The organism is Pseudomonas sp. S36 (genome assembly GCF_016647875.1).
GTDB classification, from domain to species: domain Bacteria; phylum Pseudomonadota; class Gammaproteobacteria; order Pseudomonadales; family Pseudomonadaceae; genus Aquipseudomonas; species Aquipseudomonas parafulva.
The window spans coordinates 113,369-170,141 of sequence record NZ_JACVVG010000002.1 but is presented as its reverse complement, the minus strand read 5'-3'; the positions used below and the strand labels follow the sequence as shown (position 1 = coordinate 170,141).

The following is a 56,773-nucleotide window of genomic DNA, read 5'->3' as shown; positions in this document are numbered from 1 at the left end:
AATGGCAACAGGCGCTCGCGCAGGGCGTAGCCCACCTCGTCCTTGCCCAGCCGCCCGCCGCCGCCCGCGCGCAGTACCGGGTCGCACACCAGCGGCAGGTGCGGGTGCGCGGCCAGCAGTTCGGCGACGGTGTCGACCATCTCGATAGAGCCGAGCATGCCCAGCTTCACGGCGGCCACCTGGGAGTCGGCCAGCACGGCATTGGCCTGGGCCAGCACCCATGCACGGTCGAGCACGCGGAAGTCGGTAACGTTGACGGTATCCTGCACAGTCAGGGCGGTCACCGCGGGCGCGGCGTGGCAGCCTTGGGCGAGCAGGGCTTCGATGTCTGCCTGCAGGCCGGCGCCGCCACTGGGGTCGTGGCCGGAGAGACAGAGGACAACGGGGCGGGAGGCGTAGGTATTCATGGTCGGCGAGCTTACCACCAAAGCGGTTTGAGGGGGCCGCCCCAGGCGCGGGTTTAGTTGTGTCAGGGTAAGGACTGTAGTCGATAATGGCCTGTAACATCTGTTCTAGAGCGGTTTCTTCGCTGTTGCCTGCGGCAGCCTGACGCAGGTGTGCTAGAGTGCGCGCATCATTCGATCAATGGGTACTGCCGGCTCACGTCGTCTCAAACGGAAAGGAGGCGAACACGACGCGACTGGCCAGGCCATGCTGGGGCTGTATGCGCTATTTGCTGATTGTGTTGCTGGGTTTGCTGCCGGTGCTTGCCGGCGCGGTGGACTTCGCCGATACCACCCGTCACCTGCCTTTGGGCAAGGTCATGCAGGTGTATGAAGACCCAGACGGCAGTGCCAGCATCGCGCAGGTCAGCGCACCTGGCTTCGCCCAGCACTTTCGCCCTCACCAGCAAGCGGTGATGAACGCCGGCTATTCCACTTCGGTGTTCTGGCTCAAGCTAGAGCTGCGGCCCCTCGCGCAGGGCGCTGCCACGCCACGCCAGTGGTTGCTGGAACTCGCCTACCCGCCCCTCGATCACCTTGAACTGTACGTTGCCAACCCCGACGGGCATTTTCAGCTGGCTCAGCGCACGGGCGATGCCTTGCCTTACGACAGCCGCCAGATCCGCCAGAGCAATTACCTGTTCAGCCTGCAGTTGCCACCGGGGCAGGCCACCACCGTCTACTTGCGCCTGCACAGCCAGGGTTCGGTACAGGCGCCGCTGGCCCTGTGGGCGCCGGAGGCCTATCTGGAGGCGCAGCCCAGCCATTTCTACGTGCTGGGCATGATCTATGGCGTGCTGTTGGTGATGCTGGTGTACAACCTGTTCATTTACCTGAGCGTGCGCGATGTCAGTTACCTGTACTACATCCTGTATATCGCTTCGTTCGGGTTGTACCAGGTGTCGGTCAACGGTGCAGGCATTGCCTACCTGTGGCCAAACAGCCCTTGGTGGGCGAATGCCTGTACGCCGCTGTTCATCGGCGCTGCCGGGCTGTTTGGCTGCCAGTTCGCCCGGCACTTTTTGCAACTGCGCAGCATCAGCCCGCGGTTTGACCGGCTGTTGCAGGCATTGATGCTGGGCGGCGCAGGGGTGATGGTGCTGGCCGTGACCCTGCGCTACGGCATCGCGTTGCGCATGGCAACGGCGCTGGCACTGCTGTTCACGGTGAGCATTTTCAGCGCCGGGCTGTATGCCTGGTGGCGTGGTTTGCGTGTAGCGCGGTGGTTCATCATCGCCTGGACGGCGTTTTTACTGGGTGGGCTGGTCAACACCCTCATGGTCCTGGGTTACCTGCCGAACCTGTTCATTACCATGTACGCCAGCCAGCTGGGTTCGGCGCTGGAGGTGGCGTTGCTGTCGCTGGCGTTGGCCGACCGCATCAACAGCCTGCGCAATCAGCAGGCGCAGGCCCTGCGTGACACCGGCCGCACGCTGGAGCAAGTCAACCAGCAGTTAGCCACCAGTAACCGGCTGAAGGACGAGTTTCTGGCCAGCGTTACCCATGAACTGCGCACGCCCATGAATGGTGTGATCGGCTCGCTGGAGCTGATGCAGACCCTGCCGATGGACGCCGAAATGGCCCATTACCACCGCACTGCTGTGGGGTCGGCGCAGGGCATGATGGACCTGGTGGATGCCATTCTCACCCTGTCTGAACTGCAGGCAGGCCGCCTGCGCGCGCACCCCGCGCCGTTCAGCCTGCGCGCACTGCTGCAGGGTTTGCGTGCAGGGTATGCGGGGCGGGCGTTGAGCAAGGGGCTGTACCTGAGCCTGGACATTCCCGCCGACATCCCGGATGAGCTGCTGGGTGACGCGCAAAAGCTGGCCCGCTGCCTGGGTTGCCTGGTGGACAACGGGTTGAAGTTCACCCACCAGGGCGGTGTGACGGTTCAGGTGCGTGGGCGCCGAGTGGGGCCGAGGGATCTGGCGTTGAGCATTACCGTGAGCGACAGCGGCATTGGCTTCGATGATCTGGAGCAGTCGACGCTGTACCAGCGCTTCTTCCAGGTGGATGGGTCGATGACCCGGCGCTATGGCGGGCTGGGTATCGGGCTGTCGATCTGCCGGCAGATGGGCGAGTTGCTGGGCGCACGGTTGGCCCATGAGTCGACGCGCGGTCTAGGGAGCCGGTTTGAGTTGAGTGTGAACATGGCGATTTCGCAGGTGCAGATGAGCCCGGATATCCGGCAGGCGCGGCGCTTGCCCTGAGGGTATGGGGTTGGGCTGGAGTGTGTTCGCCATGGCAGGGGCAGCGCCTGACAGAACGAGCGCCGCCCGCGCGGCGCATCGCGAGCTATGCTCGCATGGCGCAGGAATAATTGGCCCAAATAAACTGTAGGAGCGAGCGCAGCTCGCGATGCGCCGCGCGGGCGGCGCGCGATCCCTCAAGCGCTGCAAATCCTGCGGCGAGCTTTGACTCCCCCGGATCCAGGAGCCCTCCATGAACCTGCACCAGTACGCTGAAACCCACGAAGTCACCAACCAGCCCCCACCCCTGGATGGCGCCAACCTCTACCGCCTCGACCTGCCGCTTCAGGAGTGGTCCAGGCGTTACGGGGCGGGCTGGGCCGAGTCGCGGATCGATACCTACGGCGCGCTGGCGGGTGGGCCATTGATGCAGGCAGGTTTCCTGGCCAACGCGCACAAACCCGAATTCAGCAGCCATGACCGCTATGGCCACCGTATCGACCTGGTCGAATTCCACCCGGCCTACCATGAACTGATGCGCACCGCCGTCGAGCATGGCCTGCCTTCGCTGCCTTGGGCCGAACCCCGCCCCGGCGCCCACGTGGCGCGGGCCTCGATGACCTACCTGCACAGCCAGGCCGAGGCGGGCAGCGGTTGCCCGCTGACCATGACCTTCGCTGCCGTGCCGGCGCTGCGGCTGCAACCCGAGCTGGCCGAGTACTGGCTGCCGAAGATCCTGGCCTGCCAGTACGACCCGCGCAATGTCGGCGACCGGCACAAGGCAGGCGTCACCCTGGGCATGGCCATGACCGAAAAGCAGGGGGGGACCGATGTGCGCGCCAACACCACCCGGGCTTACCCGGTGGGGGCGCCGGGGCCGGGCCAGCCTTATGAGCTGGTTGGCCACAAATGGTTTTGTTCGGCGCCGATGTGCGATGCCTTCCTCACCCTGGCGCAAACCGAGAAAGGCCTCAGTTGCTTCCTGTTGCCGCGCCATCGCCCGGACGACAACCGCAACCAGTTCTATATCCAGCGGCTCAAGAACAAGCTGGGCAATTGCGCCAATGCGTCCAGCGAGGTCGAATTCCGGGGGGCGCTGGCGTGGATGGTCGGCGAAGAGGGGCGGGGTGTGCCGACCATCATCGAAATGGTGGCGATGACGCGCTTCGACTGCATGGTTGGCTCCAGCGCCCTGATGCGCCAGGCACTGACCCAGGCTGCCCACCACTGTGCGCATCGCAAGGTGGGCGGGCGGTTGCTGAACGCCCAGCCATTGATGCAGAACGTGCTGGCTGACCTGGCGCTGGAAAGCGAAGCCGCGCTGGCCTTGAGCCTGCGCATGGGGCAGGCACTGGAGCAACTGGATGATCCGCAGCAGGCACATTTTGCACGGCTGGTCACGGCGGTAGGCAAATACTGGCTGTGCAAACGCGCCCCCGGCATGATCAACGAAGCGGCCGAATGCCTGGGCGGCGCCGGTTATGTGGAAGACAGCATCCTGCCGCGGCTGTACCGCGAAGCGCCGGTGAACTCGACCTGGGAAGGCTCGGGCAACGTGCAATGCCTGGACGTGCTGCGGGCCTTGTCCAAGGAGCCGGGCGTGCTGGATGCGCTGTTTACAGAACTGGGCGATGGCCATGGCGACCCTCGGCTGGCGGCGCATATCGGCAACCTGAAGGCCGCGTTTACCGACACCGGTGACCTGCAGTACCGGGCGCGGCAGCTGACCGAAGACATTGCCCTGGCGCTGCAGGCCAAGCTGTTACTACAGGCGGGTAACGCGGTGGTCAGCGATGCGTTCATCGGTAGCCGCCTGGCAGGCAGTGGGCGGGCGTACGGGGTGCTGCCGCGGGGGGCCGATGTGGAGGCGTTGGTGGCAAGGGCCACGCCAGCCTGGGTGGGATGAGCGGGCTGCTCTGAGGGTGGGCACGGGTTTACAGGTGCGGTGCTGAGCTCAAGGGGGGCGAATGGGTGCAACACCGATCAATGGGGGTGTATTTGCCCAAGAAGGCAGGCAAGATGATTCCCATGCATGTCCAGACAGGAAGCACAGTGTGAGCCAAGCGTTTGAAGTCGTTGATACTCCCGAACAGGCCGTCGATCGTCTGGCGGCCTTGCACGAGCAGGCCACCAGTGCCCTCAGCCAGGCCCTGAAACGTTACCTGAAGGACCGTACCGAGCCCGATGCCCAGGCGCGTGACCTGTTCCGCTACCCGGCGTTGCGCCTGACCTACTACAGCCACGGCGAAGTCGCGGCCACCACGCGAGCTTACGCCAAGGTGCAGGTGGCCGGTACCTACAGCGTCACCATCACCCAGCCGGCTGCGTTCCGCGGTTACCTGCTGGAACAACTGCGCCCGTTGATGCACGACTACACCGTCACGGTGGAGGTGGGCGTCAGCGAGCAGAGCATCCCGTACCCCTACGTGGTCGACCAGGGCGATGAACTGGCGGGTAGCGGCATCACCGCGGCGCAGCTGGCGCGGGTGTTCCCCAGCACCGACCTGTCTGCTGCCACTGACAACATCGCCGACGGCCTGTACGACTGGGACAGCACCGATACCTTGCCCCTGGCGCTGTTCGACGCGGCGCGCGTCGACTTCTCGCTGCGCCGGCTGGTGCACTACACCGGCAGCGACTGGCGTCATGTGCAGCCCTGGATCCTGTTGACCAACTACCACCGCTATGTGGATCAGTTCATCAGCCACGGTCTGGATCAACTGCGTGATGACCCGCGCTTCGTGCGCATGGTGCTGCCCGGTAACGTGGTGATCGAAAAGGCCATGGACCATGGCGAGGCGCAGGCCCTGGTGGCCGGCGTGGTGTGGCACCGCTACCAGATGCCGGCTTACCACCTGATCGCCGAAGACGGCGATGGCATCACCCTGGTCAACATCGGTGTAGGCCCGTCCAACGCCAAGAACATCACCGACCACCTGGCCGTGCTGCGCCCGCACTGCTGGCTGATGATCGGCCACTGTGGCGGCCTGCGCCAGTCGCAGACCATCGGTGACTACGTACTGGCCCATGCCTACATGCGCCGTGACGGCATCCTGGACCGGGTAGTACCGCCCAATATTCCGATCCCTGCCCTGGCCGAGGTGCAAATGGCGTTGCAGGAGGCGGCTGCGCAGGTGACCGGCGAACGCGGCGAGCAGTTGAAGAAGCGCCTGCGCACCGGCACCGTGCTGACCTACGACGACCGCAACTGGGAGCTGCGCTGGGCTCAGGAGCGGCCGCTGATCAACCTGTCCCGCGCCGTGGCCGTGGACATGGAAAGCGGCACCATCGCCGCCCAGGGTTACCGCCTGCGGGTGCCTTACGGCACGCTGCTGTGCGTATCGGACAAGCCGCTGCACAGCGAAATCAAGCTGCCGGGTTCGGCCAACGCGTTCTACAACCGCGCCGTCAGCCAGCACCTGAAGATCGGTATCGCTGCGCTGGACCTGCTGCGCACCGAGCTCAACTCGCTGCACTCGCGTAAACTGCGCAGCTTCGACGAGCCGCCGTTCCGCTGAGGGTCCATGTCACTGCCACCCCGTTCCAAGCCGCGCCGCCCCCAGGCGCGGCCTGCTCCCGGCCCCCGCCGCCAGGCCAAGGCGCCACCGGCCGAGCCGCGGCTGATCCTGTTCAACAAGCCCTTCGACGTGTTGACCCAGTTCAGCGACGGTGAAGGCCGTGCCACGCTCAAGGACTTCATCGACATCCCCGGTGTATACCCGGCCGGGCGCCTGGACCGGGACAGCGAAGGCTTGCTGCTGCTGACCAACGACGGCAGCCTGCAGGCGCGAATCGCCGACCCCAGGCACAAGCTGGCCAAGACCTACTGGGTGCAGGTAGAGGGTGAGCCCAGCGACGAGCAGTTGCAGCGCTTGCGCGAGGGTGTGCAGTTGAATGATGGGCTCACGCTGCCGGCCGAGGCTCGCCGCCTGGAAGAGCCCCAGCTGTGGCCGCGCAACCCGCCGGTACGCTTTCGCAAGAGCGTGCCCACCCATTGGCTTGAGCTGGTGATCCGCGAAGGCCGTAACCGCCAGGTGCGGCGGATGACGGCGGCCGTAGGGCTACCCACCTTGCGCCTGGTGCGGGTACGCATCGGCGACTGGACACTGGATGGCCTGGAGCAGGGTTGCTGGCGTGAAGTGGCGCCGGCCCTTTAACGCTCAGACGCCCTCCAGAAAGCCCACCACCACGCTTTTGATCACGAAGGCCAGCACGCCCAGCCCCAGCACGAAGAACAGGATGAAGGTGCCGAACCGCCCGGCCTTGGATTTCTTGGCCAGGTCCCACACGATGAACCCCATGAAACCGATCAACACGGTGACCAGGATGATCATCATCCATTCTTCGAATACGGCAGGATCCATCAGGGTTCTCCAGGCAGGCTGAGCGGGCGATTATACGCCCAGGCTCAACGGCATTTACCGCAGGTGGGTCAATGGAAGCTCGGTACTGGCCAGTACCTGGTTCAGCACGAAGCTCGAGCGCACGCTGGTAACGCCTTCGATCCGCGTCAGGCTGCCCAGCAACAGCTTCTGGTAATGGTCCATGTCGGGCACCACCACCTTGAGCTGGTAGTCGGCATCCATGCCGGTCACCAGGCTGCATTCGAGCACTTGCGGCAGGTTGCGGATGGCCGCCTCGAAGGTTTCGAAACGTTCGGGCGTGTGCCGGTCCATGCCGATCAGCACGTAGGCGGTCAGGCTCAGGCCCAGCTTCTTGCGGTCGAGCAAGGCCACCTGCCGGGCGATGTAGCCATCGTCCTCCAGCTGTTTGACCCGACGCGAGCAGGGCGAGGGCGACAGGCCGATGCGCTCGGCCAGTTCCTGGTTGGAGATGCGGGCATCGCGCTGCAATTCGGCGAGGATGCTCAGGTCGTAGCGGTCGAGTTTGCTCACGTGTTGATCCTTTTCTTTTCAGATTGCGGCGAATTATCAATCCAGGGTAAAAAATTGCGCAAGTGCTATTTATCCGAGCAATCTTCGCAATCCTGTGCCGCCTCTGCCCCGGTATCTTTATCAACAGAATCACTGCCCGGACATCAGTCCACGGCGACGCGCCCTAGGCGGGCGGTCGCGGCCAGCCATCCAACAGGATGTGCCAGGCCCCCGGGCTACGCACCCTCCAGAAGACGGTGTGAGGTGAGCCGGGGCCACAAGCGCCGAGCACGGACGACAATTCCTGAAGGGAGGCCCCAGTGGCCTCCCTTTTTCATTTCACCATCACTCCAGTACCGCATTTCGCTGGACTACGCAGAAGCTCGATACAACGGGTTTATCAATAGCTTAGGCACGTTCACCATATGCCGGTGCTTTTCGAAACCTGACCCGATTTCCCCACCGAAGGCTGCTATGAGACTTCCGGGAATCGGGCCATTCCGAGAAGTCAACATGGCAAAGATCAAGCTCACCAAGTCCGCCGTCGATGCGGCGCAACCCCAGGCGCAAGCCGTTGAACTCCTGGCCGATGCATCAGGCGGACGCCTTGCAGCACATTCATCCGACTGCGCGAACCCCACGTCGTACAGGTCAGTGTGCAGGCCCTAGATCTACTGCGACAGCGGCACTTCGACCAGGTGGATGTGGACCTCTGGATCACCCTCGCGGCACTGCATCATGAAGGCACTCAGGCGCGGCGGTGTGATGCCATCGGACAGCGCGACGCGCAATTGGCCGTCGTAGCCGGCTGCGAGGGCCTTGACGCTCTCGCGGGCCTGCTATATGACGGCGAAGATGCGCGGGACGTGCTCCAGGAACATCTGCCCGGCCCGTGACAAGCGGGTGTTACGCGAGTTGCGGATGAACAGTCGCGTGCCCAGGTCTTCTTCCAGTTCCTTGATGGCACGCGGCAGCGGCGATTGTTCGATGTGCAGCCACTCGGCAGCACGAGCAAGGTGCAGCTCTTCGGCAACTGCCAGGAAGCAGCGAAGATGACGAAACTCCACTGTCTTGTTTAATTGCCAGCATGAAGTGTCAGCAGCAGGCTAATGAGTGCCTGAACATCGGCCTCCTCTGTGCGCCAAGACGATACGCTGATCCGCATCGCGGGCCGTCCTTGCCAAGCCGTTCCCCCAAACCATGCTTCGCCGGACTGCTGCGCCGCCGCGCGCACCGCCAGCGTCTGTTCGTCCGTGGCGCAGCGGAACAGCACCTGATTGAGCGTCACGGTGTTGAGCACCTCGAATCCGGCCCGCGTCAGGCCATCGCCGATGCGGCGTGCTTGTGCGCAATGCCGCTCCACCAGTTCGGCGACACCTTCGCGTCCCAAGCTTCGCAATGCCGCCCAAACCGGGATGCCGCGCGGCCTGCGCGAGAACTCTAGGGTCAGGTTCTTCTGCGCATCTGTACTTGCGCTGGAGTAAACGGCATCGCTGCTCATGGCTTCGGTCAGCGCCCGTGCATCGCGGCAGATGGTCATGGCACAGTCGTAAGGCGTGTTCAGCCATTTGTGCGCGTCGGTCGTCCAACTATCGGCCTGTTCGATGCCCCGGGTCAGGTGAGACAGGGATGAGGCCCGTGCCCACAGGCCGAAAGCACCATCCACATGCACCCATGCACCGGCCGTCCTGGCGCGCGGAATGATTTGCTCAAAGGGATCGAATGCACCTGTGTTCACTTCGCCCGCTTGCAGGCAGAGGATGGTGCGTTCATCCAGAGGCGGCAGGCGGCCAGCATCCACCCGGCCCTGGGCATCGACTGGGGCATGGACGATCCGGTTCAGGCCGAAACCCAGTACCCGCAATGCTTTCTTGACCGTGATATGGGCCAGTTCTGAAATCACCACCCGGATTTCCTGTGCGCCGTGCAGGCCCTGGCCGTCGAAGTCCCACCCCACCCGTGCCAGCAGCTCCCGCCGTGCGGCGGCCAGGGCCGTCAGCGTGCAGGCCGTGGCGCTGGTCCCAAAGCCCACCGCGCTTTCACGCGGCAGATCCAGCGCTTCGAGCACCCAGCGGGCGGCCACCCGCTCCAGAGTTGCCGAGACAGGTGAGTTGTCGAAGGTCGAGGCGCACTGATCCCAAGCCAGCATCAGCCGTTCAGCCGCTGCGGCGACTGGCAAGGCGGCGCCGATCACGAACCCGAAATAGCGTGGGCCATTGGACGCAGTGGTCGCAGGCGACCCCACATCGTCTAACAGCGCCAGCGTGTCTTCAGCGGGCCGACCCTGCTCGGGCAGCGGTTCGTCGAAGGCACTCAACGCGGCAATCGCTTCATCCGAAGGAAACACCCGGCGATGGCCGTGGCCCTCGGTGTAGCGGCGGCCGCGCGCATCGGCCTGGGTCAGCAGTTCCAGTTCGTCCATCGAGGTTTCGTCCATTCCTGTGTTATACCTGAGCCGCAGCCTGCGGAGTCATCCTCCGTGTCAGCCACCAAAACGACAGCGCAAGCGCACTAACCGCCGCGCCCAGCAAGCACACGCCCTGCCAACCCGCATGGGCATAAGTGACGGTGGTGCCGATGGCGCCCAGTCCGCTACCGACCGCGTAAAACAGCATGTAGAGGCCGACCAGCCGGCTGTGGGCTTCGGGGCGCGTGCGGAAGATCAGGCTCTGGTTGGTGACGTGAAGCGTCTGGCCACCCAGGTCGAGCAGCACGATGCCGATCACCAGCGACCACAACGACCATTCCATCAGTGACAGCGGCCACCAGGCCAGCAGCAATACGGTGAGCGAGGCCGCGCTTGTTCGTTGGGCATGGCCACGGTCGGCCCAGTGTCCGGCACGCGCAGCGGCCAGGGCGCCCACAACCCCGACCAGGCCAAATGCACCGACGGCAGTGTGCGAAAAGCGATATGGCGCCGCGCTCAACGGCAGCACCAGCGCGTTCCAGAAGATGTTGAACGCGGCGAACATTAACAGCGCCAACATGCCGCGCACTTGCAAGACCTTTTCTTCCCTCAGCAGCGTCAGCATGGAGGTGATCAGACGCGGGTAAGGCATGGGATTGGCAGGCAACGGCAAGGCAGGCAGCCGCCACAGCGGTAGCGCGATCATCAGCATCAGCACGGCGGCGCAAAAATACACGCCGCGCCAGCCCGCCAGATCGCTGACGCCCCCTGCGAACACGCGGGCGAGCAGCAGGCCTATGAACACGCCACTCTGTGCGGCGCCGACGACCCGCCCTTGCTCGTGGGGCGAGGCGGCACTGGCCGCATAGGCGATCAGCCCCTGAGTCATCGCCGTGCCCAGCAGCCCCACCGCCAGCATGCCCGTCAGCAGCACAGGCGCAGACGGTGCAATGCCGACCATCGCCAATGCCACTACCAAGCCGAGCAGTTGCACCGCCATCAAGCGACGGCGCTCGACCCGATCCCCCAGCGGCACTAGCAACAACAGGGCCAGGGCGCAGCCGATCTGGGTGGCCGTCACCACGCATCCCACGGCGGCATGGCTGATGTCGAAGTCGCGGGCCAACGCATCCAGCAGTGGCTGCGCGTAGTACACATTTGCCACACTCAGGCCACTGGCAGCGGCAAACAGCAGCACAAGGCCGCACGGCATATCGGCAGTTCGGGATGACTTCATGCGCCACGATCCATGCAACCTAGTTGCAAAACAAAACCGATTGAATGCTAAGGTACGTGGTTTTAAAATGCAACCAGAAAGCCTGGGTGTTGCTATCTATCTGGAGAAGTCATGCCGCGCCGCACTACCAACGACGAACCCTGTCCCGTTGCTCGCGCCCTCGATGTGGTGGGGGATCGCTGGTCGCTGCTGATCGTGCGCGATGCGTTCGATGGCACTCACCGATTTGGCGACTTCCAGCGCAACCTGGGCATGGCCCGTAACATCCTGTCCGACCGCCTGCGCAAACTGGTCGAATCGGGCATCCTCGACACACGGGATGCCTCGGATGGCACGGCTTATCAGGAGTACGTGCTGACGCCGCAGGGGGAAAACCTGTTCCCCTTGGTAGTGGCGCTGCGCCAGTGGGGCGAACAGCATCTGTTCGAGCGCGGCGAACGCCATTCGGTGCTGATCGAAACTCGCACCGGCAAGCCGATTGCTCGCATGGCGCCACAGGCCAACGATGGTTCCGTGCTGTCGCCTGCTGCGACCGAAGTGCGGAAAGTGAAGTAAGGCGAAATGCGCCTGGCTGTGATAGCCACGATCAGCGCACGACAAAAAGCGCAGCGTACGGCTGCGCTTTTTCTCTCCCGCTGCGACGCTTCTGCATTTTCCTCCGCGAAGCCCCTATGCGGCGCCTAGCTCGAAAAGCGACAGGAGCACATAGAGACCGAAATCTTGGCTAACCTGTTGCCCCGCAAGGCCTTTCACGCCGCTGCTCAGCCTCACAAACTACTTCATGGCGCACATTTTTCATGGCCGAAAATTTAATGGGCCTGCCCAGCCAGCGCGGTAGACTGTCGTCGCTAGCCGTTTTTTCAACCGAGAGGCATACCATGAAGTCGCGTATTCGGCTGTGGGCAGGTGTGGGTTTGCTGGGCTTGGGCGTCAGCCTGGGCGCTGTGGCCGCCGGGCCGGGCGAGGGCCCGGGCGCACCCGGCCCGCAGCCACCCAGTGAGGCTGGGCCTGGCGCTGCGCCTGACCCTGCGCCAGGCCGGGCGCTGAATTCACGCGATGAAGTGCAGCAAACCCAGCCGCCACGCCCGGGCTATTACCAGGATATTCCGCGGCGCCACGGCGATGACCGGCCGTGGCGTGGCGATGGCCCTGGCCGTGGGCCTGGTGAAGGCTGGCATGGCCGGCCCGACGGGCAGGGCAGCGGTTGGGGCCCTGGGCCGCGGTACCGGCCGGGGCAGACCGTGGAGCGCTTTCCTGACCAGTACTGGAAGGTGCCCTACGGCGGCCGGGACTACTTCTACTCAGGCGGGTATTGGTACCGCCCACACGGCAGGGAATACATCGTGGTGGCACCGCCCCACGGGGTGCGTGTGGACTACCTGCCGCCCTATGCCCGGGAGGTGACACGGGACGGCGCACTGTTCTACCTGGTGGCCGATACCTACTACCAATACCTGGATGACAGCCGCCAGTACGTGGTGGTCAACCCACCTGCCGTCGCGCCGCCGCCTGGGCCTGGGCCGGCAGAACAAGGCGGGTACGACGTGGTGGCCTACCCGATGTACGGCCAGGGCCCGCAGCAGCAGGAGCAGGACCGTTACCAGTGCCATCGCTGGGCAGTCAGCCAGTCAGGCTTCGACCCCGCCACCGCAGCCTATGCGCCCCCGGCACCGGTTGTGGATAACTACCGCCGGGCGCTGGGCGCCTGCTTCAGCGGCAGGGGTTACAGCATCAACTGAGGCGTGCCCGTCAAAGAGGGTCGGCGTGCACGATCACATCCGCCTTCGGGTAATGCTGGCGGATCACCTCCGAGGCCTGCACGCACAAGCTGTGGGCCTGGTGCAGAGGCAACTGGCCGGGCAGTTCGATGTGCAACTGCACGAACCACTGGTTGCCTGACATGCGCGTGCGCAGGTCGTGCACCCCCTGTACCCCGTCGATAGCCAGCACTCGGCGGGCCATGTCATCGCTGACATCACCCGGCAGCTCCTGGTCCATGAGGATGGCCGTGCTTTCACGGGCAATCTGCAAGGCGCTCCACAAGATGTAGAAAGCGATGCCCAGGCCGAACAAGGCGTCAAGTTGTGGCCAGCCGAAACGGGCCAGCAGCAATGCCAGCAGGATGCTGCCGTTGAGCAGCAGGTCGGAGCGGTAATGCAGCGAGTCGGCGCGCACTGCCGTGGAGCCCGTCACCCGTATGACCTTGCGCTGCAAGGCGAGCAACGCGACCGTGAGTGCCAGCGACAACAGCATCACGGCGATACCCACTGCCGTGTCGCCCAAGGGTTGCGGTGCCTGCAGGCGCTCGACCGCCTGCAGGCCGATCAGCACCGCACTGCCGCCGATGAACAGCGCCTGTGCAATGCCGGCCAGGGCTTCGGCCTTGCCATGGCCGAAACGGTGGTCGTCATCGGCGGGCCGCAGCGCATAGTGCACGGCCAGCAGGTTGAGGAAGGAAGCCACTGCATCCAGTGCCGAGTCGGTCAGCCCGGCCAGCAGGCTGACCGAACCGCTCAGCCACCAGGCCAGCGCCTTGCTCACCACCAGAATACTGGCTACCGCCAACGAGGCGCGGGTAGCCAGGCGCAGCAGGCGCTGGTGTTCGGCCGGGGTCGTCATGGCAGGGCCTCGCGGGGTCAGGCCGCAGGTGCCAGGCCCAGGCTGGCCAGCTGCTCCGCGCTGCCGCGGTGCTGGATAAGCCGTGGGTCGTCCAGCGGCAGGCGCTGGCCCAGTTCGCTTTCAAGAATGGCTTGCAGCTTCAGGTTGTCCACCTTGCCATCCGGGGTGACGGCATTACGCAGCTTGGCGGGGTCTACCTGGGCGGTTTGGCCGCGTGGGTAGTAGATGGCACCGGTGGCGAAGTCGACGCCAAAGGCGACCAGCCCCGGGATTACGTAGAACAGAATGCCGATGGCATCGAGCACGGCAATGGCCGGGTCGACCTTGCCGTCGATCTGGCCGCGACGGTCTGGGTAGAAAATCGTGCCGCAAGCCGTCAGCTGGGTCAGCAGGGTGACGACGAGGGCGCCACCGATTACGCGGGATGGGATGCGCATGTAGATCTCCGGAGGGCATTCAGCAGGGCAGGCAAGGCGCCCGCAACCAACAGCTAAGACCATGATAGAGCAGGGTCGGTTCGCCGTTATACTCGCGTCTCTGTTCGAGGGCCACCATGATTTCTTTACCGATCGATGCCGTTTTGCCTGCGCTGCGCCAGGCCTTGCAAGCCCGTGATGAAGCGGTGCTCGAAGCACCGCCCGGCGCCGGCAAGACCACCCGTGTGCCGCTGGCATTGCTGAATGAACCCTGGCTGGGCACCCAGAAGATCCTGATGCTCGAACCGCGCCGACTGGCTGCTCGGGCTGCTGCCGAACGGTTGGCCAGCGAGTTGGGGGAAAAAGTGGGCGAAACGGTGGGCTACCGCATTCGGCTGGACAGCAAGGTAGGGCCTGCGACGCGCATCGAAGTGGTGACCGAGGGCATCCTGACCCGCCGCTTGCAGGCCGACCCCGCGTTGGAGGGGGTGGGGTTGCTGATTTTCGACGAATTCCACGAGCGCAGCCTGGATGCCGACCTGGCCCTGGCCCTTGGCCTGAACGGTCGGGAGCTACTGCGTGACGACCCGCCGCTGAAGATTCTGCTGATGTCGGCCACCCTTGAAGGGGAGCGCCTGTCTCGGCTGTTGGGCGATGCGCCGGTGGTCAGCAGCCAGGGGCGCATGTACCCCGTGGACATCCGCTGGGGGCGGCCGTTTCAGCTGGGTGAGTTCATCGAGCCTCGGGTCGTCGACAGTGTGCTCAATGCCCTGGCCGACCAGGCCGGCAGCCTGCTGGTCTTTCTGCCGGGGCAGGCGGAGATCCGCCGCGTCCATCAGAGCCTGGAGGAGGCCTTGGCGGATCGCCCCGAGGTTTTGCTGTGCCCGTTGCACGGTGAACTGGACCTCAGTGCCCAGCGGGCAGCGATCAACCCAGCCCCGGACGGGCGACGCAAAGTGGTGCTGGCAACCAATATCGCCGAAACCAGCCTGACCATCGAAGGCGTACGCGTGGTCATTGATGCCGGGCTGTCGCGGGTGCCGCGCTTCGACCCAGGCAGCGGCATGACCCGCCTGGATACCCAGCGCATTTCCCGCGCCAGTGCTACCCAGCGTGCGGGCCGCGCCGGCCGCCTGGAGCCCGGGGTGTGCTACCGCCTGTGGTCCGAGGCCCAGCACGACCAACTGGCCGCCTATGGCAGTGCGGAGATTCTGCAGGCCGACCTGGCTGGCCTGGCCTTGCAACTGGCCCGGTGGGGCGTGACACCTGGCCAACTGTGCTGGCTCGACCAGCCGCCCACCGCTGCGTTCGCCCAGGCTCAGGACCTGCTGCAGCGGCTGGGGGCGTTCAAACCGGGCAGCCAGGGCCACCTTGGTGAGCACGGCCAGGCGATGGCCGAGTTGCCCGCACACCCACGCATCGCTCACCTGCTGCTGCGCGGGCAAGCCCTGGGGTTGTCGCGCATGGCCTGTGACGTGGCCGCGCTGCTGGGGGAGCGGGATATCCAGCGCGGCGGCGGTGCAGACCTGCACAGCCGGCTGGCGTTGGTCAGCGGTGAGCACAACGCCGGCCGTAGTGGCCAGGGCGGCGTTCAACGTGCCCGACAGCTGTCGCGCCAGTACCGTAACCTCTTGCAAGGTAATGCCCGTCACGCCGTGGCTGACCCCGATCATCCGCGCTGGTTGGGCGCGCTGCTGGCATGCGCCTACCCCGACCGCATTGCTCAGCAGCGCCGCGAAGGCAGTGCGGAGTACCGGCTGGCGAATGGCCGTGCCGCCCTGTTTGCCGAAAGTGACGCGCTGATGAAATGCCCGTGGCTGGTGGTCGCGGACCTGGGCAGCCGCCAGGGCCAGCGGGAGGAACGGATCTACCTGGCTGCCGAGTTCGACCCCGCCCTGCTGGACGATGTGCTGGCCGACCAGGTGCAGCGGATGGACGTTCTCGATTGGGATGAGCGGGAGCAGGTGTTGCGTGCCGAGCGGCAGGTGAAAGTGGGGGAGCTCATACTCAGCCGCGAACCGCTGGCTGGCCTGGACGACGACGCACGCGCCCGGGCATTGCTTGCGCTGGTGCGGCGCAAGGGCTTGAATCTGTTGCCCTGGACCCCTGACCTGCGCCAGTGGCAAGCCCGGGTGGCGTTGTTGCGCCAGCTGGACATGGCCCAGAGCGCGAGCAGCGAATGGCCGGACCTCACCGACCAGGCCTTGCTCGACGGCCTTGAAGACTGGCTACAGCCCTATCTGGGTAAAGTCTCGCGTTTGAGCCATTTTGCTGCCCTGGACTTGCCAACGCTGCTGCGCAACCTGTTGCCATGGCCACTGCCACAGCGGCTGGAAGAGCAGGCCCCGGCCCACCTGCGTGTACCGTCAGGTTCCAGTATTCGCCTGGACTACAGCGAAAACCCGCCGATTCTGGCCGTACGGCTGCAGGAGCTGTTCGGCCTGGCGGACACCCCACGCATTGCCAATGGCCGCCAGCAGGTGAAGCTGCACCTGCTCTCGCCTGCACGGCGGCCCGTGCAGGTGACGCAGGACCTGGCCAACTTCTGGCGTACAACCTATGCCGAGGTGAAAAAGGACCTGAAGGGGCGGTACCCCAAGCATTACTGGCCGGACGACCCTTTGGTGGCCGAGGCCACAGCGCGGGCCAAGCCGCGAGGAACGTGAACCGGGAGGGGGCGCCCGGGGGGCCCCCCCCCCCCCCCCCCGACCCCTCAACCCTCCTGCCTGAGCAAGAAGTTGTACACATCCCCTTCCTCCACGTTCAGCAACGCCACCCAGTCACCGCTGTGGTGCGGCGTGTCCTTGATAGCCCCCACACGGTACCCACGGTGGTCGCGCAAGTGGCACACAAGCCCTTCGTCAGTCTGGCGCAGCGGTTCGATCTTCCAGGGATCCGTTACTTCGGCATGCCAGTAGAAGCCCAGGTATCCATTACGGCTCACCCCCAGCGTCTTGGTTTGTGGGCGCCCTGGAACAGTGATGTGATAGTGCAGGCGGTCATCGGTAGCTGAAAGGTAATGGAAGTCCATCAGTGGTGAGTCCTGCCGCCCACCGGCTTGCAGCCAGTCATCCTCAGGGGTCACGCCCCAGCTGAACTTGTCTGAACTGCGGCTGAGGCGCAGTGGCACAGTGCTGTTGGCTACACGCATGTACAGCCGGGCGCGAAACGAACGGGCGAAATGTGCCTGAATGGCGCTATCCATAGGGGGTTCCTCGAAAGCCTGTTGGGGATAGGCACGCTAATGCAGCATGCCAAACCCCAGCAGGCCGAAGGCTTTCCCTCGTTGCCTCACGCTGCCTGCTGGCCCTCCAGCAGCATGAACAGCCGGTACAGCACCACGGTGCTGTACAACTGCAGGAAGCCGCTGAGGCTGTCCATGATCAGCTCTGTGCCAGGGGACGGGTCGGGCAGGGCCAGCAGCATCAGCCCATCAATCAGCCAGATTGGTGCCAGTGCACCGACCATGCACACCAGAATGCGCATGAAATGGCCCGTGGTCATGCGGGCGCTCTCGCGCATGGCCTGCACTGTCGGCAGGCCGCGCAGTACCAGCAGGTATTCAGCGAACACCAGGTTCACCATGATCCACACACCCGGAATGACGAACAGGGCAAGGCCCGCCATGATCAGCAGCGAGCTGATCAGAATCAGCAGCGCCAGCGGTGGCCACAGTTGCACGGCGCGGGCGAGCAGGTCGCGGTTGGCCACCACCTGGCCGTTGCTGCGGGTGTCGAGAAACAGGATCAGTGCGGCGCTGTACAGCGGGTAGCACAGCAAGCTGATCAGCATGCCGTAGGCCGGTGAAGCCTGGTCGCCCAGCTGGCGGTACAGCAGTTGAGTGATCAGGGCTTCCAGCACCACCAGTGGCAAACACAGTGGCAGGATGGCGCCGAGGTGGCGGTAAAAGAAACTCAGGGAGTCGCGCAGGACGCTCAGCGGATTCATCGGTCAACATCGCATGGCAATTGAAACAGGGCGGTAACTTTAGCCCAAAGCACGCCTGGAGCTGTCACTTGCTGAAAAAAGTTTCACGGCGCAGGTGATTGAATCAGGCGCCGTCACGCCCCATCTTTGATGCTGTCTGTTGCCCTGCTACCCACGAGGTCGCCCATGAATACCGAAGAACAAACCCTGATCGATGGCCTGTTTGGCCGCATCAAGCAAGCCGAGGACCCGAACCAGCCTCGCGATGCCCAGGCCATGGCCTGCATCGAAGCGCACCTGCGTCAGCAGCCGGCGGCGCCGTACTACATGGCCCAGGCGATTCTGGTACAAGAGGCTGCCATCAAGCAGCTGGACGAGCAGAACAAGCAGCTGCAGGCCGAGCTCAAGCAAGCGCGCGCCCAGGCCGAGGCTGCGCAGGCAGGCAATGCCGCGCCTAGCTCGGGCGGCGGCGGTTTTCTGTCGAGCATCTTCGGCACGGGCGGGCGCAGTGCAGCCCCGGCTGCGCAGCCGCAACGGCCTGCTGCGGCCCCCGTGGCACCGTCCGCTGGGGGGTGGCGCGAGCCGTCGGCCCCAGGCTTTTCTCAGCCGCAGGCCCAGCAATCTGGTGTTGGCGCGGCCCCTGCCCCTGCCCGCAGTGGTGCCAGCAGCTTCCTGGGCGGCGCCATGCAGACCGCCGCGGGGGTAGCGGGGGGCGTGTTGCTGGCGCAAGGCATCAGCAGCCTGTTCAACCACAACTCGCAGCCTGAAGAGGTGGTCGAGGTAATCAAGGAAGAACCGTCACCGGCCAGCGACAATGGTGGCTGGAACGACCAGGGTGGTCAGCAGCAGGTGGCCGACAATGGCGGCTGGGGCAGTGACCAGGGCGGTTACTCCGATGCCGACTACGGCAGCGACGAGGGCGGGTTCTTCGACGACGACTCCTACGTCTGACAGGTCTGGCATACTGCTGGCTTTAAAGGGGGGCGCATGGCGCCCTCCTGTCATTGAGCCAGACCAGAGGTGCCGAGGTGAAGAAGATCGCGCTGTTCGCCGATGTGCAGAACCTCTATTACACCGTGCGCCAGGCCCACGGTTGCCATTTCAACTACACCGCCTTGTGGAACCAGATCAGCCGTGAAGGCCAGATCGTCGAGGCGTTCGCCTACGCCATCGACCGTGGCGACAGCAAGCAGCAACAGTTCCAGCAGATCTTGCGCAACCTCGGTTTCGAGGTACGTCTGAAGCCCTACATTCAGCGCAGCGACGGGTCGGCCAAGGGCGACTGGGATGTGGGGATCACCCTGGATGTGATCGATGCGGCCAGCCGTGTGGACCAGGTGGTGCTGGCGTCGGGCGATGGGGATTTCGACCTGCTGCTGGAGCGTGTCATCCAGCGCCACGGCGCCGACGCTGTGGTGTATGGTGTGCCCGGGCTGACAGCCCTGTCACTGATCCGCGCTGCCACCCGCTATGTGCCCATCGAGGGCGCGCTGTTGCTCAAACACTAGGTTTTCCATGGAACGTATTGCTGTCATCGACTTTGAAACCACCGGCATATCCCCGGGTACTGGCTGCCGCGCCACCGAAGTGGCGGTGGTGATGCTGGAGCGCGGCCGCATCGTGGCGCGTTATCAAAGCCTGATGAACGCTGGCGTGCCGGTGCCGGCCTTCGTCGCCGGCCTCACGGGCATCACCACGGCCATGGTGCGCCAGGCGCCGCCGGTGGACCTGGTGATGAACGAAGTCGCCGAATTCGTGGGGGCCACGCCATTGCTGGCCCACAATGCCTCCTTCGACCAGAAGTTCTGGGACTACGAGCTGGGCCGCATCGGCCGTAGCCGCAGCCAGTCGTTCGCCTGCTCCCTGCTGCTGTCGCGGCGCTTGTTGCCAGCGGCGCCCAACCACAAACTGGGCACCCTGACCCGCTGGGCCGGGCTGCCGCAAACCGGCACCGCTCACCGGGCCATGGCCGATGCCGAAATGGCCGCCAACCTGCTGCAACACCTGGCGGGTGTGCTGCGCCAGAGCCATGGTGTGCAACAGCTGTCCCACGACCTGCTGTGCCGCCTGCAGAAAACGCCCGCTGCCAAGGTGCGCGAGGCGTTGGCCAGGTACTGCTGAAAACAGCCAAGTGTGCTGCTGATTTCGCCCCGCTCTGTAACGTAGCGCGCCCAGCGGGCGCCGTTACACTGCACCACCCGTAAACGGATTTCGAGTGTGCCCATGCCTGCCCCCCGTCGCTTTCCCCTGGTGCTGATCGGCGCCTTCCTGGCCTTGTACCTGGTGTGGGGTTCCACTTACCTGTTCATCCGCATCGGTGTGGAAAGCTGGCCGCCGATGCTCATGGCGGGTGTGCGCTTTTTAATCGCCGGGAGCCTGTTGTATGGCTTCATGCGCTGGCGCGGAGCCCCCGCGCCAACGTGGGTACAGTGGCGGGCAGCGGGCGCCGTCGGCTTTCTGCTGCTCAGCTGTGGCAACGGTGCGGTGACTGTGGCCGAGCATGCCGGGGTGGCGTCCGGGGTGGCCGCGCTGGCGGTGGCAACCGTACCGCTGTTCACCTTGCTGTTCGGTCTGATGTTCGGTTATCGCAACTCCAGGCTGGAATGGGCAGGCATCGCGCTGGGGCTGCTGGGTATCGCACTGTTGAACCTGGGGTCCAACCTGCAGGCCAGCCCGATGGGCGCGGCTTTGCTGATTTTTGCGGCAGCGTCCTGGGCCTTTGGCTCGGTGTGGAGCAAGCGCCTGCCGATGCCCCAGGGGCCTATGGCCAGTGCTGCGCAGATGTTGGTTGGCGGCGCTGTGCTGCTGGTGGGCAGCCTGCTGTCGGGCGAGCGCATGACGCACATGCCTACCGCTGCTGGCTGGGGGGCGCTGGCGTATCTGGTGTTCTTCGGCTCCATTCTGGCGTTCAGCGCCTACCTGTACCTGCTCAAGCATGTACGCCCGGCGGCCGCCACCAGCTATGCCTACGTTAACCCGGCGGTCGCCGTGCTGTTGGGCATCGCCTTTGCCGGGGAGCACATCGGTGCCGAGGAGTGCGTGGCGATGGCCGTGATCATCGGGGCGGTGGTGCTGATCGGCCTGCCGCAGTGGCGCAAGGCGCCTCCGGCTACAGGTGAAACCTGCAAGTAGGCCGGGGTGATGCGGTAGACTTGCCGCCTTCGCTGAACCCCCTGATGGTATTGCCATGAATTTCGCCAAACTCGGCCTGATCGAACCGCTGCTGCGCACCCTGCAGCAACTGGACTACACCACCCCCACCCCGGTGCAGGCCAAGGCCATCCCCGCCGTGCTGGCCGGTCGCGACCTGATGGCCGCGGCCCAGACCGGCACCGGCAAGACCGCAGGCTTTGCCCTGCCTGTGCTGCAGCGCCTGGCGCTGGAAGGCGAGAAGGTCGCCCCCAATTCCATTCGCGCCCTGGTGCTGGTTCCCACCCGCGAACTGGCTGAGCAGGTTCACAACAATGTGCGCGAATATGCCGAAAACCTGCCCCTGAGTACCTATGCCGTGTACGGCGGGGTCAGTATCAACCCGCAGATGATGCGCCTGCGCCGTGGTGTCGACGTGCTGGTGGCCACCCCTGGCCGGCTGCTCGACCTGTTCCGCCAGAATGCAGTGAAGTTCAACCAGGTACAGACGCTGGTGCTGGACGAAGCGGACCGCATGCTTGACCTGGGGTTTGCCGAAGAACTGCAATCGGTCTACGCCGCACTGCCGCGCAAGCGCCAGACCCTGCTGTTTTCGGCCACGTTCTCGGACCAGATCCGCATGCTGGCGGGGCTCGCCCTGAAGGACCCGCTGAGCATCGAGGTAAGCCCGCGCAACGCCACGGCTGCCAGCGTCAAGCAGTGGGTGGTGCCGGTGGACAAGAAGCGCAAGCCGGACCTGTTCTGCCACCTGCTGCGCAAGCAGCGCTGGAAGCAGGTGCTGGTCTTCGCCAAGACCCGTAACGGCGTCGATCAGCTGGTTGAGCGGCTGCTGGCCGAGGGCGTGAATGCCGATGGCATCCACGGTGACCGGCCACAGGCGACGCGCCAGCGTGCGCTGGACAGTTTCAAGACACGTGAGGTGCAGGTACTGGTGGCCACTGATGTAGCCGCCCGTGGCCTGGACATCGATGACCTGCCGCTGGTGGTCAACCTGGACTTGCCCATCGTTGCGGAGGATTACGTCCACCGCATTGGCCGTACCGGGCGTGCTGGCAACACCGGTGAGGCGATTTCGCTGGTGTGTGCAGACGAGGTGCAACTGCTGGGCGCCATTGAAGTGCTGACCCGGCAAAGCCTGCCGCGTCACGAGGAGCCGGATTTTATCCCCGAGCACCGGGTACCGTTGACCGATGCCAGTGGCCAGGTGATCAAGAAGCCGAAAAAACCCAAAAAGCCCAAGGAAACCAGCGCCAAGCGCGGTTTGGGCCGCTGGATGGACAGTGCCGAGGCGGGCAGTGCGCAACCGGCAGTGAAGGCCGTGCGCAAGGTGCCCAGCTTCAACGGCGGCCCCCGCAAGCGCAAACCCTGACCCTGTAGGAGCGGGTTTACCCGCGAAACAGGCAGCGCGGTGTATGGCACCGGCTGCGCCGGTGTTCGCGGCTGAAGCCGCTCCCACAGGTCCCTGCTACATCAATGAGTTATGGACAATTCCCTGACGCTTGCAGGGCCAACCAGTGCGCCGCTGCGCGCCCTGCGCGCAGACCGCTGGCAAAGCACGCGGTCAGCAGGTAGCCGCCGGTCGGCGCCTCCCAGTCGAGCATCTCGCCGGCACAGAACACCCCCGGCATGCCTTTGACCATCAACCCATCGTCCAGCCCCTCGAACCGTACGCCGCCCGCGCTGCTGATGGCTTCATCCAGGGGGCGTGTGCGCACCAGGGTGATTGGCAAGGCCTTGATCGCCCGGGCCAATGCATCGGGGTTGGCAAACGTAGCCTGATCGGTCAGCTCGCGCAACAAGGCTGCCTTGACCCCATCGATACCCAGCTGACCTTGCAGATGCCTGGCCATGGATCGCGAGCCGCGGGGCCTGGCCAGGGCCTGGGCAATTTTGTCCACAGGCTTGTCCGGCAGCAGGTCCAGCAACAGCTGCCCCTGGCCGGTGCGGTTGATGGCTTCGCGTACGGCTGCCGACCAGGCATACACCAGGCTGCCTTCCACTCCTTGCGCCGTCAGAATGAACTCGCCCTTGCGTGGGGGGCTGCCCGGCACGCTCAGGGCAATGTTCTTCAGCGGCGCACCGGCGAACTTCTGCTGCAGCAGTGCGCTCCAGCCCTCAACCTCGAAGCCGCAATTGCTGGGCTGCAACGGGGCGATATCCACAGCCCGCTGCGCCAGCAACGCCTGCCAACTGCCATCAGAGCCCAGGCGCGCCCAGCTGCCACCGCCCAGCGCCAGCACCACCACAGCCGCTTCTACCCGCCGTTCGCCCTGTGGATAAGCAAGCCGCAGCGCGCCCTCAGGGCTCCAGCCGAGCCAGCGATGGCGGGTGTGGATAACTACCCCGGTGTCGCGCAGGCGCTTGAGCCAGGCGCGCAGCAAAGGGGCGGCTTTCATGTCGCTGGGGAAAACCCGGCCTGAGGTGCCCACAAACGTTTCGATGCCCAAGCCATGTATCCACTGGCGCAATGCGTCGGCATCGAAGCCACGCAGCAGGGCGTCGATCTCAGGCTGGCGCTCGGCATAACGGCCCACGAACGCCGGGTAAGCCTCGGAATGGGTGATGTTCATGCCCCCCACGCCCGCCAGCAGGAACTTGCGCCCTACCGAGGGCATGGCGTCGAACACCTCCACAGCCAAGCCCGCCTGGGCCAGGGCTTCGGCTGCCATCAGGCCGGCAGGGCCTGCGCCGATGACGACGGCGGGAGGGGATGGGGGGCAGGTAGGGTCAGGCATGGTAGGCAACAGGCTGTGGAAAAGTGGCGCATTCTAGCGCAACCACACCCCTGAGCGTACTGATCAAAAAATGATCATGTCTCTGCAGGCTTTGATTGGTAAGGCCTGCAGCGTCTTTCGCGCAGGTTATCCACAAGCGGTTCCACAGTCATTGTGAACAACTCAAAACCTGCGCGGCGCTGCGGTGCAGAATACCGTGGCGCCGGGCCAGGGCCGCCCGGTCCTTGCTGTAGCCACCCCCTATAACGCCTGCCACCGGAATGTCCCGGCCCAGGCAATGCCGCAGTACCGCTTTATCACGTGCGGCAACGCCTGCGTCTGTCAGTTGCAGGTAGCCCAGTGCATCGTCCTTGTGCACATCCACACCGGCGTCATACAGCACCAGGTCGGGTTGATAGAGCGGCAGCAGGTAGTTCAAGGCATCGTCCACCACCTTCAGGTAGGCTTCATCGCCCATGCCCCGCGGCAGGGGGATATCCCAGTCACTGTGGGCCTTGCGTGCCGGGAAGTTCTGCTCGCAGTGCAGCGACACGGTGATGGCTTCCGGGGTGTCCTGCAGGATACGTGCGGTGCCGTCGCCCTGGTGCACATCGCAGTCGAAGATCAGCACCCGGTGCACACGGCCTGCTGCCAACAGGTAGCGGCTGATCACGGCCAGGTCGTTGAAGATACAGAAGCCTGCCGGGTGGTCGTAATGGGCGTGGTGGGTGCCGCCCGCCAGGTGGCAGGCAACGCCGTGCTGCAAGGCCATTTCTGCGGTGAGCAGCGAGCCGCCGACTGCCCGCACGGTACGCCTGGCCAGCGCCTCGCTCCAGGGCAGGCCAAGGCGCCGCTGGTCTTCGCGGGGCAGTTCACCTTGCATGTAGCGCTGGATGTACTGGCGGTCGTGGGCCAGGGCCAGAATGTCGACCGGGCAGATCTCTGGCCGTAACAGCGCCTGGTCTGTCGTCAGGCCGGTGTCGACCAGGTGATCGTGCAGCAGGCGGAACTTGTCCATCGGGAAGCGATGGTCTGCCGGAAACTCCGGGCTGTAGTCTTCGTGATAGATCAGCGGCAACGGCATGGGGCGCTCACATTCCGGGGGCAGTGGTGATCTTGCCATTATCGAGGGTGCACTTTCTCGGGCAATTGGGCATCTCATACCAGGTGTGTGGCACCCCCTGATCGCTGCCAGCGCTAAACTTGCCTCAAGCATGCCGTGACCGGAGCAACCCGCAATGACCCCCATCCTGCAACTGGAAAGCGCCCGCCTGGTATTGCGTCAATGGCATGACGATGACCTGCGCGAGTTTGCTGCGTTGTGCGCAGACCCGCAGGTGATGCGGTACTTTCCGGCGCCGCTGACCCGGCTGGAGGCCGCCGGGCTGATTGGCCGCCTGCGGGGCCACTTCAATGAGTACGGCTTCGGCCTGTGGGCGCTGGAGCGCAAGGACAGCGGGGCATTCATTGGCATGGCCGGCCTGCTCAAGGTCAACTTCGACGCGCCCTTTGCCCCGGCGGTGGAAATAGGCTGGCGGCTTGCCCGCCGCCACTGGGGCCTGGGGTTTGCCAGTGAGGCGGCCTGGACGTGCCTGCGTTGCGCCTTCGCCCAGTTACGGCTGAACGAGGTGGTGTCGTTCACCAGCCAGCTGAACCTGCCGTCGCAAAAGGTCATGCAGGCCATCGGCATGCAGCAGGACGAGGCAGGCAGTTTCGAGCACCCCCGCATTGCTGCCGGCCACCCCTTGCGCCCCCACGTGCTTTACCGTATCGACCGCGCCCGCTGGGAGCAGACCCTGCGCACCGACTGAACCGCCAGGGGTGGCAGTGCTGTCAAACCCTGTATTATTTCCCGCATTGGAAGGCGCTGGCCGTTGCCGGTACAGCGCCGTTGAATCATGCGCCGCCAGCTGGCGCACCGCGAGCCAGGCTCGCCAAGAAGGAGAACCCCACCGATGAGCCATGTGTTGGACGACCTGGTCGACCTGTTGAGCCTCGAACCCATCGAAGAAAACCTGTTCCGCGGGCGCAGCCAGGACCTGGGCTTCCGCCAGCTCTACGGTGGCCAGGTGCTGGGGCAGTCGCTGTCGGCCGCCAGCCAGACTGTGGAAGACGCCCGCCACGTGCATTCGTTGCATGGCTACTTTCTGCGCCCGGGCGATGCCAGCTTGCCAGTGGTGTATTCCGTGGACCGGGTGCGCGATGGCGGCAGTTTCAGCACCCGGCGCGTGACGGCGATCCAGAAAGGCCAGACCATTTTCACCTGCAGCGCCTCGTTCCAGTACGACGAAGAGAGTTTCACCCACCAGGCACCAATGCCCGATGTGGTCGGCCCGGAAAACCTGCCTACCGAGGTGGAGCTGGCCAGTGCCATGGCCGAGCAGCTGCCTGAGCGCATCCGTGACAAGGTACTGTGCGCCAAGCCCATCGAGATCCGCCCGGTGACCGAGCGTGACCCGTTCAACCCCAAGCCCGGCGACCCGGTGAAGTACGCCTGGTTCCGCGCCGACGGCAAACTGCCAGACATCCCCGCCCTGCACAAATACCTGCTGGCCTACGCCTCGGACTTCGGCCTGCTGACCACTTCGCTGCTGCCCCATGGCAAGTCGGTGTGGCAGCGTGACATGCAGATCGCCAGCCTGGACCATTCGCTGTGGTTCCACGGCAACCTGCGTGCAGACGAGTGGCTGCTGTATGCCACTGACAGCCCGTGGGCCGGCAACGCCCGTGGCTTCTGCCGCGGCAGCATCTTCAACCAGGCCGGGCAACTGGTGGCTTCTTCCAGCCAGGAAGGGTTGATCCGCCACCGCAAGGACTGGGCATGAACCTGGGCGGGGTTCGCCACTGGGTGTTCGACATGGACGGCACCCTGACGGTGGCGGTGCATGACTTTGCAGCCATCCGCGTGGCGCTCGATATCCCGCCTGCAGCCGACATCCTCACCCACTTGGCCGCCCTGCCCGAAGACGAAGCAGCCGCCAAGCATGCCTGGCTGCTGGCGCACGAACGTGAGCTGGCCCATGCCTCGACGGCTGCCGATGGCGCAGTGGACCTGGTGCGTGAGCTTGCGGGCCGCGGCTGCCGCCTGGGTATTCTTACCCGTAATGCCCGTGAGCTGGCGCACGTGACCCTCGAGGCCATCGGCCTGGCAGATTATTTTGCGGTATCACAGATTCTTGGGCGTGACGAAGCCGCGCCCAAGCCGAGCCCCGACGGTTTGCTGAAAATTGCCAGCGCCTGGGGCGTTGCGCCCAACGAACTGGTGATGGTGGGCGATCACCGCTTCGACCTGGCGTGTGGGCGAGCAGCCGGCGCCGGGACGGTGCTGGTGAACCTGCCGGAAAACCCCTGGCCGGGGCTTGCCGACCGCCACGCTGCCGATTGCCACGCCTTGAGGGCGATGCTGGGTTGACCAGCCCGTCTATGCTCACCCGCACCCTTTCCCCTGAATGGAGTAACCATCCATGAGCAGCAAGGCCATCTACGTTCAGCCGGGCGGCGGCTACGACAAGGTCGAAGTCGGCACCTGCGAGGCAGCGGCACCTGGCGCAGGCGAGATTACCGTGCGCCTGCACGCCAGCTCGCTCAACTACCATGACTTTGCCGTGGTCAGCGGCATGTGGGGCCCCAGTGAGCGGCGCATCCCCATGGCCGATGGTGCCGGTGAAGTGGTGGCAGTGGGCAGTGGGGTGACCGAGTTTCAGGCAGGCGACAGCGTGGTCAGCACCTTCTTCCCTGACTGGCTGGACGGCCAGGCCAACGTCGAAGGCTTTGCCAGGGTGCCTGGCGATGGCCTGGACGGCTATGCCCGCGGGCAGGTAACGGCGCCTGCCACAGCGTTCACCCGGGCCCCGAAGGGCTTTAGCCATGCCGAGGCCGCCACCCTCACCACCGCAGGCCTGACGGCGTGGCGGGCGTTGATGAGCGACGACCGCCTCAAGCCAGGCGACACGGTACTGGTGCAAGGCACGGGCGGCGTGTCTGTCTTCGCCCTGCAGTTCGCCAAACTGGCCGGTGCCACGGTTATCGCCACCTCGTCCAGCGATGCCAAGCTCGAGCGCCTGAAGGCGCTGGGCGCCGACCACCTCATTAATTACACCTCGACCCCGGCTTGGGGCGATAAGGTGCGGGCATTGACCGACAACCGCGGTGTTGACCATGTAATAGAGGTGGGCGGGCCGGCCACCTTGGAACAGTCCATGATTGCCGCGCGCATCGGCGGACACGTATCGCTGATCGGCATTCTGACCGGCGTGGCCGGGCAACTGCCGCTGGTGCAGGCACTGGTGAGGCAGATTCGTCTGCAGGGGGTGCTGGTAGGCAGCCGCGCGCAGCAACAGGCGATGGTGCGGGCGATCGATGCCAACGGCTTGCGCCCAGTGGTGGACAAGCATTTTGAGCTGGAGCAGATCGTCGAGGCGTTCCGCTATCAGGAGAGCAACCGCCATTTCGGCAAGATCTGCCTGACCTGGTAGCAGGCGATTAGGGTAATGGAATGTAATGGCGCGGCTGCGCGCCAATACATTCGCGCACATCGGCAGCGCAGGTGGCTGGCTAGAATGGCCGGCTCCGTTGCGACTGATTCTCTTCCAGAGGATACCCCGATGTGCGTATTCCCCCGTTCTTGGCAGCGCGTGCTGCCTGCCTTGCTGCTGATGGCAGCCTGCCTCGGCTTCACTCAACCGGCCAGTGCCCTGCAAGTCACCGACGTGCTTGGGCGCAGTGTAAAGCTGGACCACACACCGCAACGCATCGTGTTGGGCGAGGGCAGGTTGTTCTTCGCCCTGGCGTTGCTGGACCGTGACGACCCGTTCCAGCGGGTGGTCGGCTGGCAGAACGACATGCGCCTGCTGGACCCGCACACCTACCAGGTGTATGCGCAGAAGTACCCGCAAGTCGCCAAGTTGCCGCTGATTGGCCAGGCCTCAGAGCAAAGCGTGAGCGCCGAGCAGATATTGGGCCTGAAGCCGGACCTGGCCATCTTCAGCATCGCCGGTGAAGGGCCCACCCAGCACAGCCCCGTGGCCGACCTGCTGGAGCAGGCTGGCGTGCCGGTGCTGTTCATCGATTTCCGCGTGCACCCTATCAAGAACACGCGGGTCAGCATGGAGGCGCTCGGCACGGTGCTGGGCCGCGAGCAGGAAGCTGCCGAGTACCTGAGCCTGTACGATCGCCACCTGAAGCGTGTGACCGATGCGGTGGCCGGGCTCAAGGACAGTGAACGGCCCAAGGTGTTTCTGGAACTGCTGGCAGGGGTATGGCAGGCGCCTGGCCACACCACCGGCAAAAGCGGCCTGGGCAGCGTGGTCCAGGCCGTGGGCGGGCATAACATTGGCGCTGACGTGGTACCCGGCGCGCTGGGTGATGTGAGCGTGGAGTACGTGCTGCAGGCCGACCCGGATGTGTACATCGCCACCGGTAACCGCGCCCCCGGCGTGCTGCTGGGCGCTGGCGTATCTACCGAGACGGCGCGCCAGAGCCTGGCCAAGATCACCGCTCGCCCCGAATTCGCGCCGCTGCGGCCGATCAAGGCGGGCCAGGCCCATGGCCTGTGGCATGACTTCTACAATTCGCCGTTCAATATTCTGGCTATCGAAGCCATGGCACGCTGGGTGCACCCTGAACGCTTCAAGGACCTCGACCCGCAGGCGACCATGGCTGAAATCAACCGCATGCTCAAGGTAGGCCTGGACGGCCAGTACTGGGTCGACGCCAAGTGACCGCGCAGGCTCTGCCCGGCGCCCAGCAGGCTGCCTGGCACTACCGCCGGGTGCTGTGGCGGCGCACCTGGCTGGTGGGCGCCCTGGCATTGCTGCTGTTGGTTTCGGTGCTGTGCGACCTGGCCAGCGGTGCGTCGGGCATGAGCCTGGGGCGCCTGGTGCAGGGGGTGTTCGACCCGGCCACCCTCAGTGCCACCGAGCGGGTGATCATCTGGAACGTGCGGCTGCCGTACGCGCTGATGGCGGTGCTGGTGGGGGCAGCGTTGTCGCTGGCGGGCGCGGAAATGCAGGCGATCCTCGACAACCCGCTGGCCAGCCCCTTTACCTTGGGGGTGTCATCGTCTGCCGCGCTGGGCGCGTCGCTTGCCATCGCCTACCCGCTGGGCATCGCCTGGATGGCGCCGGGGGTACAGGTCACGGTGATGGCGTTCGTGTTCGCCTGCCTGTCGGTGGTGCTGCTGCAGGCCATGTCGCGCTTGCGTGGCGCTGGCGTAGAAAGCCTGGTGCTGTTTGGCATTGCCCTGGTGTTCAGCTGCAACGCATTGGTGTCACTGCTGCAACTGCTGGCTACCGAGGATGTACTGCAGCAACTGGTGTTCTGGACCTTGGGCAGCCTGGCCCGGGCCAACTGGGACAAGCTCGCCATTCTGGCACTGGTGCTGGCGGTACTGCTGCCGTTCTCGTTGCGTGCCGCGCCGGCCATGACCCTGCTGCGCATGGGCGAGGACCGCGCCCGTAGCTTTGGTGTGGACACCCGCCGCCTGCGTTTCGCCTCCCTGCTGCGCATCAGCCTGCTGTCTGCAACTGCGGTGGCTTTCGTTGGCACCATCGGCTTCGTCGGCCTGGTGGGCCCGCATATCGCCCGTTTGCTGGTGGGCGAGGACCAGCGTTTCCTGTTGCCCGCCAGTGCGCTGGTGGGGGCGCTGATGCTGTCGCTGTCGTCCATTGCCAGCAAGGCGATCATGCCCGGCGTGATTGTGCCGGTGGGTATCGTCACTGCTTTGGTCGGGGTGCCGATCTTCGTGGTATTGGTGTTCCGCCGGGGGAGAAAACTGTGAGCCTGTTGATTGAAGGTATATCGGTAGCCTACGGGGCACGGCAGATTCTGCACGAGGTGAGCATGCCGGCGTTCCCGGCCGGCAGCCTGGTGGCACTTGTGGGGCCCAACGGCGCAGGCAAGTCCACCCTGCTGCGTGCGTTGGCAGGGTTGGAGCGCATGCGCGGGGGCCTTAGCCTGGACGGCCAGGACGTCACCCGGCTGGGCTTTGCCGAGCGCTCGCGGCGCCTGGCCTACATGCCCCAGCAACTGCCCCCCGGCATTGCCCTGGGCGTGCTCGAAAGCATCGTTGCCGCCCTGCGCGTGGGCAGTAGCGACAACCTGTTGGGCCATGCTTTCGAAGCCTTGCGCCAGTTGGGTATCGAAGGGTTGGCCGAGCGCTCGCTGGACAGCCTGTCGGGCGGCCAGCGCCAGCTGGTGGCCCTGGCCCAGTTGCTGGCGCGCAACCCCCAGGTACTGCTGCTGGACGAGCCCACCAGTGCACTGGACCTGCATTACCAGTTGCGGGTGATGGACGCCGTGCGTGAGCGCGTGCAGGCGCACCGGTTGCTGGCCGTGGCAGTACTGCATGACATCAACCTGGCGGCGAGCCACGCCGACTGGCTGGTGGTGCTGCGCGAGGGCAGGGTAATCGCCTGCGGCGCCCCGGCCGACGTACTCAAGCCGGACCTGCTGGCAGACGTCTATGGCGTGCAGGCACGCGTGGAACGCTGCTCCCAGGGGCGGTTGCAGGTATTGGTGGACCGGGCGCTGGCCTGAGGCGCCCTGCTGCACATTCAAATGAAAAACAAAAGCTTCGCCTGGCCCGGTGGCGCGATCGGATATGCCAATCGCGACATTTGGCGTTGCTGGAAAAGCGCTGTCGTGATCGAACAGTTCCGAGGCGTTCTCGTGTAATTTCCCACATGCTTGCGGGGCTTAAATGAAGCCCGAACCGCACCGGCACGTTGCATTTGATGCGCTGCACACATCAACAACAGAGCGCTAGCAACCTGCCTTCACCCCGAATCCCAAGGAGCCTTTTTCGCCTACGCCTGCCCGTCCATCCTTGTGTCAGCAAAAAGAGAACAACATCAATGAACACCGTGGGATCTGATGGCAACCTTGCACAAGGTTTCAAGCCACGTCATGTAACGATGCTGTCCATCGCGGGCATTATCGGCGCCGGACTCTTCGTCGGCTCGGGTCACGCCATCGCGGCGGCCGGGCCAGCAACCATAGTTTCCTATTTTGTGGCCGGAACCCTGGTGGTACTGGTCATGCGCATGCTCGGTGAAATGGCCGTAGCGCACCCCGACACCGGCTCTTTCTCCACCTACGCCGAACAGGCCATTGGCCGTTGGGCCGGCTATACCATCGGTTGGCTGTACTGGTGGTTCTGGGTACTGGTGATTCCCATCGAAGCCCTGGCTGCTGGGCACGTGCTCAATGCCTGGTTCCCTCAGGTAGACAGCTGGATCTTCGCCCTGGCCTCGGTTCTGTTGCTGGCAGGTACCAACCTGTTCAGCGTGGCCAAGTACGGCGAGTTCGAATTCTGGTTCGCCATCCTCAAGGTCACGGCCATCCTGGGCTTTATCGGCCTCGGTTTCGCAGCGCTGATGGGCTGGTTGCCCAACCGTGAAGTCAGTGGCCTCAGCGGGCTGATCAATGAGCACGGCGGCTTTGCCCCCAAAGGCTGGGCGGCTGTGGTCGGTGCCTTCATCACCGTGATGTTCAGCTTCATTGGTACCGAGGCGGTGACCATCGCGGCGTCCGAGTCCAGCGACCCTTCGCGCAACATCGCCAAGGCCACCCGCTCGGTGATCTGGCGTATCAGCACCTTCTACATCCTGTCGATCTTCGTGATCATCTCGGTAGTGCCGTGGAATGACCCGCAGTTGGCAGTAGTGGGTTCGTACCAGCGTGCGCTGGAAATCATGAATATCCCCAACGCTGCATTCATGGTCGACCTGGTGGTGCTGGTGGCAGTCACCAGTTGCATGAACTCCTCCATCTACATCGCCTCGCGGATGATGTACTCGCTGGCCAAGCGCGGTGATGCACCAGCCATGCTGAAAAATACCTCCAGGGTCGGTGTACCAAGGGCTGCGGTGTTCGGCAGCACGCTGATCGGTGCCGCCATTGCGGTGCTCAACTACTTTGCACCCAAGGGCGTGTTCGAGTTCCTGCTGGCCAGTTCCGGCGCCATCGCGCTGCTGGTGTACATGGTGATCGCCATCTCCCAATTGCGGATGCGCCGCCGGCTGGAGCGCGAGAACACCGAGCTGAAATTCCGCATGTGGCTGTTCCCGTGGCTGACCTGGGCGGTGATCATCTTCATCGCTGCAGCGCTGGCGGTGATGATGTACACGCCTGAACACCGGGTTGAAGTGAGTTCGACCTTGGGGTTGGCGATTGTGATTTCCTTCCTGGGTATTGTGACCACACGGGGTCAGGCGCAACCAGTGGGCGCGCGATCCATGGGGTGACAGCTGTCACCTGAAGCAAGGCCAAAGGGCACCCGACACGGGTGCCCTTTTGTTTTTGTTAGAAAAATGTTCGTGCTGATGTGGAGTTTGATGCATTTGGCAACCCAGCATGGAACGATCAGTAGGGCGTAAGTGTCACATTGCCAGTATCGCAAACAGCTATCCATATAGTGGAAAATCATGCCCTCTTTGCGCCGGCTATGCGGCCGCAATCGCCTTTAGGTAGCTTTAACGGCCCTTTTAGCCTGTAAATCAAGCCTTAACGGCCCATCCAGCCATCTTTCGCAATAATGGAATACACCCGCCTGGCACACGTACCAGGCGAGTCATGGAGGACGACCACCGCTTTCAATGCCTGCTGTTTTTATTAGCCTGGTGCTTTGTATACAAGGCCCGGAGGGCTGCACTGTTGCCTACGGAAAGCCAAAACTCGGTGGGGATGAATCGCTATGGCCATCAAAAAAAACTGCTTGCTTATGATTTTTTCAACGGATGGGTAGGGGTAGCGTTTTTCGTTTTTTGTAATCTAAATTGCGGAATATCGTGGTGATCTCGATGTTTATAACCAATCCAGCGACCCTTTTTGAGATTGATTTGAGGGATCTGGCATTGGCTCAACCCTCAGACCGTACACGTTGCTTGGCTCCAGCGCTGGAAAATCAGTTGTGATAGTTCTGATATTTTTGTTGATGTCAAAATTTCGGTGTTGCGTATTTCTAAGTTTTGCATGAAAATGCCGCCGCATGGAGCGAGATATGGATCGATTCGAATCAACGTCGACGGCATGGGGCGCCGGTGCTGGCGATGATGTGGATGTGCGGGCACTGCGCCGCTACAACCGCATCCTGGCCGTGTTGCTGGATATAGGGGAGTGGGCATGCCTTGCACTGCTGCCTTGCGTGGCCATTGCCGCCATCTGGCTGGTCACACAAACCAATTTTGAAAATGTCGTGTTCTATGACGGAACCGACTCGATTTGCATTTATGACGGAACGACAGGGGAAATCCGTAATGTCGAGTAAGGAAACCCAACACGGAGCCCCTGCAGGTGGAGCCCCGGATGGCAAACCAGCCACCGATGAAAAAAAGCTCCTGGAGTTGGCCCTCGACGAAACGCCTGGCGAGGCCGCTGCCACTGTCAGGGAAGTCAAGCGCCTTCAGCTCGAGTGCCTGGACCTCAAGCGCCGCAATAAGCGCGTATGGGGGCAACTGCTGGCGCTGACCTGCGTATTTGGCGTGACTATCGCGGCGGTGGTTTTCTGGTACCCGAAGTACCGCTGGATCCCCACCACGGACAACCACGCGATCTGTGAGGTCTCGACCGAGGCCAACCCTCGCGTGACGCCGGCAACGCTGGCTGAGTTCGCCAAGGACGCAGTGGTCAATTCTTACTCATACGATTACGTGAACTACCGCTCCAACCTCAACGCAGCAGGCGCCCGGTGGTACACGGATGATGGTCGCAAAGCGTTTCTCAAGACGCTGGACGACTCCGGCAACCTGGAAAGGGTGCTCAAGGGCCGCATGATCCTGCGGGCCATGGCCACCCAGGTTGCCCAGGTTGAAGAGAGTGGGGTGCTGGCGACCGGGCAGAACTACTGGCTGGTGCAAGTACCCATTGCCATCGAATTCTACGTCGGGGGCGACCAGCAGCCTCGGTCTCGCCAGGACTTCCTGGCCGCCGTGACCATTGTTCAGATCCCTGCCTCGGCCACCAATACCAAAGGCATCGCCGTCGATTCTGTTCAGCTGTCGCCGTACATCCCAAGGAAGTGACCATGAAGAAGCATCTGATCGCATCGTTGCTTGCGAGCGCTATCGCCATCCCCGCGTTTGCCGATGAGCCACAACGTGCTGCCGCTGCTGGGGATGTGGCCCGGCAAGCCCAGCCGATGCAGGATTACAACGCACCGCCCCAGCCCCCGGCCAATGGTTTGGGCCGGCAGGTCTCGAGTGTGGCTCAGGTGGTCTACCCCCGCCCGGAAGATGTTATTGGCGAAACCGTTCAGGATGTGCGGGATTCTCAACTGACGCCTGCGCAACTGGAGCTCATCAAGACGCTTTGGCTTGAGCGAGAAAAGCAGAAGGCCAATGCTTATGTCAGCCCTGCCAAGCCCGTTACCCGCACACTTGCGCTCAACCTGGACCCGGGTGTGGCGCCGCCCATCGTACGTCTAAGCAAGGGCCAGCAGTCTTCGATCGTGTTCTCGGACTACGCAGGGCAACCCTGGATGATCCAGAACGTGTCGATCAATCGCGAACTGTTCCGCGATGGCCGGGAGCGGGGCAGCCAGAATGGCCAGGACGGCACAGCGGTGCCTACCAACATTCTGACACTCGACCCGGCCACCGCAGCCGCTTACGGCAACGTGACCGTCACGCTGCGTGGGCTGGCTACCCCCATCATTCTCATTCTGGCAGCAGGCCAGGAAGAGGTGGACATGCGGGTGGACGCCAAGGTTCCAGGGCGCAACCCGGACGCCGTGGCCAGAATTTCTCTGTTGCAGATGCCTAGCATTGACGACGCGTTGGCGTATTTCCTCGATGGCGTTCCGCCCAAGGAGGCACAGCGCCTGAAAGTCACTGGCCTGGATGGTGTGGAGGCCTGGCGCTACGGCCCGAACATGTATGTGAAAGCCAAGGCTGACGCGCAGTACCCGGCTTACACCAATGCTGCTCGAAGCACCACTGGCGTAGCTGTCTATCGCTACGCCGGGCTGCAGAACAGCGTTACGTTCACCACCGGCGGGCAAGCCGTGACTGTCTTCATCGAGCAAGGGAATATGCAATGAGCGATAACAAAACCCCGCCCAGTGACGCAGGTTTCGATGAAGAGCACGAGCCACTGGTGGCCGACCGTGACGAATCTGGCGGTAGAAACGGTGCCAAAGCCCGCAAGTCCGATGAGATGCAGCGCAACCTGCAGGCGGTCTTCGGCTCGGGGGTAGGCAAGGTGTCGCTGATCGCGGCAGCACTGGTAATCGTCGCGCTGGCTGCGCTGGCCTACAACGGCATGAAGTCTAAAGAGGGCCCTGCTGGCAAGGCGTCATCTGTGGATGTACCGCGTGCGCCGCAACCTGAGGTATCGGTAGAGCCGATCTCGGCTGCCGAGGCCCAGCGCCGGGCTCAACGCAGCACGCTGGAAGCCGAGCAGGCTGCGGAGCGAGGCGCCTCCTACCAGCCAGGCTTCGACCCGAACATAGTGGAGGGTGATAAACAGCGCTATCGTGGCCAGGGCGCCCAGTTCAATGTGCCCGGGCAGCCTTATCAACAAGATCAGCCAGAGGTGCCAGCGATCAGCTTCGGTGGACAGGCGGCTGATTCAATGCCAGCTGGCAATACGCAGCGGCAAGCCTATCAGGCTGCGAGCGAGCAGAACGCCGAGCAGGAGCGTCGGCGTATCGAGCAAGAGCTGAAGAAGGCCGAGCAGGAGCGTGACGCCTATGTCAACGAGCTGCGTTCCGAAACCCTCAAGTCCATCAAGCAAATGATGGGGGAAACGGAAAAAGCCAAAGGCTTTGCCGACACGACCAGCTTCAGCACGGTCAGCTATTACCCGGTGAGCCGTAACGGCGGCGCCCAGACCGGTGCAGTGCAACGCACCGTGAAGGAAGAAAAGGACCCGAACGCCATCGAGGCGGTAGGTGATACTGACAAGGAACTGTTGATCAAGACCGGCACCATCATGTACGCCACGCTTGATGCGGAGGTCAATACAGATGACGGGGGTGACGTACTGGCGACCGTGCGTGGCGGTAAATGGAATGGCTCGAAGCTCATCGGCAAGATCGAGCAGGCGCCGGACAACATTCGTGTGAAGTTCACCATCCTTGCGCCGCCCGTAAATGACTCGAGGCCAACCATGCGTATCAGCGCGGTTGCCCTGCGTGAGGATGACGCCAAGCAGGGCATCGCGGAAACGAAGGATCACCACACCATGGAGCGCTACTTCGCACTTGGCGCAGCGTCGCTGTTGTCGGGTTACGGGCGTGCCTATCAGCAAACTGCCGGTACTACCATCATCAGCCCAAGCGGTGTGGTGGCCCAGACCACAACCGAGCCTTCGACCAAGCAGGTAATCGGCACGTCCGTAGGTGAACTCGGTACCTCAATCGCTTCAGAGGTGCGCCGCGGCTTCAACCGCCCGGCCACCTACGCGACGCCCGCGAACAAAGGCTTCGGTCTGTTCTTCCTGCAAGACGTACACGATCAATCTCGATAAGGAGTTCGACATGAAGAACTGGTCGTTCGGAAAACTCATAGGCGTGTTCGCCGGCAGCTTCGTGGCGCTCATCCTGATCGCCGTGATAGTGCTCAAGTCCACGTCGTCGCCAACTGCCAAGGCCCAACGCATGGCTCAGGTACAGACCCAGCAGATGCAACCTGCACGTATGGATGTGCTGAGCATTGAGCTGGCCAAATCCAAGGAGCAGGCGCAGGCCGCGCTGGTGGCGCAGCAGAACAGCGAGAAACAGCTGAACATCGTGCGTCAGGAAGCCCAGCGCAACACCCAGTTGTTGCTTGAGCGCATCAGGCAGCTAGACAGCAGCCTCGAAGCGTTGGGCAAGCGCATGAACGATTTCGAGGCAAGTCGTCAGCGCGTCGAGATCGTCAAACCGCCGCGCAAGGCTTCGGCTTCCACGTCGACAGCCGCTCAAGTGCAGCGCTCAAGCGGGGCCGTTCACGCCTTGCCGCAGTCCAGCGGTTACAAGGTCCAGGCGGTGGTTGGGCATCGCGCCTGGGTGCAGAACGGCGACGCTGAAGACAGTGTGAAGGCGGGTGATAAATTGCCCCCGGCGCAACGCGAACTGAAAGTGCTGGCCATTGATAGCAACAGCGGCATCGTGGTCACCTCGCCCGCTCTTTAACCAGGGAAGTTCACATGGCAGCCGGATATGCCGATCTTGTAGAAGTGATGGTGAACATCGGGAAAGTGGTCCCGACGGCCATCATGATGTGCCAGGGCATTGCCGCATTGATCGGTCTCTACCTGACCTCTGCAGCACTGGTGGAAATATGGGGCGTCACCCATGACAACGCGCTGAAGTATGTAGCCGGGCGGCAGCGTTTTTCCGTCGGTTCGGCCTGCGTGCAATTGCTCATCGGCTCGATTCTGCTGGCGATCGGTACCCTCGAGTGGATGGGCATCATGTCGCGGACACTGACCGGTGATTATGCGAACTCGCGGATGCTGTCGTATTCCGCCTCCGGCACCACCCTGCAGGAACAGGCTCAGCTGGCGACGTTGGCGCTACTCGGCATCATGCAGATCGTGGGGTTCATCGCCATGGTCAAGGGCTGGTTAACCGTGAACGGTTACTTCAATAACCAGTCCCAGGCAGGCCTGGGTACCGCCTTCGGTTGGATCATCGGCGGCATCCTGGCGTGGAACTTCAAATGGTTCAGCGATGTTCTCAACAACACAATCGGATTCAATCTGGTTGGGCTTTTCACGCCGTGGTCGTAACGGCTTCTCAATAAAGGAAACTCAAGGAGCGTCACTCATGAAAGCACTCAAAACCCTGAAAGCTGCTTACGATTCGGCCAAAGTCCGCACTACCACTGCCATGATCAGTGCTCTGGCGGCGCCTTCGGCGTTCGCCATTACCAAGACCGATCTGACCCAGGACACCTCGGGCGGCAAGACTGCCAGTGACGTGATGTCCAATATCGATGACACGGCGCAGGGCGGTGCCACACTGCTGATTTCCCTGGTTTCGATCGGTGGTTTCGTGGTGGTTGCCATGTCGCTGTACACCTTGTGGAAAGCCTCCAAGGACGAGCGTGAAAAGCCGATGTCCGCAATCGTCGGCCTGTTCATTGGCGGGTTGATGGCCGGCGTGGGTACGGTGATGTGGATCATGCGCAACACCACCGTCGGCTAAGCCGACGCACCACTGGCTGTAAAGGCGGGGCGCAAGGCCCCGCGATCAAAGGACAACCTCGGGGCAATCAGGCGTGAGCGCAAAACCCTCTTCCGAGCACAGGGCAGTCGAAGCCCCAACCCAGGCGGCCGGCTATGTGAACCGCGAGGCCAACCAGCCGGTGTTCGGGGTGCGTCGGCCGCTGTGGCGTTCCGATGATGACCAGCGCACATTGATGAGCCCTGCGCATGACAAGCTGCGCACGTCGGTGCTACAGCGGGATAACTACACCTGCCGCTTTTGCGGGTTCAAATCCGCCAGGTTCCAGCAGATCCATGCACTGGACAGCAACCCTGACAACTGCATCAAAGAAAACCTGATCACAGCCTGCAATCTCTGTCGTCAGGTTCATCATCTCGGTGCATGTGCCATGAATGGCACGGGCTTTTTCGTCGCCGTGCAGGAAATGACACAAACCGAGATCAACAATGTTGCCCGGGCAATTTATGTTGCCGAGCTGCTGGATGATGGTGAAACCAACGGACAATTGGCCAGCCTTCTGGCGGCATTCAGGTTTCGCGGCAGTGACACACTCAAGCAGGTATTCGACGGCGACGTCATCACGGTTCTGGCGGTGGCGGAAACCTTGGCCAGCAAGACCCTTGTCAGCGACGAAGAGTACGCAGACCGGGCTGAATGGCTGGCACCGTTGCGCCTGTTCCCCACTCGGCAGGCATTTTCCAGTGGCCAGCTTGAGTACTACGCGGCCAACAACCGCTCGCTGTTTCAGCCGGATAACTGGACGGCCCTCGCGGCCCAGCTCATGAAGAATTTCGCTTGATCCACCTTTACGCAGCACTCACCAGCCTCGCCGTTGAGAAAGTCATCCAGGGAGAACAAGGACATGTTTAACAAACTCGAGGCGGTGATCCTGACGGTTCTGAGCCAACTGAAAGCCGACGTACAAGACTATTGCGACCTGGAAACGGTTGATGGGGGGCAGGCCATTGTCGCCAACGACGGCTCGCTTGCGTCCATTGTGCGGTTCAATGGCACCAAGAGTGTGCTCGGGCGTGAGCAGTTCGAGCGGCTGGTCAGCCTGCTTGAGGCTTCCCTCTCCGTTTACTTCAAGGTACGTGGTCATCACTTGCAGATCGTGTTCAGCCGTGACCTGGACGCCACAGCGCCCCTTGAGCAGAACGCCTTGCAGCAGGCGGCCACCGCCGAGCGACTGAACCTCAACGTACGGCACTTGATCAACGAGGGCGTGAGCAAGTATGCCCAGTATGTCTATGACGAAGAGTGCTACCTGGTGTTCTGGTCGCGGCCAGCGCTGCTCGATCAGACCGAAAGGGCCATGGCACGTGAGGCGCTGAACGAGTTTCGTGCGCAATCACAATGGCCCGCTACCGCCGATGCGCAGAACTTGTTGCGGCCCATTTCGTACCTGAAGGATCGTCATCTGTCATTCGTGACCAAGATCACCGAAGACCTGACGTCGCCAGAGTTTGGCTGCTCGGCGGATGTGCTAGACGTCAGTGAGGCCATTCGCGCGATCCGCGCGAAGGTCAACCCGGACATCACACCGAGAACATGGAAGCCGTACATTCCGGGCAGTGCAATCCCCATGCGGTGGAAGACCAGCACGCGCGAAGACGACGTGTCGGAATTCATGTACCCCACACTGCCCAGCCAGATCATGGTCACTTCGGGTGAGATCGGAAATGGTCAGCGCACGGGGCTGCTTCCCGACCCTACCAGTGTCCGCGTTGGCGCCCGGGTGTATGCGCCGCTGATCATGTCGATCCCGCCGGCCGAGCCCCAGTACTTCAATACCTTGTTCAATAGCCTGAACCGGGCCGAGACCCAGGAAAACGGTGTATCGCGGGCCTTGCCCTATTCGGTTTCGGTCATGTTGTCTTCGGACGGGATGAGCGTCCTGGCGTGGAAGAGCCTGTTCGCCCAGTTGTTGTCGATCACCTCCGAGCAGAACCGCAACATCAACTTGGCCACCAAGGAGTTGCGCGAGCGGGTGCGTGACGGCGAGTGCATGGTCAAGCTGCAGGTTGCCGCAATGACGTGGTCCAGCCCGGACGAGCGAGGGATAAAAGAGCTGGCCCTACGCAAATCCAAACTATGGCGCACGCTGGAGGCGTGGGGGCAACCCGTGTTTATCGAGCGTACGGGCAACCCGATGCAGGCATTCCAGTCAAATTGCCTTGGCCTCACCACAAAACACCTTGGCACGCCTGCGGCCGCGCCATTGGGCGATGCCGTTGCCATGTTGCCGCTGACCCGCCCGGCGTCACCGTTCCAAGAGGGATCGACCATCTACCGTAGCCTGGACGGCAAGATTCTGAAGTATCAGCGATTCTCGTCCCAGCAGACTACCTGGATCACATTGATCGCCGGCAAGCCTGGTTCGGGCAAGTCGGTATTGATGAACAACAACCATTTCGAGTCGTGCCTGATGCCTGGCTTGACGGGCCTGCCCTACATTGGGATCACCGATATCGGCATATCGTCTTCCGGTTTCTGCGACCTGGTGCGTGACAACCTGCCCCCGAGGTTGCACCACCTTGTGGTGTACAAACGTTTGCAGAATGCCCGAAAAGACTGCATCAACCCACTCGATACCCCCTTGGGCCAGCGTTATCCCCTGCCCAAGGACCGGGAGTTCAATAAGAACTTTCTGACCATCCTGGTGACGCCGCCTGAACGGGAAAAACCCTATGAGGGGATGAGCAACTTTGTTGGCCGCATGGTAGACCTGGCCTACCGCCGCAAGGATGACAAGATCGAGCGGGCCAGCCCAGAGACCTACAAGCCTGGTCACAATGATGTCGTAGATACGGCGGTTGCTCAGCTTGGGTTCCGCATCCTGCCCGCCACCACCTACTGGGAGCTGGTGGATGCGATGTTTGACGCCGGCATGGTTTACGAGGCGGAGGTGACGCAGCGCTATGCCGTCCCGACCCTCAACGACCTGGTGGCGGTGGCCTCGACGGAAGAAGTTCGCGCGGAGTACGAAGGCTCAGGCGAGGTTGGCCGCAGCTTGGTAGACGCCTTCATCCTGGGTATTCGCGAAGCAGTGGGTGACTTCCCGGTGTTCGCAGACCACACCCGGTTCGACGTCGGCAGTGCACGTATAGTGGCCCTGGACCTGCAGGACGTGGCGCTGCAGGGGTCTGCCTCGGCCAAGAAACAGACGGCGCTGATGTACATGATCGCGCGCCAGTGCTTTATGAAGAAAGTGGCGTTCTCCAAGGAAGATTTTCCGTTCTTTACCGAAAAATATCTGCCGTTCTACGAACGCCTCGTCGCCGACCTGGTGGACGAATACAAGGTCATGTGCATGGACGAATTTCACAAGACCGGCGGCCATGTGGGCTTGCAGGAGCAGATGCAGACTGACGGGCGCGAGGCGCGTAAGTGGAACATGGAGATCATCCTGGCTTCCCAGCTGATGGAAGACTTCGGCTCGCTTACCAAGATCGCCACGGCGACCTTCATTCTCGATTCGGGGACCAAGGAAACCCGTGACTGGCTACGCAAGAACATCGGCCTGTCCGATACCGAGGAGCATGCCCTGGTCAACTTCGTACACGGTGCCAACAAGCACGGCTGTACGTTCCTGGCTCGCTTTGAAACCAAGAACGCTACCTACAGCCAGCTGTTCACCATGTCTGCTGGGCCGATGCGCCTTTGGGCGCTGACCACCACTGCCGAAGACCGCAAGCTGAGAACCATGTTGTATGAGCACATGCCCCGCCCGGATGCACTGGCGTTGCTTGCTCGGCGTTTCCCATCCGGTGGCTGCAAGGACATGGTCGAGCGTCTCAAGCGCGAAACGTTCAAAGACGTGGAGTTTGTCGATGACGACATGGAGCAATCTGTGATCGCACGCATCGCCAAAGACCTGGTTGCCGACTACATCGGCGCCAGTGCATTCGAAGACGTCGTTTGAGGGAGTGACAGATGGCTCAGTACAAGGGCGCATCCCGTCAGCATGAGGTCAGCAATAACCGTAGGCGTAAAGATACGCGCCTGGCGGGGCAGCGGTTCAGCGACTTCTTCCAGTCAGCGGAAGGGGCCGTATTCGGTACCTTCGCCTTGCCGGTGCTCGCTTTGATCCTGATCAAGGTGCCGTTTTCGGGCGAGTTGTTGCTGCTGGTGTTGTGGGCCTTCGCGCGCAAGTTCGTTTCTGTGGACAAGCGCGCCTTCGATTTTCCGTACCGCGTGCCCAAGCTGGCTGACGTCAACGACGGCTCTTACAAAGGCAACAAGAAGGGCGAAGGCGTTACCTTGTTTGGTAATGACCTGGAAACCAAAGAGCAGATCTACGCTGCTGATAGCGACCTGCGTACCCACCAACTGGTTTTGGGCACCACCGGCTCGGGTAAGCCGCAGCCCAAGCATGCCAAGGTGTTAACCCCTGGCGGTTGGGTAAGCATGGGCCAGATCAGGGTCGGTGACAGCGTTTGCACACCCGATGGCAAGCACGCCGCAGTGCTGAGGGTGATCGAACAGGGGATGCAGCCGATCTTTACGGTTGCGACTCGCGACGGCCGGCGTGCCCAGGCAACGGGCGATCATCTCTGGCGTGTACTCAGCAAAGAGCGTGACGGCGTCGAGCAGGCCCACACCGTGACCACCGATGCTATCGCGGCGCTGCTTGCCCGCGGTGTCTCGGTGATGCTGCCCAAGGTGCGCAAGAGGCGTGGCAGCGCCCGGTTCGATGGCTGGGCGCCGGTGTGGAAGGTGACTGCTGCAGGCCAGGCGCCCTGTCAGTGTATCGAGATCGATCACCCGCACCATCTTTACATCACCGATGACAGCCTCGTCACCCACAATACCGAACTGCTGTTGGGTATTGTCTTCAACGCACTGGTACAGAACACCGGCTTCATCTACGTCGACGGCAAGGGTGACCCCAAGCTGCAAAAGGAAATCTTCAGGCTGTCCCGTTACCTTGGGCGCGAAGACGACCTGCTGATCATCAACTTCATCACCTCCGGCCGTGACTTTGTCGAGAAACAGGTCGACAAGGTGACGAACAACATGAACATGATGGGCAACACATCGTCGGGCATGTTGATCGAACTCATCGTCTCGCTGATGGATGATTCCGGTGGTGGTGGCGACATGTGGAAAGGGCGCGCCATCATGTTCGTGGCCGCGCTTACCCGCCCGTTGACTTACCTGCGTGACAAGGGCCACATAAACCTTTCACCCGAGAAATACCTGGAGTACTTCGAGCTCAACGTCATCGAAGACTTGGTGTGGGAGCACGGTGGCAAATATGGCGACATGTTTGATGTGATCGTGGCCCCCCTGCGCTCTTACCTGCTTACCCTGCCGGGTTACCAGAAAACCAAGTTCAAGAACCAGGAAACCAAGACCCTGGAGCAGCACGGCTATATCGTCATGCAGCTTGGGCGGATCTTCAACGACCTGACGTTTAACTACGGCCATATCTTCAAGACGCGGGTGGGCGATGTCGATTTTTACGATGTGGTCATCAACCGGCGGTTGCTGGTGGTGTTGCTGCCAGCGCTGGAGCGAGCGCCCGACAGCATGCGCATGCTCGGCAAGATGATTGTCGGCAGCATCAAACAGATGATGGCTGGCTGCCTGGGCAATCGTGTGGAAGGTGTGGTGCGCGAGATCATCGACAGCCGGCCGACTGGCTCGCAGTTCCCGTTCTACACCATCCTCGACGAGTACGGCTATTACGCAGTGGTTGGCTTTGCTGTAGCACCTGCGCAGGCCCGGAGCCTTGGCTTCAGCGTGACCTTTGCAGCGCAGGATTTTTCATCTTTGAAGAAATCGAGTGCCGAAGAGGCCGACGCTACCTGGGAAAACACCAACATCCGCGCGGTCGGGCGTTTGACCTCCGGTACCGAGTCGGAAACCTGGCGCCGCGTTCAAGGGGCGGCAGCCGAGTCTTCGCAGGCGATGCTCGGCAATTTCGAGCGTTCCTCCGGGGCGGTCAACGACACGTTCAGGCAGTCGGACAACATTGCCATCGAACAGCGCAGCCGGCTCAACTACGACGACGTCGCGATGCAGGAAAACGGCGAGTTTACGTTCCTCATCGGCAAAAAGTCGCAGGGCGGTAAGACGGGTGGCGTCGCGCTTATTCGCGGGCTTGGCTTCTATACGGCAGGCCCAGCACCCAAAGAGATGCGCATCAACGATTTTATCCCTGTGGAGCCCCCCGAACCTTCGGACTTGCCGCAGAACCGTCAGTCGCGACAGGCGTTGGTCGATAGCCTCAAGGACGGTTCGTTTGCCAAGCGGGTGCGGGGCGTGGTCAAAGGCGACCCTACGCTGGCCCGCATGCATGGGGCCTTCCAGCACAATTATGCAAACCCTGAAAGGCCTGTGCTGGGCCGCCTCGATACCTCACTGGCAATTGTGGGGGCTTATCTGACTGGAGCTTTGCATGACGCTGCCCCGCGGGCAAAGCCAGCGCCCAGCGAACCAACCCTGCCATCTATCGAGACAAGCATTCTGGCTGTTGCGCAGAAGTATGCCGACACGGCCCTTCCAGCGCCGGTAACTCCGGCAGTGGAGCCGACCCCTGAGCTACCTTTGGTGCCACTGGTTGCGGGCGGACCAGAAGCCCTGCTCGACATGCAGGTACTGGCGTCAGGCAAGGCTTTCACCTCGCTGGCCGAGAAATGGGCTGCTCAAGAACGAGCAAGTCAAACCTGTGCGGCCATCGCTCGCGAAACAACCTACACCTTGCCTGCGGACCTCGAACCCCAGTCCTTGGGCAGTGTACGTGAGCAACTTAGCCAGCTGGAGAATGAGTGCAGACGCCTGTCCAAGGGGCAATCATCGGAATAGCTGTGTTATAAATTGACGACGATAGATATCTAACAGATAATCAAAAAACGTAATTAAAGCATGTATGGTGACGTAAATGGGGTTGTTCAGCACAGGGAAGAGGGCAGCAAAGTTCGCGTTCATCACCATGCCTATGGCGGCGCTGGGTGTGAACCAACTGCGCATGGGCAACCAGCACATCAAGGCGCTGTGGCGTTCGAACTTCAGCCCCGCCTGCCCGGAGTGCGAGCGTGGAGTCCTGCTTCAGCAGGACGGTGACTATCAGGATATCGAGCAGCACCCCAGCGGCCGCGTGCGTGTTCTGCATAGCTGGCAATGCAACAACTGCCAATTCGCTCTGCTCGAGGAAGCCGATAGCAGAAAAGTCCGTGAGCATGCAGCGCGTTACCGGAACGAAAGGGTCAGGGGCCAACTGACCACCCTGGAGCGGGAGGAGCTCGACCGCATTGCCGGCAGTCACCGTTTGCACTCGAGGGCCTTTTTCATTGCCAGCTTGGCAGCGACCCTGGGTTTCGTTTACATGCTGGCCACTGGTGCGGGTGTCATGATCGCGTTGAACTGGCTGTCGATCGGCTTTGCATTGTGGGTTTTCGGCATGAAGAAGTCCTACCGCAGCTGGCAGGTGTCGAGCGGTCAACTGTTTGTCGAAGGCGCATTCTGGTTCTGGTTCCAGCATCAGAAGTGGATCATCTGACATGACACGATCCGGGTGGTACCTGATTTTGCTGTGCGTTTCATGGCCGGCGTGCGCATTGGCCGATGGCTTCTACGCTGTGCGTCCGGCAGATATAGACTGCGTGATCCAGGCCGCTCAGCGCCAGGGCGTGCCGGCCAACGTGTTGCTGGCGATTTCCAGCAAGGAAAGTGGTAGGAACGGCCAGAGTGTTTCCAATCAAAACGGTACCTTCGACCTGGGGCATTTCCAGATCAATACAACGCACTGGGGCCCCAGAGGTGTATTCGCCTCGTACCCGAGCATCACGAAATCCGATGTCGCCTGGCGGGGTTGTTACAACGCCGAGCTGGCGGCCTGGTTGCTGCGCCAGAAGCTGGAAGAGAACAACGGCCAAGATTTCTGGACGCGTGCTGCCAATTACCATTCCAAAACGCGCAAGTTTAACGATATCTACAAGAAAGACCTTATCCCCCTCGCGGTGAAGTGGGGCAAGTACCTTGAACGGCAGCAACATCGCCAGTTGGCGGTGAGCTACCAGTAATGCCCATTTTCGCGAGGCTGCAAGCACATTGTGTGGCTGCGGTTCGCCAGCTTGGCCAGAATCACAACTTCAGGAGTTCTACATGAAAGGAATGCTCATGGGTGCCCGCGGCTACAAGGCCGGTGGCTTGTTGCTTGCGTTGGCGGCGCTGGCTGGGTGTGCAAGCTCGGCCAAGCCAACCACTGAGGATACCGAGGCTTTTGCCAGCCGCATCATCGCGGACAAGGTTGCAGTGGCGGTCAACTCACAGCATGACTATGTCTCGCGCTTGAACGCCGACCGCGTTCAGGCTGCGTCCAGGCAGGCGGCGGTCGACACCGATCAGGTCGACATCGATTTTATCGGCCAGCCCCAGGAACTGTTGCAGACGTTCGCACGCCGCTACGGTTACGCCTACGTGGAAAGCGGCAAACGCGTAGACCTCAAACCGGTCAACGTCTGGGTACGCAAAGCCACACCTATCAACGTGCTGCGCGATGTAGGCAAGCAGATTGATACCGGCGCCGATGTTGTGCTGGACAAGAGTACCAATACCTTGCGCCTGATCTACAAACCCGTGCCCCTGGCGATGGGAAGGAGCTGATCATGGCAATGGACATGCCACCGATGACGCTCGAGGATGCCGAGCGCCTTTACGACAAGCCTGCATATGTGCAAAAGCAAGGCGAGCCCGATGACGCCAGGTCGGCCGTAGAGGCCATGCGGGATGAGAAAAACCAGGCGTCCGCGGCGCGCGGCGAGGCAATACTGGATGCTGCGCTGCAGGTGGGTGTGAAGGCTGGCTTGGCCTGGCAGCTGACCAACATCAACAAGGCGTTGAAACTGCGCGAGCGCGAATTCGATACGGTGTACGACTTCAGCACCCTGATGATCCAGGACCGTGTGGTACCGCCGGTGATCACCGAGGCACGTCACCTGTACAACCAGGATGGCGACTATACCCTGCGCCTTTCGGGTGCTGCGTACAAAATCGAGTCACAGGCAAGGTTCTCCTCCGTGCCACCCAGCTGGCGGGAATATCTCAGCTTCCCTCTGCCAAGCTTCGATCGTACTTCATTGGTTTCTGCCCTTGTGCCACGCAATGACGAGGAGGAGCGGGTGTGGAAGCTGGCCGTGCGTGATGGCTGGACTCAGGGCGTAGAGCAGGCCAATCTTATGCTCACCTATGGCCTTGACCGGATGAACCGGGACATCGACGGCATGCGCCGCTTCAGCGAATTCGCCCGTCATGGGCAAGTGACACTGCCGATCATCTCCGGGGCGGCGATACCGGTGACCAAGGACGGGCGGAGCATGGCGGTCGACGAGACTTTGCTGCGCATTACCGCCCTGCCTGAGTTCAACGACAACATGAATGTGTGGCGCAGTTCGATCGCATCTTCCGGCACGGCTGACCCCGTGCGGCGCAGCAAGGCGCCTGGCACTGCCGTCAAGGCTGCAACTGCGCCCGCGCCTGGTGCGCAGGCGCCGGCCAAGGCGTTTGCGGTGCCTGCCAATAGCGCACTGCAGGCCCCGGCTCGATGAAAAAGCACTTCCACGAAGACGCGATGGCGCTTGAGCCAGGCGCTCTTATCGAGCGGCTGGAGCGGCGGACAACGTATGAAGACCCGTTCCGCTTTGACCGAGCGGACCAGTTCAAGGCGATGATGCTCGAAACCCTTAGCCATGGCGTCAGCGACGTCTTCATCCAGCCTGCGCTGCCTGTGGTTGTGAAGAAGTACGGAAAGCTATATGCCGTGACCCGACGCGCCCTGGATGTCGGTGAGGTCAATGAGTTGCTGAAGATGGCAGCCAACCGTGACACCGCGACCACCGATATTGTCTCTGGCACGGCCGTCAACGAGCGCTACGAGCTGTTCGATCCACAACGCAAGGATGCCCGGGGCGCACGCTTGCGCTACGCGTACCGGGTGAATGCTTCGCCCGTTGCCTGTCATGGTGACACATCGTGTCAGATCGTCATTCGGGCCATCCCGGACGACCCCCCCAGAATCGAAGACGTTGGCCTTAGCGAAGACATCGTACGTATGGCCACGCCTCGGGACGGCATCGTTTACATTGCCGGCGCGACCGGGCATGGCAAGACCACCACGTTCGCCGCAATCAACCGCTTCATCCTTGAGAACGATACCCCAATCAAGGGCAACCTGATCAGTCATGAAGAGCCGATTGAGTTCACCTATGAAAGGATCCAGAGCACGCACTCGATCTTCGTGCAGTCGCAGATCCCGACGCACTTCAAGGATTTCTACCGCGCTAACCGCGAAGCCATGCGGCGTGCGCCTGGGTTATGCGTGATCGGTGAGTTGCGCGATCAGGAAACGATCCGTGCAGCGGTGGAATTGTCGCTCACCGGGCACCCTGTATTTGGCACCGTACACGCCAAGGATGTGGCGGCTATCATGCGCCGGATGATTTCCCGATTCCCTGAGCAGGAGCGGGCAACTGCGATCTATGACCTGGTCGATACCAGTCGTTTCATGATGGCCCAGAAGCTGGTGCCTACGGTGGACGGCAAGCGTACGGCGGCACGTTCGTGGCTGAGGTTTACCGAGCAGGTCCGCGATAGCTTGATGGACTTGACCGACATGGGGCGGGTAACCCAGCGAGTGGCTGAATTCGTTCGCGAAGAGGGCCACACTTTCGCTGCCGAGGCAGACCGGCTGCTCGCCGCAGGGCTTATCAGCGAACAGACTGCGGCTGACCTTCGCCACGGGTAAGCCATTGGCATTTGAACCCATACGAATCTTGGAGAAATTATGGCTACAGGTCGCTACCACTGGAGCAGAAGCGCTCCCCCTGCGCGTTTTTTCGTGATCAACGCGAGTGCAGCATTGCCTTGGTTGCTGCTGCTGCTGGTACCTGCGTTCTGGAAGTTTCTGCTGCCACTGGCGCTGTGCATGACGGTCGTCCTGGTGTACATCGAAGTGGTCAAGAAGATGACAGTGGGCGCGGTCTTCCGGCAGGCGGGTGTGTTTATGGTTGGGCGTGTGCGCACGACCCACAGTCTTCTCAGAGAACTAATCAGGTAAGGAAGCAGGGATGACCGGCACGTTACCAGGCCGCTACCGCAGGAGGTCGGAATGAAACAGCAGGGAGGGGGGCAGAGAAGCTTCACCTGGGATGACCCCGCCATATTGCTGGGCATCATGGTGGTGCTTTATGGCGGTGGCTGGGGCGCCTGGTATTTCGCCCATGACAAGATTTCTGCCGCGTATGCCTATATCCGTTACGTGGAACTCTGGCTGCCGAGTGCCCTGGGCGACCTGGCTTCGCTTCCGGGTTTTTCGGCAATCAGCGCATGGGTGGGACGTATGTGCGCGCCCGATGGGCTGGCAGGGGCGTGCCAGCGTGATTTTTCGACTGTGGCCTGGAGCGAAATCACTTCATCCTCGCTGTACATCAATGCGTTCTGGCTGCTGATCATCGCGGTACTGTCAGTACGGATGTTCATGCGTATCAACAAAACGCATCCCAAGCTCAAGTTTACCCGTACACACAACATCAAGAGTTTTGTGCAGGAGAGCAAGGCTCACTACCCGCACTTGCGCATGTTCGCAGAGCTTGATCTGATTTCGCAGCCGCTTGACCATCCGGTGTTCGGCATGTCGCAGACGTCGCGGCAATTTGCCTACAAGCACCTGTTGATCTGTGGCTGGCAGCAACAGGCTGACCGCAGTTGGTCGCCAACCCTGGATCGTGCCAAGGCGTATGAGGTGATGCGTCGGCAGTTGGGGCAGCACTGGACAAGGGTCGCTAACCTGAACCCGGCCGAGACGCTGTTGGTCGCCATTGCGCTACCGCGCGTGGTAGCGACGGACACATCGCTGGACGACAAGGCATTCAAGGCAGCGATGGCAGACAGTGAGCGCATGATCGCGTGGTGCTGGGCCCAGTTCACGCCGCCTGCGACCAAGGCTGGCAAAGGCAATGGCGCAACCGAGCCTTACGCCTGGTTGAAACCTGACCTGGTGCTCGACGAGCCACGGGCAGTCATCCAGAAGTACATAAAGCATCCCAATGCCAGTGCAATTCTGCATGCTCATGCATTTGTCAGGACCATAGTGTTTGCCATGTTCTTCCAGGCTCGTCGCCTTGGGGTTTTGCCCCCGGCGGAGCTGCGGTGGCTTCGTTTTTTTGACAGGGACATGTGGTATGCCTTGCAAACGATCGGGCGGCAGGCGAGCTTCCCTGAAGCCCCAGGCATCCTTTCTCACTTTCTGTATGAGTGCAAAGCGGGGATGTCGCTGTCTGAACCGCAACTGGACAAGGCGGTCAACGGGCTTGATCAGGCAATGGGCGCTTATCGCTATACGGATGCAGACAAGAAACGCTATGAGGCACTGGTGAGCGAGAAGCAGGACAGCGGGGAGGTTCACGAGGGTTAGCGTTTACTGAACGGAGCAGAAAAGGTTTCAAAAGGCCATCACTCAAGATGGCCTTTTTTATTAATTTAGTGTCTTTTTATTTGTTTTTGTTAGAATATGGTCGTATTGGATTATTAATAAGGACATTGCAAGATGATCGGTGTGATTGCCAGAACTGTGAGCGCAGTGCTGACGCTTGCGGCGTTTGTTGGCACGGCTCAAGCGGCACCCCAACAATCGGAAGACCTATCTGCTTTCATTACCGCTCAGGGCGCTGCGCCGGCGGCCCAGCAAGCACTCAGCGACGTTACTGCACAGCGGGTTTCGCGCTATGGGCGCATTGTAGAAGCCCGCCCTGTTGGCTTGGGTGGCCTTACTGCCTGGACCGTAGAGAAGAATGGTCACCAGGTCGTGTTGTTCAGCACCCCTGACTCTGCTGTGCTGTTCACGGGCGTTGCTTGGAACGCGCAGACCGGTGCGAACATTTCTGATGCGTTCTTGCCGGGTGTCGCCCACATGCCAGGCCCGGCGCCTGCGCCGGTAGCCGCAGCTGTGCCGGCAGTTCCTGTCGCCCCTCTGATGTCGCCGGTGGAGAGCGCCAATGTCCACGAAGCGGCAGCAATGGATGGCACCTACAAGGGCGATATTCCCGAGTCCATGAAGACTGTTGACTCGCTTGCAGGTGTCAAGGAAGGCAAGGGCGGTATCGGCGACACCGTGTACATCATCATCGACCCGCGCTGCCCGTTCTGCCGTGAGGCATACAACCTGACCCGGGCATATGCGGCCAAGGGCCATACCATCAAGTGGATTCCATCAGCAGCGCTGGGTAACCCCGCAGAAGGCGTGCCGCTGGCTGCCACGATCCTGCAAGCCAACGACAAGCAGACGCTGGCGCGGGTACTCGGCAAGCACGAGCCGATCCGCTCCGAGCCGTCGCCTGAAACCGTGGAGCAATTGAGCACCAACCTTGCCTTCCTGTTCGCGGCCTTCGACAACAACGGCAAGGACCAGGCGGGTGTACCTGCTGCGTTCTTCATTGATCATCGTACAGGGAAGCCAAGGATGATGACGGGGCTTTCACAAGCCGTCGTGCTTGAAGACATCTTTGGGAAACTTTAAGGAGTAGAGCGGATGAAAACCAAAGCCCCGACTATTGATTTTGACCCAGGCTTGCGCATTTTTGGCGCCGCCGATCATCTTTGGGTAGTGTTCGATAGCCAGAGCCCGAACGATGTAATGCGCGCGACGCGTACCGTACGTGTGCCGAGGGTGTTTGATCAGTTGTCATTGGTGGTAGATGGCTTTGAAGTCGCTGCAGACAATGGTCATCAGCGTGAATTGAGCGGTACAGCAAGCCTCGCCGTACGCGATGCGGCGGGTGCGATTCACTCCCATGAACTGGCGCAGATGCAGCTGGTGTTCCACGCGGAAACCGATCGCAAGGGTTCGTTGAGCCATGTTGATCCGGTGCTTGTGGCTTACACCGTGCGCCAGGCTTTGTCCGAGCGCTTGAACGATGCACTTGTAGACTTTTACCAGCGCGAGGCGGCTTCTGCATCGGCAGCGCCACCGCAGGCACTTGCATTAGAGGCCATCGCCGGTGCGCCATATGCGAGTGGCGTGGCACCTGCACCATCACGCAGGGCTTTGCGCGAACAGGCCGCCGCCGACGCTGCCAGACACGAAAAGTCGCGTAGGCGCAAGACAGTGTTGGCGTGGGTTGTACCGCCCGTGCTGGTGGTTGCGGTGTTGGCGACGCTTTCACAGCTTGCGTCCACCCAGTCGCCGATTGAAAATGCAGTTGCGAAGCAGTTGGCGAATGACCCGGAATCGATCAAGGCGCAGGTTGAGTTGACCAAGCAGACGCTGCAGTCCATGGGGCTTGACCCTGGCCAGGGTGGTGATCTCGGTTGCTTGGCACCGCAGTGAAGGGAGTACCGGCCCTTTTCAGGGGCAGATTATGCTTTTGGCTGTTGTGCGGGCGTAGGTCTGGTCGCCGCCCGCATTCGTCGTGCCACATTCGCCTGGCGGTTGCTGCAGGAGATGCTTTCAGGGCTGGAGACAACGGGCAGGCTGACTCTGCCTGAGGTCGCACTCATGCTCTCTGCGAGCAAGGGTTGCCGGCTGCTCAGCACCTGTAGATTATTGTGGATTGGAAAACCTTAGGTACGTATATGCGACCCGCGAATGATGTGAAAGATGGGGCACAATTGTTGTCCCTCGCCCAGGGCCTGAGGTCGCTGCTGGTCCCCTCGCCAGATGTGCTGGCAGACACAGTCAAAGAGTTGTACCCGCTGGTCAACCTGTCTGACAAAGTGCTGCCCCTGAAGTCTTACTTCAACATGGTTCAGGATATCCAGAGAACCAAGCACACCCACGCCGCCCTGCGTGCGCCCGGTGAAGCCCAGAGCCGTGAGGTTGTCCAGCAAGGTGTGTCGCGCAAGCTGTGCACCGAGGACATTTTCATGGTGGCCTGCTCCTTCCTGGAGGTCGAGATTGCCAAACAGGGTTCAGTGTATTACCTGAGTGGCGAGTCCCCGGATTTCAAGGAAACAAAGAAGAACCGCAACCCGCTCGACTTATCCGATGAAGTGGTGCTGAAAAACCTTTCCAGCGGGCTGGCGCGCCCGGATACCGACCGTGGCGCTGTCGAGCGCGGCCAGATAGACAGTGGTTTCAACCATCTGGTCAGGCTCAACCAGTTGCACAACCTGATGCTTGAGTCAGTCAGGCTGATGAAGGCGGATGAGCGCTTGACCAAGGTGGATATCCGCAAGAAGTTCCACATATCGCACACCGACTACGAGCGCATGATGTCGATGGCGCGGCGCTCGGGGCTTATTTCGTTCCGCAATCGGAAAAAGGATCCTTCCAATGCCTATACGTTGCGCAATGATAACCACGAGCGTGTATCGGAGCATGCCAAACACTTTGGTCACACGCCGCAAAAAATGCTGAACAAGATTCTCGATGACTTCTTCGGGATGCTGGAAAAACGTAAAAAACACGAGGGCTGATGCTGATGTCGAATCAGGGCCATAGGGATGTGGGACCGGCCGTTGCGCCCCATGAGAGGGCCCGCATAGGCCGTGCAGCCAGGCAAGTAGTGGGTTACACGAACCTGCTGCGCTGGGCAGCCAATTTTCCGCGTGAAGAAATGCAGCGTCACCCTGAGCATCATCAGGTCATGCTGCTGTCACCCATGCAAAGTGGGCGCTTCAGTTTTGCGCTGGAAGGCGACACCCTTTATGTGGGGGTGCAGCCTTTCGAGGCGGCATGGGCCTCGGTCATGCCGTTTCAGGCAGCGAGTGTGTCCGACCGGCTTTACCTGTCGGTGGACGGCATAGCACTCATGGATTCGCACATGCCGCCGCTGTCGCTGGGCATTTTCGTCGATCAGGCGGGCAAGCGTGAACTGATGGCGGCTGCCAGGCAGGTGCAGTTCGTCAACGTGAGCGTAGGTGATGGCTTTGTGATCGACGTGGGTGAGCCGTGTGGCGATCCAGTACCGATGCAGCCGGGTAATGTGGTCAGCAGGCTACGCGAAACCCGTCAGGCAACAGCCAAACAGCAAGACATGGGCCGTTTTTTCTGAGCGAGTTCCAGCCGATTTCTAATGTAAGGATGCGCGCATGATCAAGTGCAAACTCATCCTGCCCGTAGTGGTCACAGTTGCCATGGCAGGTTGTGTCACCACCGAGCAGATGCCAGACGGCACCACCAAGATTCGTTTTTCCGATGAGACCGTCAGTTCCCTGACCTCAATGATGCCCAACGGGGTAGTCAACGGGCTTGCAGGTGGTGCGGCTGGCGGCGAGCTGGATCTGATTCCCGTGCTTAACCCTCTGGGTAATGGGCAGTATCTTTATCTGGGTGGCAGGTACGAATACAAGTGTGCTGCTGCGATGCTCTACAGCGCCAAGTCAGGCAAGCCCCTGGATGCAAAAGTCAGTGATGACTGCCAGCAGTATTACCTGATCAGGCAGGATGACTTGAAAAGCGCCGGCAAGCCTTATGATAGGGCTGCGCCCGCCTACGATGCAGTCAACCCGCCGCGCGCCTATTGGCAGTCGTTGACGGCTCGCACCATCAGCCAGCTGGCTGCTCAAAATCAATTCACGACCCGCTTCACTGGCATGCCGAGGTTCGATAACGGCCGCAACCTGTACATCACCGTGGGTTTTCTGGGTGAGGCGAAGGGCCAGGACTATGCTTTGGTAACGACGCCCGCTCGCACCCCAGTGGTTATCAACGACGGCGATTTCGAAGCGAAGATGCGCTCAAAAGCTGCCGCCCTGAACACGCGTGTCGGAGACATGACGTTGTGTGATGCCGTGCTGATACCTAAGGGCGCTGTGGATAAAGGGCGCAAGCCGGCAAACATTTCTTCTGCCGATTACGCGCAACACGAAGTACGTTTCACGGTAGCGTCGTTAAGCTGCAAAAACAGCGCCTACAAGTTCACGAACGCTGCTCGGTAACACGCTTGTCTGTTTAAAGCGTATTAAGCCGGCTTGCTGTGGGGCTGCCTGGCAGCCCTGTTAGGGTCAGGGTGGCTCAAGGTGAGTTGTTCCACGCATCGTCCGCCGCGGCGACGGACTCATCAATGCCGTGATGGTGGCCCTCTGCAGCATTCAGCCAATCCTGACTGAGATTGGCTTGCTGGGCGGCGTGCTCGAACGCGAACTCCCGCGTCAGAATCCCTTGCTCGATTTCGCTAACCAGTGATGGGCCTGCAGAGCCATATTCCCCCATGAGCATGCGCGAAGCTTCAGGGGGTAGCTGGTTGATAACCGCGCGAAGGTCGTGGCCGTAATCAACCAGTACCGGCTGCTTGGCAATCACGATTTCGGATGCCTGAGAGGGAAACACCGAGGCGGTGCAGCTTTGGAAATCCTGTGCTGTGGGCATGGCGGGGCCTATTACATGCTGTATTCGTCGAGCCCATCGCTGCGCGGCAGCGTTGGGTGGTTGTACCGGGCAAAGGTCTTGTCCAGATCGGCGGCCAAGTAGGCCTGCTCGCTGTCGCGCAATGCCCGCTTCATGAATTCGGTGTCGGATGCGACCGCATCTATCTGAATACGCAGGTTCTCCAGCAGGCCTTCGCGATCTGCGCGGGAACCGGGTGCATTATCGATGGCCTCAAGCACGCCAAGCAGTGATTGCCTAAGCGATCCCTCTGCCGCGCGTTTCTCGGTGGGCCCCGCTGCTTCGAATTGCACCACGCTCACGACGGCGCGGTGGAT

55 protein-coding genes and 1 pseudogene (2 of these 56 cut by a window edge) are annotated in these 56,773 nt (G+C 62.1%); 42 read left to right on the top strand and 14 right to left on the bottom strand.

The window, feature by feature from the left end:
- A protein-coding gene (locus IAE36_RS01870; protein WP_201209938.1) for a hydroxymethylpyrimidine/phosphomethylpyrimidine kinase crosses the window boundary here: on the bottom strand, positions 1–407 show its 5' portion. Its footprint begins 391 nt before the window's first position; the window shows 407 of its 798 coding nt (coding positions 1–407); its start codon is at positions 405–407; the stop codon falls past the left edge of the window.
- Positions 408–664: 257 nt separating this feature from the next.
- On the opposite strand from IAE36_RS01870, the gene IAE36_RS01865 reads away from it, so the two are divergent.
- The 4 genes from IAE36_RS01865 to IAE36_RS01850 all read left to right on the top strand — a co-directional run bounded on the left by IAE36_RS01865 (position 665) and on the right by IAE36_RS01850 (position 6,789).
- The gene (locus tag IAE36_RS01865; protein ID WP_201209936.1) at positions 665–2,653 is read left to right on the top strand and encodes a sensor histidine kinase; all 1,989 of its coding nucleotides are present in this window, start codon (positions 665–667) and stop codon (positions 2,651–2,653) included.
- Positions 2,654–2,885: 232 nt separating this feature from the next.
- Positions 2,886–4,538, top strand: coding sequence for an acyl-CoA dehydrogenase family protein (locus IAE36_RS01860; protein ID WP_201209934.1), 1,653 nt, complete (start codon positions 2,886–2,888; stop codon positions 4,536–4,538).
- 148 nt (positions 4,539–4,686) lie between these two features.
- The gene (gene amn / locus IAE36_RS01855) at positions 4,687–6,150 is read left to right on the top strand and encodes an AMP nucleosidase (protein WP_060481677.1); all 1,464 of its coding nucleotides are present in this window, start codon (positions 4,687–4,689) and stop codon (positions 6,148–6,150) included.
- Between the two features lie 6 nt (positions 6,151–6,156).
- A complete protein-coding gene (locus IAE36_RS01850; RefSeq protein WP_236408507.1) occupies positions 6,157–6,789 on the top strand; it encodes a pseudouridine synthase in 633 nt (210 codons plus the stop codon).
- A gap of 3 nt (positions 6,790–6,792) precedes the next feature.
- Here the strand turns inward: IAE36_RS01850 and IAE36_RS01845 are convergent, their stop codons facing one another.
- From IAE36_RS01845 to IAE36_RS01825, 5 genes and pseudogenes are all read right to left on the bottom strand, one after another.
- Positions 6,793–6,996, bottom strand: coding sequence for a DUF2788 domain-containing protein (locus tag IAE36_RS01845; RefSeq protein ID WP_028632729.1), 204 nt, complete (start codon positions 6,994–6,996; stop codon positions 6,793–6,795).
- A gap of 54 nt (positions 6,997–7,050) precedes the next feature.
- Complete coding sequence (locus IAE36_RS01840; RefSeq protein WP_028632728.1) at positions 7,051–7,527, bottom strand: Lrp/AsnC family transcriptional regulator; 477 nt, start codon at positions 7,525–7,527, stop codon at positions 7,051–7,053.
- 653 nt (positions 7,528–8,180) lie between these two features.
- A pseudogene (locus IAE36_RS01835) lies at positions 8,181–8,573 on the bottom strand (LysR family transcriptional regulator); the annotation flags it as partial.
- 8 nt (positions 8,574–8,581) lie between these two features.
- Positions 8,582–9,943 carry a pyridoxal phosphate-dependent decarboxylase family protein gene (locus tag IAE36_RS01830; protein WP_236408506.1) on the bottom strand — a complete coding sequence of 454 codons (1,362 nt, stop codon included), beginning with the start codon at positions 9,941–9,943 and terminating at the stop codon, positions 8,582–8,584.
- 7 nt (positions 9,944–9,950) lie between these two features.
- The gene (locus IAE36_RS01825; RefSeq protein ID WP_236408504.1) at positions 9,951–11,150 is read right to left on the bottom strand and encodes an MFS transporter; all 1,200 of its coding nucleotides are present in this window, start codon (positions 11,148–11,150) and stop codon (positions 9,951–9,953) included.
- Positions 11,151–11,261: 111 nt separating this feature from the next.
- Here IAE36_RS01825 and IAE36_RS01820 point away from each other — a divergent pair, with 111 nt between their 5' ends.
- Positions 11,262–11,705, top strand: coding sequence for a winged helix-turn-helix transcriptional regulator (locus IAE36_RS01820; RefSeq protein ID WP_201209932.1), 444 nt, complete (start codon positions 11,262–11,264; stop codon positions 11,703–11,705).
- Positions 11,706–12,028: 323 nt separating this feature from the next.
- Positions 12,029–12,889 carry a DUF6515 family protein gene (locus IAE36_RS01815; protein WP_201209930.1) on the top strand — a complete coding sequence of 287 codons (861 nt, stop codon included), beginning with the start codon at positions 12,029–12,031 and terminating at the stop codon, positions 12,887–12,889.
- 10 nt (positions 12,890–12,899) lie between these two features.
- Here IAE36_RS01815 and IAE36_RS01810 read toward each other — a convergent pair whose 3' ends face one another.
- Together IAE36_RS01810 and IAE36_RS01805 are read right to left on the bottom strand one after the other, a co-directional pair.
- Positions 12,900–13,769 (bottom strand): cation diffusion facilitator family transporter, encoded by an 870-nt coding sequence (locus IAE36_RS01810; protein ID WP_028632726.1) that lies wholly within the window; start codon positions 13,767–13,769, stop codon positions 12,900–12,902.
- A 17-nt stretch (positions 13,770–13,786) separates the two neighbouring features.
- Positions 13,787–14,206, bottom strand: coding sequence for a hypothetical protein (locus IAE36_RS01805; RefSeq protein ID WP_060481673.1), 420 nt, complete (start codon positions 14,204–14,206; stop codon positions 13,787–13,789).
- Positions 14,207–14,322: 116 nt separating this feature from the next.
- Between IAE36_RS01805 and hrpB the strand changes: the two genes are divergently transcribed.
- Positions 14,323–16,851, top strand: a complete 2,529-nt coding sequence (gene hrpB, locus IAE36_RS01800; RefSeq protein WP_201209928.1) for an ATP-dependent helicase HrpB — start codon at positions 14,323–14,325, stop codon at positions 16,849–16,851.
- Positions 16,852–16,898: 47 nt separating this feature from the next.
- Here hrpB and IAE36_RS01795 read toward each other — a convergent pair whose 3' ends face one another.
- Both IAE36_RS01795 and IAE36_RS01790 read right to left on the bottom strand, forming a co-directional pair.
- Positions 16,899–17,390, bottom strand: coding sequence for a hypothetical protein (locus tag IAE36_RS01795; protein WP_201209920.1), 492 nt, complete (start codon positions 17,388–17,390; stop codon positions 16,899–16,901).
- 86 nt (positions 17,391–17,476) lie between these two features.
- Positions 17,477–18,133 (bottom strand): YciC family protein, encoded by a 657-nt coding sequence (locus IAE36_RS01790; protein ID WP_028632722.1) that lies wholly within the window; start codon positions 18,131–18,133, stop codon positions 17,477–17,479.
- Between the two features lie 165 nt (positions 18,134–18,298).
- Between IAE36_RS01790 and IAE36_RS01785 the strand changes: the two genes are divergently transcribed.
- From IAE36_RS01785 to IAE36_RS01765, 5 genes are all read left to right on the top strand, one after another.
- Positions 18,299–19,063: a DUF2076 domain-containing protein gene (locus IAE36_RS01785; protein WP_201209918.1), complete on the top strand. Its 765-nt coding sequence runs from the start codon at positions 18,299–18,301 to the stop codon at positions 19,061–19,063.
- A gap of 77 nt (positions 19,064–19,140) precedes the next feature.
- Positions 19,141–19,620 carry a LabA-like NYN domain-containing protein gene (locus IAE36_RS01780; RefSeq protein ID WP_201210021.1) on the top strand — a complete coding sequence of 160 codons (480 nt, stop codon included), beginning with the start codon at positions 19,141–19,143 and terminating at the stop codon, positions 19,618–19,620.
- Between the two features lie 7 nt (positions 19,621–19,627).
- Entirely contained in the window at positions 19,628–20,233 is a 606-nt protein-coding gene (locus tag IAE36_RS01775) for a 3'-5' exonuclease (RefSeq protein ID WP_028632719.1), read from the top strand.
- Positions 20,234–20,335: 102 nt separating this feature from the next.
- Positions 20,336–21,244 carry a drug/metabolite exporter YedA gene (gene yedA, locus IAE36_RS01770; RefSeq protein WP_201209915.1) on the top strand — a complete coding sequence of 303 codons (909 nt, stop codon included), beginning with the start codon at positions 20,336–20,338 and terminating at the stop codon, positions 21,242–21,244.
- Positions 21,245–21,299: 55 nt separating this feature from the next.
- A complete protein-coding gene (locus IAE36_RS01765) occupies positions 21,300–22,631 on the top strand; it encodes a DEAD/DEAH box helicase (protein WP_060481668.1) in 1,332 nt (443 codons plus the stop codon).
- 109 nt (positions 22,632–22,740) lie between these two features.
- Here the strand turns inward: IAE36_RS01765 and IAE36_RS01760 are convergent, their stop codons facing one another.
- Positions 22,741–23,997 carry a TIGR03862 family flavoprotein gene (locus IAE36_RS01760; protein ID WP_201209913.1) on the bottom strand — a complete coding sequence of 419 codons (1,257 nt, stop codon included), beginning with the start codon at positions 23,995–23,997 and terminating at the stop codon, positions 22,741–22,743.
- Between the two features lie 148 nt (positions 23,998–24,145).
- Entirely contained in the window at positions 24,146–25,060 is a 915-nt protein-coding gene (locus IAE36_RS01755) for a histone deacetylase family protein (RefSeq protein ID WP_201209911.1), read from the bottom strand.
- Positions 25,061–25,214: 154 nt separating this feature from the next.
- On the opposite strand from IAE36_RS01755, the gene IAE36_RS01750 reads away from it, so the two are divergent.
- From IAE36_RS01750 to IAE36_RS01605, 30 genes are all read left to right on the top strand, one after another.
- Complete coding sequence (locus IAE36_RS01750; RefSeq protein ID WP_028632714.1) at positions 25,215–25,787, top strand: GNAT family N-acetyltransferase; 573 nt, start codon at positions 25,215–25,217, stop codon at positions 25,785–25,787.
- A gap of 144 nt (positions 25,788–25,931) precedes the next feature.
- The gene (tesB, locus tag IAE36_RS01745) at positions 25,932–26,801 is read left to right on the top strand and encodes an acyl-CoA thioesterase II (RefSeq protein ID WP_028632713.1); all 870 of its coding nucleotides are present in this window, start codon (positions 25,932–25,934) and stop codon (positions 26,799–26,801) included.
- Positions 26,798–27,388 (top strand): HAD family hydrolase, encoded by a 591-nt coding sequence (locus tag IAE36_RS01740; RefSeq protein ID WP_201209909.1) that lies wholly within the window; start codon positions 26,798–26,800, stop codon positions 27,386–27,388. The genes tesB and IAE36_RS01740 overlap by 4 nt, the downstream gene beginning before the upstream one ends.
- Before the next feature lie 52 nt (positions 27,389–27,440).
- Positions 27,441–28,451: a zinc-dependent alcohol dehydrogenase family protein gene (locus IAE36_RS01735; protein WP_201209907.1), complete on the top strand. Its 1,011-nt coding sequence runs from the start codon at positions 27,441–27,443 to the stop codon at positions 28,449–28,451.
- A gap of 129 nt (positions 28,452–28,580) precedes the next feature.
- The gene (locus tag IAE36_RS01730; RefSeq protein WP_201209905.1) at positions 28,581–29,696 is read left to right on the top strand and encodes an ABC transporter substrate-binding protein; all 1,116 of its coding nucleotides are present in this window, start codon (positions 28,581–28,583) and stop codon (positions 29,694–29,696) included.
- Positions 29,693–30,754, top strand: a complete 1,062-nt coding sequence (locus IAE36_RS01725) for a FecCD family ABC transporter permease (protein ID WP_060481663.1) — start codon at positions 29,693–29,695, stop codon at positions 30,752–30,754. Before IAE36_RS01730 ends, IAE36_RS01725 begins: the two co-directional genes overlap by 4 nt.
- Positions 30,751–31,512 carry an ABC transporter ATP-binding protein gene (locus tag IAE36_RS01720; RefSeq protein ID WP_028632708.1) on the top strand — a complete coding sequence of 254 codons (762 nt, stop codon included), beginning with the start codon at positions 30,751–30,753 and terminating at the stop codon, positions 31,510–31,512. Before IAE36_RS01725 ends, IAE36_RS01720 begins: the two co-directional genes overlap by 4 nt.
- Positions 31,513–31,829: 317 nt before the next feature.
- A complete protein-coding gene (locus IAE36_RS01715) occupies positions 31,830–33,221 on the top strand; it encodes an amino acid permease (RefSeq protein ID WP_028632707.1) in 1,392 nt (463 codons plus the stop codon).
- Between the two features lie 755 nt (positions 33,222–33,976).
- Positions 33,977–34,243 (top strand): hypothetical protein, encoded by a 267-nt coding sequence (locus IAE36_RS01710; RefSeq protein WP_028632706.1) that lies wholly within the window; start codon positions 33,977–33,979, stop codon positions 34,241–34,243.
- Positions 34,233–34,997: a DotI/IcmL family type IV secretion protein gene (locus IAE36_RS01705; RefSeq protein ID WP_028632705.1), complete on the top strand. Its 765-nt coding sequence runs from the start codon at positions 34,233–34,235 to the stop codon at positions 34,995–34,997. The genes IAE36_RS01710 and IAE36_RS01705 overlap by 11 nt, the downstream gene beginning before the upstream one ends.
- 2 nt (positions 34,998–34,999) lie before the next feature.
- A complete protein-coding gene (locus tag IAE36_RS01700; protein ID WP_201209898.1) occupies positions 35,000–36,013 on the top strand; it encodes a DotH/IcmK family type IV secretion protein in 1,014 nt (337 codons plus the stop codon).
- A complete protein-coding gene (locus tag IAE36_RS01695) occupies positions 36,010–37,443 on the top strand; it encodes a type IV secretion protein DotG (RefSeq protein WP_028632703.1) in 1,434 nt (477 codons plus the stop codon). Before IAE36_RS01700 ends, IAE36_RS01695 begins: the two co-directional genes overlap by 4 nt.
- Positions 37,444–37,453: 10 nt before the next feature.
- On the top strand, positions 37,454–38,089 hold the full coding sequence (locus IAE36_RS01690) for a hypothetical protein (protein ID WP_028632702.1): 636 nt from the start codon (positions 37,454–37,456) through the stop codon (positions 38,087–38,089).
- A 14-nt stretch (positions 38,090–38,103) separates the two neighbouring features.
- Complete coding sequence (locus IAE36_RS01685; RefSeq protein ID WP_028632701.1) at positions 38,104–38,688, top strand: hypothetical protein; 585 nt, start codon at positions 38,104–38,106, stop codon at positions 38,686–38,688.
- A 37-nt stretch (positions 38,689–38,725) separates the two neighbouring features.
- On the top strand, positions 38,726–39,106 hold the full coding sequence (locus IAE36_RS01680; RefSeq protein ID WP_028632700.1) for a hypothetical protein: 381 nt from the start codon (positions 38,726–38,728) through the stop codon (positions 39,104–39,106).
- Between the two features lie 73 nt (positions 39,107–39,179).
- Entirely contained in the window at positions 39,180–39,926 is a 747-nt protein-coding gene (locus IAE36_RS01675; RefSeq protein ID WP_201209896.1) for an HNH endonuclease, read from the top strand.
- A gap of 63 nt (positions 39,927–39,989) precedes the next feature.
- Positions 39,990–43,052, top strand: coding sequence for a type IV secretion protein DotO (locus IAE36_RS01670; protein ID WP_201209894.1), 3,063 nt, complete (start codon positions 39,990–39,992; stop codon positions 43,050–43,052).
- A gap of 11 nt (positions 43,053–43,063) precedes the next feature.
- Complete coding sequence (locus IAE36_RS01665) at positions 43,064–45,940, top strand: TraM recognition domain-containing protein (protein WP_201209891.1); 2,877 nt, start codon at positions 43,064–43,066, stop codon at positions 45,938–45,940.
- A gap of 76 nt (positions 45,941–46,016) precedes the next feature.
- The gene (locus tag IAE36_RS01660) at positions 46,017–46,634 is read left to right on the top strand and encodes a hypothetical protein (protein WP_028632696.1); all 618 of its coding nucleotides are present in this window, start codon (positions 46,017–46,019) and stop codon (positions 46,632–46,634) included.
- Positions 46,635–46,692: 58 nt separating this feature from the next.
- On the top strand, positions 46,693–47,157 hold the full coding sequence (locus IAE36_RS01655; RefSeq protein ID WP_236408500.1) for a transglycosylase SLT domain-containing protein: 465 nt from the start codon (positions 46,693–46,695) through the stop codon (positions 47,155–47,157).
- A gap of 82 nt (positions 47,158–47,239) precedes the next feature.
- The gene (locus IAE36_RS01650; RefSeq protein WP_236408498.1) at positions 47,240–47,740 is read left to right on the top strand and encodes a DotD/TraH family lipoprotein; all 501 of its coding nucleotides are present in this window, start codon (positions 47,240–47,242) and stop codon (positions 47,738–47,740) included.
- Between the two features lie 2 nt (positions 47,741–47,742).
- Positions 47,743–48,681 (top strand): type IV secretory system conjugative DNA transfer family protein, encoded by a 939-nt coding sequence (locus IAE36_RS01645; RefSeq protein ID WP_236408496.1) that lies wholly within the window; start codon positions 47,743–47,745, stop codon positions 48,679–48,681.
- Positions 48,678–49,877 (top strand): ATPase, T2SS/T4P/T4SS family, encoded by a 1,200-nt coding sequence (locus IAE36_RS01640; protein WP_201209890.1) that lies wholly within the window; start codon positions 48,678–48,680, stop codon positions 49,875–49,877. Before IAE36_RS01645 ends, IAE36_RS01640 begins: the two co-directional genes overlap by 4 nt.
- A gap of 39 nt (positions 49,878–49,916) precedes the next feature.
- The gene (locus IAE36_RS01635; protein WP_169338808.1) at positions 49,917–50,189 is read left to right on the top strand and encodes a hypothetical protein; all 273 of its coding nucleotides are present in this window, start codon (positions 49,917–49,919) and stop codon (positions 50,187–50,189) included.
- A gap of 51 nt (positions 50,190–50,240) precedes the next feature.
- Positions 50,241–51,545: a secretion/conjugation apparatus DotM-related subunit gene (locus IAE36_RS01630; protein WP_201209884.1), complete on the top strand. Its 1,305-nt coding sequence runs from the start codon at positions 50,241–50,243 to the stop codon at positions 51,543–51,545.
- 132 nt (positions 51,546–51,677) lie between these two features.
- Entirely contained in the window at positions 51,678–52,646 is a 969-nt protein-coding gene (locus tag IAE36_RS01625) for a hypothetical protein (RefSeq protein ID WP_028632689.1), read from the top strand.
- Positions 52,647–52,658: 12 nt separating this feature from the next.
- Positions 52,659–53,456, top strand: coding sequence for a hypothetical protein (locus tag IAE36_RS01620; protein WP_028632688.1), 798 nt, complete (start codon positions 52,659–52,661; stop codon positions 53,454–53,456).
- Between the two features lie 218 nt (positions 53,457–53,674).
- The gene (locus tag IAE36_RS01615) at positions 53,675–54,544 is read left to right on the top strand and encodes a hypothetical protein (RefSeq protein ID WP_328822846.1); all 870 of its coding nucleotides are present in this window, start codon (positions 53,675–53,677) and stop codon (positions 54,542–54,544) included.
- An 89-nt stretch (positions 54,545–54,633) separates the two neighbouring features.
- Positions 54,634–55,122 carry a hypothetical protein gene (locus IAE36_RS01610; protein ID WP_245614682.1) on the top strand — a complete coding sequence of 163 codons (489 nt, stop codon included), beginning with the start codon at positions 54,634–54,636 and terminating at the stop codon, positions 55,120–55,122.
- A 37-nt stretch (positions 55,123–55,159) separates the two neighbouring features.
- On the top strand, positions 55,160–56,008 hold the full coding sequence (locus IAE36_RS01605) for a hypothetical protein (protein WP_201209882.1): 849 nt from the start codon (positions 55,160–55,162) through the stop codon (positions 56,006–56,008).
- 76 nt (positions 56,009–56,084) lie between these two features.
- On the opposite strand, the gene IAE36_RS01600 is transcribed toward IAE36_RS01605, so the two are convergent.
- Together IAE36_RS01600 and IAE36_RS01595 are read right to left on the bottom strand one after the other, a co-directional pair.
- Positions 56,085–56,438, bottom strand: coding sequence for a hypothetical protein (locus IAE36_RS01600; RefSeq protein ID WP_028632684.1), 354 nt, complete (start codon positions 56,436–56,438; stop codon positions 56,085–56,087).
- Between the two features lie 11 nt (positions 56,439–56,449).
- Positions 56,450–56,773 carry the 3' portion of a hypothetical protein gene (locus IAE36_RS01595; protein WP_236408492.1) on the bottom strand. Its footprint extends 222 nt past the window's final position, so the window shows 324 of its 546 coding nt (coding positions 223–546); its start codon lies beyond the right edge, outside the window; it ends in the stop codon at positions 56,450–56,452.

Bases quoted from the DNA above. Each gene is read 5' to 3' on its own strand.
- IAE36_RS01790 (WP_028632722.1), bottom strand. From the start codon at position 18,133: ATGAATCCGCTGAGCGTCCTGCGCGACTCCCTGAGTTTCTTTTACCGC.
- IAE36_RS01690 (WP_028632702.1), top strand. From the start codon at position 37,454: ATGAAGAACTGGTCGTTCGGAAAACTCATAGGCGTGTTCGCCGGCAGC.
- IAE36_RS01700 (WP_201209898.1), top strand. From the start codon at position 35,000: ATGAAGAAGCATCTGATCGCATCGTTGCTTGCGAGCGCTATCGCCATC.
- IAE36_RS01630 (WP_201209884.1), top strand. From the start codon at position 50,241: ATGAAACAGCAGGGAGGGGGGCAGAGAAGCTTCACCTGGGATGACCCC.
- IAE36_RS01695 (WP_028632703.1), top strand. From the start codon at position 36,010: ATGAGCGATAACAAAACCCCGCCCAGTGACGCAGGTTTCGATGAAGAG.
- IAE36_RS01825 (WP_236408504.1), bottom strand. From the start codon at position 11,150: ATGAAGTCATCCCGAACTGCCGATATGCCGTGCGGCCTTGTGCTGCTG.
- IAE36_RS01735 (WP_201209907.1), top strand. From the start codon at position 27,441: ATGAGCAGCAAGGCCATCTACGTTCAGCCGGGCGGCGGCTACGACAAG.
- IAE36_RS01810 (WP_028632726.1), bottom strand. From the start codon at position 13,769: ATGACGACCCCGGCCGAACACCAGCGCCTGCTGCGCCTGGCTACCCGC.
- IAE36_RS01750 (WP_028632714.1), top strand. From the start codon at position 25,215: ATGACCCCCATCCTGCAACTGGAAAGCGCCCGCCTGGTATTGCGTCAA.
- IAE36_RS01635 (WP_169338808.1), top strand. From the start codon at position 49,917: ATGGCTACAGGTCGCTACCACTGGAGCAGAAGCGCTCCCCCTGCGCGT.
- IAE36_RS01640 (WP_201209890.1), top strand. From the start codon at position 48,678: ATGAAAAAGCACTTCCACGAAGACGCGATGGCGCTTGAGCCAGGCGCT.
- IAE36_RS01605 (WP_201209882.1), top strand. From the start codon at position 55,160: ATGATCAAGTGCAAACTCATCCTGCCCGTAGTGGTCACAGTTGCCATG.
- IAE36_RS01795 (WP_201209920.1), bottom strand. From the start codon at position 17,390: ATGGATAGCGCCATTCAGGCACATTTCGCCCGTTCGTTTCGCGCCCGG.
- IAE36_RS01600 (WP_028632684.1), bottom strand. From the start codon at position 56,438: ATGCCCACAGCACAGGATTTCCAAAGCTGCACCGCCTCGGTGTTTCCC.
- IAE36_RS01625 (WP_028632689.1), top strand. From the start codon at position 51,678: ATGATCGGTGTGATTGCCAGAACTGTGAGCGCAGTGCTGACGCTTGCG.
- IAE36_RS01755 (WP_201209911.1), bottom strand. From the start codon at position 25,060: ATGCCGTTGCCGCTGATCTATCACGAAGACTACAGCCCGGAGTTTCCG.
- tesB (WP_028632713.1), top strand. From the start codon at position 25,932: ATGAGCCATGTGTTGGACGACCTGGTCGACCTGTTGAGCCTCGAACCC.
- IAE36_RS01845 (WP_028632729.1), bottom strand. From the start codon at position 6,996: ATGGATCCTGCCGTATTCGAAGAATGGATGATGATCATCCTGGTCACC.
- IAE36_RS01850 (WP_236408507.1), top strand. From the start codon at position 6,157: ATGTCACTGCCACCCCGTTCCAAGCCGCGCCGCCCCCAGGCGCGGCCT.
- IAE36_RS01710 (WP_028632706.1), top strand. From the start codon at position 33,977: ATGGATCGATTCGAATCAACGTCGACGGCATGGGGCGCCGGTGCTGGC.
- IAE36_RS01785 (WP_201209918.1), top strand. From the start codon at position 18,299: ATGAATACCGAAGAACAAACCCTGATCGATGGCCTGTTTGGCCGCATC.
- IAE36_RS01865 (WP_201209936.1), top strand. From the start codon at position 665: ATGCGCTATTTGCTGATTGTGTTGCTGGGTTTGCTGCCGGTGCTTGCC.
- IAE36_RS01665 (WP_201209891.1), top strand. From the start codon at position 43,064: ATGGCTCAGTACAAGGGCGCATCCCGTCAGCATGAGGTCAGCAATAAC.
- IAE36_RS01650 (WP_236408498.1), top strand. From the start codon at position 47,240: ATGAAAGGAATGCTCATGGGTGCCCGCGGCTACAAGGCCGGTGGCTTG.
- IAE36_RS01670 (WP_201209894.1), top strand. From the start codon at position 39,990: ATGTTTAACAAACTCGAGGCGGTGATCCTGACGGTTCTGAGCCAACTG.
- IAE36_RS01680 (WP_028632700.1), top strand. From the start codon at position 38,726: ATGAAAGCACTCAAAACCCTGAAAGCTGCTTACGATTCGGCCAAAGTC.
- IAE36_RS01740 (WP_201209909.1), top strand. From the start codon at position 26,798: ATGAACCTGGGCGGGGTTCGCCACTGGGTGTTCGACATGGACGGCACC.
- IAE36_RS01620 (WP_028632688.1), top strand. From the start codon at position 52,659: ATGAAAACCAAAGCCCCGACTATTGATTTTGACCCAGGCTTGCGCATT.
- IAE36_RS01775 (WP_028632719.1), top strand. From the start codon at position 19,628: ATGGAACGTATTGCTGTCATCGACTTTGAAACCACCGGCATATCCCCG.
- IAE36_RS01820 (WP_201209932.1), top strand. From the start codon at position 11,262: ATGCCGCGCCGCACTACCAACGACGAACCCTGTCCCGTTGCTCGCGCC.
- IAE36_RS01660 (WP_028632696.1), top strand. From the start codon at position 46,017: ATGGGGTTGTTCAGCACAGGGAAGAGGGCAGCAAAGTTCGCGTTCATC.
- IAE36_RS01705 (WP_028632705.1), top strand. From the start codon at position 34,233: ATGTCGAGTAAGGAAACCCAACACGGAGCCCCTGCAGGTGGAGCCCCG.
- IAE36_RS01815 (WP_201209930.1), top strand. From the start codon at position 12,029: ATGAAGTCGCGTATTCGGCTGTGGGCAGGTGTGGGTTTGCTGGGCTTG.
- IAE36_RS01805 (WP_060481673.1), bottom strand. From the start codon at position 14,206: ATGCGCATCCCATCCCGCGTAATCGGTGGCGCCCTCGTCGTCACCCTG.
- IAE36_RS01730 (WP_201209905.1), top strand. From the start codon at position 28,581: ATGTGCGTATTCCCCCGTTCTTGGCAGCGCGTGCTGCCTGCCTTGCTG.
- IAE36_RS01685 (WP_028632701.1), top strand. From the start codon at position 38,104: ATGGCAGCCGGATATGCCGATCTTGTAGAAGTGATGGTGAACATCGGG.
- IAE36_RS01765 (WP_060481668.1), top strand. From the start codon at position 21,300: ATGAATTTCGCCAAACTCGGCCTGATCGAACCGCTGCTGCGCACCCTG.
- IAE36_RS01830 (WP_236408506.1), bottom strand. From the start codon at position 9,943: ATGGACGAAACCTCGATGGACGAACTGGAACTGCTGACCCAGGCCGAT.
- IAE36_RS01760 (WP_201209913.1), bottom strand. From the start codon at position 23,997: ATGCCTGACCCTACCTGCCCCCCATCCCCTCCCGCCGTCGTCATCGGC.
- hrpB (WP_201209928.1), top strand. From the start codon at position 14,323: ATGATTTCTTTACCGATCGATGCCGTTTTGCCTGCGCTGCGCCAGGCC.
- IAE36_RS01860 (WP_201209934.1), top strand. From the start codon at position 2,886: ATGAACCTGCACCAGTACGCTGAAACCCACGAAGTCACCAACCAGCCC.
- IAE36_RS01645 (WP_236408496.1), top strand. From the start codon at position 47,743: ATGGCAATGGACATGCCACCGATGACGCTCGAGGATGCCGAGCGCCTT.
- yedA (WP_201209915.1), top strand. From the start codon at position 20,336: ATGCCTGCCCCCCGTCGCTTTCCCCTGGTGCTGATCGGCGCCTTCCTG.
- IAE36_RS01715 (WP_028632707.1), top strand. From the start codon at position 31,830: ATGAACACCGTGGGATCTGATGGCAACCTTGCACAAGGTTTCAAGCCA.